Below are 55,683 nucleotides of genomic sequence, written 5' to 3'. Positions count from 1 at the left end.
TTGCCCAAGGCGTTGCGCAAAAACTTCGTGCCGGTGCCGGACTTCGTCAAGGCCGCGCTGCAACGCATCGAATTCGGCCAGGGCTCGCTGCCCCAGGCGCTGGGGCGTGAATTGCTGCGCATGACCGGTGCGCGGGTCAGCGATGAGGCGTGGGCCGAGGCGGCGCAACAGGTGGAGAATCACCTGAAGATGAACCTGGAAGTGGTCGACGGCCAGGGCAAGTTCCTCGGTGAAGGCCGTGACCTGGCCGAGCTCACCGCACGGTTCGCCGAAGCCAGCCAGGCGGCCTTGGCCTTGCCGCAAACCGCGAAAAGCCAGCAGCCGGTGGAGGCCAAGGTGTTTGCGGCGGTGGCGGAAAAAACTCAGCAGAACATCGCCGGCCTGTCGATGACGGTGTACCCGGCACTGGTGGAAGAGAACGGCACGGTCAAGGAGGGGCGCTTCTCGACTGCCGCCGAAGCCGAGTTCCAGCACCGTCGCGCCTTGCAGCGCCTGCTGATGCAGCAATTGGCGGAACCGGCGAAATTCCTGCGCGGTAAATTGCCGGGCTTGACCGAGTTGGGCTTGATGTACCGTGAACTGGGGCGTATCGACGCGCTGGTGGAAGACATCCTGCTGGCCAGCCTCGATACCTGCGTACTTGAAGGCGAAGATAGCCTGCCACGGGACGGCGCTGGCCTGGCAGCCTTGGCTGAACGCAAGCGCGGCAGTTGGACCGAGCACGCCGAACGCTTGGCGCGCCTGACCCTGGAAGTGCTGAAGCTCTGGCACGGCCTGCAAAAACGCTTCAAAGGCAAGATCGACCTGGCCCAGGCCGTGGCCTTGAACGATATCAAGCAGCAACTGAGCAACCTGGTGTATCCAGGTTTTGTGCGGGAAACCCCGGCCCAGTGGTTCAAGGAACTGCCGCGTTTCCTCAAGGCCATCGAACTGCGCCTGGAAAAACTGCCGAGCCAGGTGCAAAAGGACCGCGTGTGGAGCAGCGAATTGGGCGGCCTGTGGGCGCAGTACCAGAACCGCCTGAACAAACACACCCAGGAAGGCAAGCGCGACCCGCAGTTGGAGCTATACCGCTGGTGGCTGGAGGAATACCGGGTGTCGCTGTTTGCTCAGCAGTTGGGCACCAAAGTGCCGATTTCCGATAAGCGCTTGAGCAAGCAGTGGAGTCAGGTAGAGCCCTGAAATTACCCCGGTTTCAGAACCGGGCAGGGCCATTGAGGTGATTGTCTGGCGCTATAGCGCCAAACCCCCGGGGTTGTGGCAAACTTCGCGGTTACAAGATTGAATAAAAGCATTGCTAGTTTGATGCCCGCTGGATGACATCAAACGACTTTAATTTTGGTACGACGGTACCAATACCTTCTGCCTGACAGATTTAGAGGAACGACCGTGCATAACGTCGTCATCAGCGGCACCGGCCTGTACACCCCGGCCAACAGCATCTCCAACGAAGAGCTGGTGCAGTCTTTCAATGCCTACGTACAACAGTTCAACGCCGACAACGCCGCCGCTATCGAACGTGGCGAGGTGCAGGCGCTGACCGAGTCGAGCGCGGCATTCATCGAAAAGGCATCCGGCATCAAGAGCCGTTTTGTGATGGACAAAGACGGCATCCTCGATCCGCAGCGCATGGCGCCGCGCCTGCCCGAGCGCAGCAACGACGAATGGTCGGTGCTTTGCCAGATGGCCATCGGTGCCGCCGAACAAGCCCTGCAGCGCGCCGGCAAGACCGCCGCCGACATCGACGGCGTGATTGTCGCCTGCTCCAACCTGCAACGTGCCTACCCGGCGATCGCCATTGAAGTCCAGGAAGCCTTGGGTATCCAGGGTTTCGGCTTCGACATGAACGTGGCGTGTTCCTCGGCCACCTTCGGCATCCAGAACGCGGCCAATAGCATCCAGTTGGGCCAGGCCCGGGCGATCCTGATGGTCAACCCGGAAGTCTGCACCGGCCACCTGAACTTTCGTGACCGTGACAGCCATTTTATCTTCGGTGATGCCGCCACGGCGGTGATCCTGGAGCGTGCTGACCTGGCGACGTCCGAACATCAGTTCGATGTGGTGAGCACCAAGCTGCTGACCAAGTTTTCCAACAACATTCGCAACAACTTCGGGTTTCTAAACCGCACGGCGGAAGAGGGCATCGGCGCCCCCGACAAGCTATTCGTGCAGGAAGGCCGCAAGGTATTCCGTGATGTTTGCCCGATGGTGGCCGAATTGATTGGCGAGCACTTGGCAGAAAACCAGCTGAGTGTGACTGATGTGAAGCGTTTCTGGCTGCACCAGGCCAACCTGAGCATGAATCACCTGATCGTGAAAAAACTGCTGGGGCGCGACGCGTCGGTGGAAGAAGCGCCAGTGATCCTCGATACTTACGCCAATACCAGCTCGGCCGGCTCGGTGATTGCGTTTCACACTTATCAGGATGACCTGCCCAAGGGCGCGGTTGCCGTACTCAGCTCCTTTGGCGCCGGGTATTCGATTGGCAGTGTGATCCTGCGCAAGCGCTGAGTGTGTGGCCGGGCGCGGTCAACTGTGGGAGCTGGCTTGCCTGCGAAGGCATCGGCTCGGTGTGCCTGAATCACCGAGTTGTCTGGATCGCAGGCAAGCCAGCTCCCACATTGAGCGTATTTCCACGGCAATATTGAGGTAATCGATGGCAGCAGCGGACGATGCGCACCTGCTTGAACGCCTGCTCAAGGGTGAGCAGCGGGCTTATAAGGATTTGGTCAACACTTACCAGAGTGCAATGCGCGCAGTGGCGTATGCCATCGTCGGCCAGCGCCATGCCGATGAGGTGGTGCAAGATGCCTGGCTCTCGGTGGTACGCAACCTGGCCAAGTTCGAAGGGCGATCGAGCCTCAAGACATGGTTATTGACGATCACTGCCAACTCCGCAAAGAGCCGTTACAAACAAAATCGTCGGGAAGTCCTTCTCGACGATTTGCCCTCACCCCACGGCACCATTGGCGATGACCGCTTCAGCCCGGATGATGGCCATTGGGCTGTCGCCCCTTACGCTTGGCACCAGGACACCCCGGAAGCGCTGCTGACCGAAGATGAACTGCGCAGATGCCTGGAGCATACGATTCTGAGTTTGTCCGAATTGCAAAGCAGTGTGCTGGTCCTGCGTGAGCGCCAGGGCCTGGAACTGGAAGAAATCTGTAATCTTCTGACCCTTTCACTCTCCAACGTCCGTGTGCTGTTGCATCGAGCGCGGCTTAAAGTCTTCGCCACGGTGGAGCATTTTGAGGAAACGGGCGAATGTTGACCTGTAAAGAACAAGTAGCGCGTTCCAGTGACTATCTCGATGGGCAATTGACCTTTCGGGAGCGTCTGCTGGTGCGTCATCACTTGATGTTTTGTCCGAACTGCCGGCGCTTTATCCGTCAGATGCGCCTGATGCAGGCAACGCTCAAGCGTATGCCGCAGGAGCCGGTGGAGGGTGTTGATGCGCTGGCCGAACAACTGGCCGCCGAGCGGCGTAAAGACATCATGTAGGAGCGAGCTTGCTCGCTCCTACATGTTAAGCGTTAGAACTTGGCTTCAGCATCCAGCTGCAAGGTGTTGGTATCGGCATCCCGCTGGGTCCGGCTGGCGAAGTCAGCCTTGGTCAGGAAGTAGGTGGCGCCAATGGCGAAGTTCTTGTCGATGTCGTAGCTGACTTTCATCTTGTGACCGCGCGAGCCGGTGGTGCCGTTGGCGAAGTCCGAATCGGTGAAGGCGCCTACGACAGCATTACGTTGAACGTCGCGGTAGTTGTAGTCCAGGTTCAAACCGAACACCTTGGACTTGGCACCCAGCAACCAGGCGGTGTCCTGGTCGGTCACCGCATCGTTGTTTTTCACGTATTGGCCGTAGAACGACAGCGGCACGGCCAGGCCACCGATGTCTGCTTGCGCAAAGCCTTCGTACAGGCGGAATTCATTGTTGGCCGAGTTGCCGTTGACCGCCAGTGCGCAAGGCGTGGTGGTGGTTGTGCAGCGGCTGTCCTCGTCATTCTTGTAGGCGTAGATACTGCCGCCCAAGGTCATTTTCAGGTTGTCGGTGACCGAGAACCGCGTGCCCAACTGGCCGGACGTCAGGCGCAGGTCATGGCGAAATTGCACGCCGTCACCGTCCACGTTGTCCTTGAGGTTGTAGTTACCCAGGCTGCCGAACAGCTCAGCGCTGCTACCCAGTGGGTATTTGTAGGTGACGGCCAGGCCTTCAGGGTTGATGTCGCTATCCCAGATCACATCGCCCATGTTCACCCACGGCTGCAGCATCTTGCCGCCGATCACGTGCAGGTTCTTGATCTGGTCCGGGTGGTAGTCGATGTAGCCGAGGTCCAGCCAGATCGACTTCTTATCGAAGTAACCATCCTGGTCCTGGTTGGTGGAGCGTGCATCATCGCCGCCGCCGGTGGCGATACGGATACCAGTGTCCACTTGCGGGTTGATTTCGGTGTAGGCACCCAGGCGGGCACGGATACGTTGACGGTCCTTGTCACGCCCACCGTTGTTGGGCTCGCCGTCGATCTTGATGGTTTCCTGGCGGAAGCGCACGTCACCCTTGAACTGGGTCTTGGCTGCCCAAGCCAATTTCTGGTCGAAGCTGCTCAGCTCGTTGGTTTTTTTCGCAGTGGCCGCGATCTGCTCGTTGGTCTCTTGTTGAGCCTGGCGTGCGATCTGCTGCTCTTTCTGATCCCTGGCCAGTTCCATTTGCAGTTCGGTGTACTGCGCCGCGGTGATCTGGCCGTTGGCCTTGAGCATGTCGAGCAATTTAGCGTCGACTGCAGCGCTGGCCGGAACGCTCAGTGCCAGCAACAGGCCGCCACACAGGACCGCCGCAGTTTTAGTGGAAGCAAGACGCATATCAATCTCCGAAAGTGAGGAGGGAGGGCAACACCCTCCAGGACACAACCGACCCATGACGGACGGAAAAAATGTCGCCCGGTAGACCCGGACGCTCTAAAAACTGGCGTCAGTATCGCGACCGTTTATGACGGAGTAGTGGCTAAGTGATTTCATCTAGATGACAAATCGTTACGCTACGGAACTAAGGGTTTTGACGTCTGTCCGCGTGTTTTGAGGATGTGTGCGCGGCTGTGATCAGCGATACTCCCCAGGTTTTCATGCCAAGAAACGATGAGGATGCCGATGCCGCTGCAACGCCTGGACAGCCTGTCCGATATCGCTGCGCACACGTGGGATGCCCTGATGCCACAGGCCCAGCCGTTTATGCAGCATGGGTTTCTCAGTGCGCTGGAAGACAGCGCCAGCGTCGGCCCGCATTCGGGCTGGCAGACGGAGCACTTGCTGCACTGGGAAGGCGACCGGTTGATGGCGGCATTGCCGGGTTATCGCAAATGGCATTCTTATGGCGAGTACGTGTTCGATCACGGCTGGGCCGACGCCTGCGAGCGCGCCGGCATCGACTATTACCCCAAGTTGCTGACGGCCGTGCCCTTCAGCCCGGTCGGTGGGCCGCGTGTGTTGGCTGCCAGTGCCGCAGACGCTTTCGAATTGCTCAATAGCCTGCCGGGGTATCTGGAGATCGAAGGCCTGTCGAGTGCCCATATCAACTTTACCGATGCCCTCGCCGATGAAGCCATGGCCCAACACCCCGGCTGGTTGCAACGCCTGGGTTGTCAGTTTCATTGGCAGAACCGTGGTTACCGCGACTTCCAGGATTTCCTTGACGCCCTGAGTTCACGCAAGCGCAAACAGATGCGCAAAGAGCGCGAACAAGTGGCAGGGCAGGGTATCGAGTTCGAGTGGTTGCAAGGCCATGAGCTGAGCGAATCCCAGTGGGATTTTGTTTACGCCTGCTACGCCAACACCTACGCGGTGCGTCGGCAATCGCCCTACCTGACCCGCGCATTTTTCAGCCTGTTGGCTGAGCGCATGCCCGCAGCCATACGCGTAGTCTTGGCCAAACAAGGCACGCGCCCGGTGGCGATGGCCTTCAGCCTGATCGGTGGCGACAGCTTCTACGGCCGCTACTGGGGTTGCCTGGCGGAGTTCGACCGCCTGCATTTCGAGACCTGTTTCTACCAAGGCATGGACTACGCCATCGCTCACGGCCTGCAACGCTTCGATGCGGGTGCCCAGGGTGAGCACAAATTGATTCGCGGGTTTGAGCCGGTGATTACGCGGTCATGGCACTACCTGCGCCACCCTGGGTTGAAGAACGCTGTGGAAGATTTTCTTGAGCGTGAACGGGTCGGGATTCTGGCGTATGCCGAAGAGGCGAGGGCGGCCCTGCCTTATCGGCAGGTCTGAACCATCGGTCTGGCAACCCTGCTGACTAACAATAAAACCGCTAATCTGTATGTACAGACGTACATACAGGATGTGTCATGCATTTTGAGTGGGATGAATCTAAGAACAAAGCCAATATTTCTAAGCACGGCATCGACTTTAACGACGTCCCAGATATTTTTCGGCATCCAATGCTGGCCTTGCGCGATGATCGGGCAGATTATGGCGAAGAGCGTTGGATCAGTATTGGCTGGATCAAATTGTTAATGGGTGTGGTCGTATATACCGAGCGGTGTGGTGATGTGATCCGTATCATATCTGCGCGAAAAGCAACCAAGAAGGAGGCCAAATACTATGACGCAAACATCGAAAACTGATTGGGAGCGCCTGGCCAACATGAATGATAAAGAAATCGACACCAGCGATATTCCTGAGCTGGACGCCGAATTTTTTCGACGCGCCGAGTTACGTGTTCCGGTGAAGCAGGCCGTGACCATTCGACTGGATGCCGATGTTCTGGAGTGGTTCAAAGGCCAAGGCACCGGATATCAGACACGTATTAATCAATTGTTGCGTCAGTACATGCAAGCCCACCAAGGTTGAAGCGCATTCAATTGAAGTCAGCCAGTAAAACACCCTGTAGGAGCGAGCTTGCTCGCGAAGAACGTGCAGACGACGCGGGTTTACAGCTGTAAGCACTGCGTCACCGTTGGCGTTTTTCGCGAGCAAGCTCGCTCCTGCAGGGATTGGGTCAAGCGGTTTTTTCTGTACCCAACCATCGGTACGTAATGCCGCCGATCACCGCGCCGAGGATCGGCGCGAGCCAGAACAGCCACAATTGCTGCAGCGCCCACCCGCCGACAATCAACGCAGGCCCTGTGCTGCGGGCCGGGTTGACCGAGGTGTTGGTCACCGGGATGGAGATCAGGTGGATCAGCGTCAGCCCCAGGCCAATGGCGATGGGCGCGAAGCCTGCCGGGGCTCGACGGTCGGTGGCGCCAAGGATGATCAGCACGAACATCGCCGTCATCACCAGCTCACAGACAAAGCCTGCCGCCATTGAATAACCACCGGGTGAATGCTCGCCATAACCATTGCTTGCCAGCCCGGAGGCCAGTTCGAACCCGGGTTTGCCGCTGGCGATGAAGTACAGCAGTGCGGCGGCGATGGCGCCACCGATCACTTGCGACACGATGTAGGCCGGCAACTCCCTGGCCGGGAATCTGCCGCCGACCACCAACCCCACCGAGACGGCCGGGTTAAGGTGACAGCCGCTGATATGCCCGATGGCAAATGCCATGGTCAGCACCGTGAGCCCAAAAGCCAGGGACACGCCGAGCAGGCCGATGCCGACGTTGGGGAACGCTGCGGCCAACACCGCACTCCCGCAGCCACCCAACACCAGCCAAAACGTACCCAGTCCTTCCGTTACGGAACGTTTGAACAGTGACATGAACACTTCCTTAGATTGCTCTATCTGATTAACGGTCTGTGTGGCTTCCCTGCTGCCTTAAATCAGGGCCCTCCTGGGGCCTGATTGCAGTACAGCAGGATTGTGTCGCAAGACCAGCCAGATAGAGAAAGCTGTCAGAATTGTTCGGAATTGAGCGGGCCTTTACCCAGCAAAATCAGTCTATGCCGACAAAACCCTCGGTCTGATGCTGCCATAACCGCGAATAAAGCCCGCCGTATGCCAGCAACTCGGAATGGCTGCCGCTTTCGGCAATCTGGCCTTTTTCCAGCACCACCAGGCGGTCCATTCGTGCGATGGTCGACAACCGGTGTGCAATCGCGATCACCGTCTTGCCCTGCATCAGGGTTTCCAGGCTCTCCTGGATCGCCGCTTCCACTTCCGAGTCCAGCGCGGAGGTGGCTTCGTCCATGATCAGGATCGGTGCGTCCTTGAGCAGCACGCGGGCGATAGCGATACGTTGGCGTTGCCCGCCGGAGAGTTTCACCCCGCGTTCACCCACATGGGCATCCAGCCCGGTGCGGCCCTCGGAATCCGACAGCAGCGGGATGAATTCATCGGCGCGGGCCTTGTGCACCGCCGCCCACAGTTCTTCGTCTGTCGCGTCGGGCTTGCCATACAGCAGGTTGTCGCGGATCGAGCGGTGCAGCAACGAGGTGTCTTGGGTGATCATGCCGATTTGTGCGCGCAGGCTCTCCTGGGCGACCTCGGCGATGTCCTGGCCGTCGATGAGGATGCGCCCGCCCTGCAGGTCGTAAAGGCGCAGCAGCAGGTTGACCAGCGTCGACTTGCCCGCGCCGGATGGGCCGATCAAGCCGATCTTTTCCCCGGCCTTGATCTCGAGGTTGAGGCCGCCAATGATTCCGCTCTTCTTGCCGTAGTGGAAGTCCACTTGCTCAAAGCGTACCTGGCCGTGGGGTACCGTCAGGCGCGGAGCGTTTTCACGATCGATAACGGCCTGTGGCTGGGCGATGGTCTTCAGGCCGTCTTGCACAATGCCAATGTTTTCGAAGATGCCGTTGACCACCCACATGATCCAGCCGGACATGTTGACGATGCGGATCACCAGGCCGGTGGCCAGGGCAATCGCGCCCACGGAAATCAGCGACTGGGTCCACAGCCACAGGGCCAGGCCAGTAGTGGTGACGATCAGCAGGCCGTTCAGAATACAGATCACGGTGTCCATGCTGGTGAGCACGCGGGCGGCCAGTTGGGTTTTTTCGGTCTGCTCGATGATCGCTTGCTTGGCGTATTCCTGTTCGTTCTGCGTATGGGCGAACAGCTTCAAAGTGGTGATATTGGTGTAGCCGTCGACGATTCGGCCCATCAACTTGGAGCGCGCCTCCGAGGAGACCACCGAGCGTTCTTTCACCCGAGGTACGAAGTAACGCAGGGCCAGGCTGTAGCAAACGATCCAGGTGATCAGCGGAATCATCAGCCGCCAGTCGGCCTCGGCAAACAACACCAGGGCACTGATGGCGTAGATCGACACGTGCCAGATAGCCTCCGCGGTCGCCACCGCCGAGTCACGCAAGGAGTTGCCGGTTTGCATGATCCGCTGGGCGATGCGCCCGGCGAAATCGTTTTGAAAGAAATTCAGGCTCTGCTTGAGCACGTAGCTGTGGTTCTGCCAGCGAATCAGGCTGGTCATGCCAGGGTTGATGGTCTGGTGCACCAGCAAGTCATGCAGGCCGTTGAAGAGCGGGCGCAACAACAGAGCGACCACGGCCATCCAGATCAGCTCGGCGCTGTGGATCTGGAAAAAATTCGCTGGTGGCGTGCCCTGGGCCAGGTCGATGATGCGGCTCAGGTAGCTGAACAACGCAACTTCGATCAGGGCGCCGACCAGCCCCACCACCAGCAGTGCGGCGAAGCACGGCCACACCTGGCGCAGGTAATAAAGATAGAAGGGCAGGACTTTTTCGGGAGGGGCCGCGCTGGGGGCGTCGCGGAAAATATCGATCAGTTGTTCAAAACGACGATAGAGCATTGGGTTTGACGCCCGCCGGGCGGGCTCTCCTTTCAAAGGTGCACGGTGCCATGCGGGCACCGTGCAAAGCTGCCTGCAGACCTCAGTCGATGCGCTTGGCCGACTTGATGATCACAGGATCGATAGGCACGTTCTGCATGCCTTGCTTGGTGGTGGTCTGGGAGTTGACGATGATGTCGACCACGTCCATGCCCTTGACCACTTTGGCGAACACGGCATAACCGGCATCGCGGCCCGGGTCGAGGAAAGCATTGTCGGCCACGTTGATGAAGAATTGGCTGGTGGCCGAGTTCGGGTCATTGGTGCGAGCCATGGACAAGGTGCCACGCACGTTATGCAGGCCATTGCTGGCTTCGTTCTTGATCGGTGCTTCGGTCGGCTTTTGTGACATTTGCTGGGTGAACCCGCCGCCCTGGACCATGAAGCCGGGGATCACGCGGTGAAAGATCGTGTTGGTGTAGAAGCCCTTGTCGACATAGGCCAGGAAGTTCTTGGTGCTGATCGGCGCCTTGACCGGGTCCAGTTCGATTTCAATCTGGCCGTTGGTGGTGTCGAGCAACACGTGTGGCGCCTTGGCCGGCTCGGCCGCCATCAGGTTGGCAGCGAACAGGGCGGAACCGGCAAAGAAGGCGATTTTTTTCAGCATGGGTCAGTGATCCTGGGTAGTGGTTTCGACGGTCTTTAGAAACTCGAGCAAGGTCGCGTTAAAGACCTCGGGTTGATCCAAGGGCGTGGCATGGCGGGAATCTTCGATGACCACCAGCCGCGCATCGGGCAGCAGTTTTACATAGATTTCTTTCTGCGCCACGGGGGTGTAGTCATGGTCGGCGCTGATGACCAGGGTTGGACAGGCAATTCTCGACAGTTGTTCCTGCACGCCCCAGCCCACAATGGCGTCGAAGCTGGCGAGATAAGCACGTTTGTCGTTGCTTGCCCAGCGTTCGGCCATCTTGCGGCGCAGGTCGGCCTGCTCAGGTTTTGGGAACAGCCGATCGCCCAAGGCCTTGCCGATGGTGCCCAGGCTGAGCACGCGGGCCAGGGTCCAGCGTTTGGCCCACTGCCAATAGTCGTCGGCACTGCGCACCTTGACCTCAGGCGCGCTGTTGACGATGCACAGGCTCTTGACCCGCAGGGGTTCATCCACCGCCAGTTGGAAGGCGATCATGCCGCCCATGGATAAACCCACCACGTGGGCCGCTGGCAGGTCCAGGTGTTCGATCAGGGCGACCAGGTCGAAGGTAAACCCTTTGATGCTGTAGCGCTCCCGGGGTTTGTCCGAGCGACCATGGCCGCGCACGTCAACCACGATCAGGCGGTAGTGGCGGGCGAGTACCGGTATTTGCAGTTCCCAATCCTGGCTGCTGGAGCCCAGGCCGTGGATCAGGATCAGGGGGTTGCCATGGCCGTATTCCTCGTAATGCAGGCTGCAGCCTTCATGATCGAACCAGGCCATGGATGAACTCCGTTTCAGGCTTGTTGGGGAGCGGCGAAGGGCGCGTCCAGGGGAGCGGTGTCAAAGGTGCGCAGCAATTCCACGAGGATCTGCGTGGCGGGCCCCAAGGGTTTGTCTTTGTTGGAGTACAGGTAAAACGTCGGGTTGCGACTGCCACCTTTTTCCAGGGGAAGCTGCTTGAGCACGCCTTCCTTGAGTTCGCGCTCGATCATGTGCCGGGGCAGCCAGGCAAAGCCCAGGCCGCTGCCGACGAAGGTGGCGGCGGTAGCGAGGCTGCCGACAGTCCAGCGCTGTTCGGCGCCGAGCCAGCCGACGTCGCGCGGTTGTTGGCGGCCCGAGTCACGGATCACCACCTGCATCTGGCTCTCCAGGTCGTGGAAACTCAGCTCACGGTTGAGGCGATGCAGCGAGTGATCGGGGTGGGCCACGGCGACGAACTCCACATCGCTCATTTCCGTGCCCAGGTAGCCCGGGATGATAAACCCGCAAATGGCCAGGTCCGCCATGCCGTCGAGCAGCAACTCTTCGACGCCGGACAGCACTTCTTCGCGCAGGCGCACCCGGCAGCCACGGCTTTGGGGCATAAAGGCGGTCAGCGCGCGAACGAGGCGTGCGCTGGGGTAGGCGGCATCCACCACCAGGCGCACTTCGGCTTCCCAGCCCTGCTCCATGTGATGGGCGAGGTCTTCCAGTTGGCTGGCGTTTTTCACCAGTTGGCGGGATCGGCGCAGCAGCACTTCACCGGCCTCGGTCAGCACCGCCTTGCGCCCGTCGATACGCAGCAAGGGGACACCGAGTTGGTCCTGCATGCGCGCTACGGTGTAGCTCACTGAAGATTGCGAACGGTGCAGCGCTTCGGCGGCTTGGGCAAAGCCGCCATGATCGACCACGGCTTGCAAGGTGCGCCATTGATCGAGGGTAACGCGGGGCGCTTTCAAGATGAGCTCCTCTTGTCCTAAGCTGGCGGTCCTTATTGGAGACTGCCGAATGAGAAAATTGTGTTGTGTGTTGCTGGCGCTGCTGCCGATGAGCGCGTTTGCCTACCCTATCGACGTGACGAAAAAGATCGATGGCGTGAGCATTGATTACACCGCCTCCGATGTGGACGGCGACATCAGTTCGATCCAGCTGAACAACTACGGTACCCAGGACGCGGTGTGCAAGGTTACCTTCACCAACGGCCCGGAATCGCCACGCCGTCGCACCGTGACTGTGCCGGCAGGCAAAAGCACCAACACCACGGTCAAGTTCAACCGCGCCATCATCAAGATGCGCATTGCCTTGGACTGCGCGCCAAAATAAAGCAGTAGCGGAGTGCGCCCACAGGAATACTCCGCTTATAAACGAATTTATAGATGGGTTGTAGCAGTTTTTTGCGCTTTTTTATCGAATAGGCCCTGGTTAACCTTCTCTCCATCGACTTACAGCAATTACCGATGGAGCCTACGAAGCCATGTCCAATGTTCTGATCATCGAAAGCAGTGCGCGCCAGCAGGATTCCATTTCCCGCCAGCTCACCCAACAGTTCATCAGCCAATGGCAAGTCGCCCATCCGGCAGACCACATCACCGTGCGCGACGTCGCGCTCAATCCGGTACCCCACTTGGATGCCAACCTGCTGGGCGGTTGGATGAAACCGGCGGAGCAGCGTAACGACGACGAACAGGTGTCCCTGGACCGCTCCAACGAGTTGACTGACGAACTGCTGGCCGCCGACGTGTTGGTGATGGCCGCGCCGATGTACAACTTCGCTATCCCCAGCACCCTCAAAGCCTGGCTGGATCACGTGTTGCGGGCCGGTGTGACTTTCAAATACACCGCCACTGGGCCCCAGGGCCTGTTGACCGGCAAGCGCGCCATCGTGCTCACCGCACGCGGCGGTATTCACACGGGTGCCACCTCGGATCACCAGGAACCGTACCTGCGCCAGGTCATGGCATTTATCGGCATTCATGACGTTACCTTCATTCACGCCGAAGGCGTCAACCTGGGCGGCGACTTCCAGGAGAAGGGCGTCAATCACGCCAAGGCACTGCTGGCCCAGGTGGCCTGAGGCGTTAATCGTCAGATAATCCCGTGCTGCTTATATAGCCCCACGCAAACCCTTCAAGTACGCGTATCGAACCTCCCTTTGCACTTTTTGCTCCTGAGTGCTCCTGCCCGACTGCCGCTTTAGCGAGGTCGGGTTTTTTTTGCGCCGAGTTTCTTCAACCCCAAAAAAGCTTTAATGTCGCGCCCATTCGAAACGAGGCGCGCATGGGCTATCTACTGGTTGTCACCCTGATTCAGGCATTTTCCTTCAGCTTGATCGGCGAATACCTCGCCGGTCACGTCGACAGCTACTTTGCGGTGCTGGTGCGCGTGGTGCTGGCCGGGCTGATCTTTATCCCGCTGACGCGCTGGCGCTCGGTGGAGCCCGCGTTCATGCGCGGCATGTTGGTGATCGGTGCATTGCAGTTTGGCGTGACCTACGTCTGCCTGTACCTGAGCTTTCGCGTGCTGACGGTGCCGGAAGTGCTGCTGTTCACCATCCTCACGCCGCTGCATGTGACCCTGATCGAGGACGCGCTTAATCGCCGCTTCAATCCCTGGGCGCTGGTGGCGGCCCTGGTGGCGGTGGGCGGTGCGGCGGTGATTCGTTTCGATCAGATCACCCCGCACTTCCTGATGGGGTTCTTGCTGCTGCAATTGGCCAACTTCACCTACGCCGCCGGGCAAGTCATGTACAAACACCTGGTGGCGCGGTATCCCAGTGACCAGCCGCACTTCCGGCGTTTCGGTTATTTCTACCTGGGCGCCTTGTTGGTGGTGTTGCCGGCGTTCCTGCTGTTCGGCAAGGCTGACTTCCTGCCGCAAGCGCCGCTGCAATGGGGTGTGCTGGTGTTCCTCGGGTTGGTCAGCACCGCGCTGGGCATGTACTGGTGGAACAAGGGCGCCTGCCTGGTCAATGGCGGCACCCTGGCGGTGATGAACAACCTGCATGTGCCGGTGGGGTTGCTGCTGAACCTGCTGATCTGGAACCAGCACGAACCGCTGGGCCGTTTGGCCCTGGGCGGTCTGGTGATTCTGGGGGCGGTTTGGATCAGCCGGCTGGGTGTGCGTCGGGCGGTGCCGTCTCCATCGTGATCACCACCTTGCCCTTGGCGCGGCCTTGTTCGACATAGTCCAGGGCCGCCGCTGTGGATTCGAACGGAAAGGCACGGTCGATAACCGGCCGGAGACTGCCGGACTCGACCAGCGCGGTGATTTCATCCAGCTGTACGCCACTGGCATGCATGAAGACAAACTCATAGCTCACGCCTTGCTTGCGTGCTTTCCTGCGGATACCGCTGCTCAACAGGCCCATGACCAGGCCTAATAACCATGGCAGGTTCTGGGCGCGGGCGAAGGCGGGCGTCGGCGGCCCGGAGATGGAGATGAGCTGACCGCCGGGCTTGAGAATCTTCAGTGACTTGGCCAGCGCATCCGGGCCGAGGCTGTTCAGTACCACATCGTAATCCCGCAGCACGGCCTCGAAGGCTTGCTGTTTGTAGTCGATCACTACATCCGCGCCCAACGCCTTGACCCACTCCACATTGGCGGTGCTGGTGGTAGTGGCGACAAAAGCGCCCAAATGCTTGGCCAGCTGGATGGCGATACTGCCCACCCCGCCTGAGCCCGCATGAATGAACACCTTCTGGCCTTTCTTCAGCTTCGCGGTTTCCACCAGCACCTGCCACGCCGTGAGCGCGACCAGGGGCAGGGACGCGGCTTGCTCCATGCTGATGTTGGTGGGTTTGCGCGCCAGTGCGTCTTCGTGCACGGCAATCCGCTCGGCGAAGGTGCCAATACGTTGCTGGGGCGGGCGAGCGTAGACTTCGTCCCCCGGCTTGAAGCGTCGTACCGCAGCGCCGACGCTGAGCACCACGCCGGCCAGGTCGTTCCCCAGTGTCAACGGCAACGCATAGGGCAGGATCAGTTTGAATTCGCCCTTGGCGATCTTTGCATCCAGCACATTAACGCTGCTGGCCCGCACCTGAACCAGCACGTCATGTTCACCCACAACAGGCGCGGGGGCCTCGATGAGGCGGCCGGGCTGCTTGCCGTACCGTTCGATGGAAAATGCCTTCATGGTTCAACGCTCGTTGCTTCGGTGAGAAGGGCAGGCGCGGAGCACGCCTGCTACCGGTTGATCAGGCGTTGACCAGGTAACGCTCGGCAACCTGGGACTGCTTGATCTGCGCCAGCAAGCCTTGCCGCGCAGCCTGCAACGCGTCCCAACGGGCGCCATCCTGCAACGGTGGAATGGTTACCGGCTCGCGGCGGTCGAAACCGACCAGCGCCGCGTCCACCAGATCACCCACTTCCATCACGTCCGTGAGGGTGTTGATATCAATGCCCGCACGCTCCCAGATCTCGGTACGCGTGGCAGCGGGCAGCACGGCTTGCACGTACACGCCTTTGGGCGCCAGTTCCAGGCTCATGCCCTGGGACAGGAACAGTACGAACGCCTTGGTCGCGCCGTACACCGTCATGCCGAATTCGGGGGCCAGGCCTACTACCGAGCCAATGTTGATGATAGCGCCGTTGCCGACTGCCGCCAGGCGCGGAGAGATTGCACTGGCCAGGCGTACCAGCGCCGTGGTGTTGAGGGCGACCAACTGCGCGACGCTTTCGGTGGACTGTTCAATAAAACTGCCGGACTGCGCGGCGCCTGCATTATTGACTAGCGTGCCAATGCTGGCGTCATCGCGCAGGCGCGCTTCAACTGCGGCAAGGTCAGCGCTTTGGGTCAGGTCGGCCGGGAGGATATCAACGCTGACGGCGTGGTGCTCACGCAGCCTGGCGGCGAGCGCTTCCAGGCGCGCGATGTCACGGGCCACCAATACGAGGTCGTGGCCGCGTGCGGCAAAACGTTCGGCGTAGGCGGCGCCAATGCCGGTCGAAGCGCCAGTGATCAGAACGGTGTTGGAAGTGCTCATGGTGTGATGCTCTGTGAGTGCGAGGAGTTTTTATGATGTCGATCATAATCAAAGCTGTCAACGGTTTTGATTGTGATCGACATCATAGTAATATGCCTATCTCGCAAGCTGGCAGGACCACAGACATGAAGATCACCAAGGCGCAATCACAGAGCAATCGGGCCCATATCGTCGCGACAGCTTCCGAGCTGTTCCGCGAGCGGGGGTTCGATGGGGTGGGCGTGGCCGAGTTGATGGCTGCGGCCGGTTTTACCCAAGGCGGCTTTTACAAGCACTTCGGTTCCAAGGCGGACTTGATGGCGGAAGCAGCCGCCAACAGCCTGGCGCAGTCACTGGCCGACAGCGCGGAGATGGAGGTGGAGCAGTTTTTCGAGGTTTACCTGTCCAGGCAGCACCGCGACCATCGCGGCGGCGGATGCACATTGGCGGCGTTGTGTGCCGATGCCGCCCGTCAATCGGACACGCTGAAGGCGACCTTTGCCGACGGTTTGGAAAATACCCTGCAGGCCCTGGAAGCAAAGTACAACGCAGCTCATGAGACGCCACAAGAAGGCGTGCGCGCAAAAATGCTCGACAGCATGGCCCATGCCATCGGCGCAATCATGCTGTCGCGGGCGTGCCCGGATGATTCCGCACTGGCCGATGAAGTGCTTGAGGTTTGCCGCAAGGAGATTACGGCGTCACTGCCGTAATCCCGTTTGCATCACCTCATGCCGTTTCGGCGACGGACACCTGCGTGGCCCCGGCCAATGCCGGCAGCACGCCGGCGCGCAGGTCATTACCGCTCGGCTGCTGATACAGGCTTAGCCCGAACTCCGGCAACACCGCCAATAGATAATCGAAGATATCGCCCTGGATCCGCTCGTAATCGCCCCACGCGGTGGTGCGGGTAAAGCAGTAGATCTCCAGCGGCACGCCCTGGGCGGTGGTTTGCATCTGGCGCACCATGCAGGTCATATTCGGCTGGATGTCCGGGTGGCTTTGCAGGTATGCCAGTGCGTAGGCGCGGAAGGTGCCGAGGTTGGTCATGCGCCGACGGTTGGCCGACAGTTGCGCGCTGTGGCCCTGAGCCTCGTTCCAGGCCTTGAGTTCGGCCTGCTTGCGGCTGATATAGCCGCTGAGCAAGTGCACCTGGGTCATGCGCACTTCTTCCTCGTCGTTCAGGAAGCGTACGCCGCTGGCGTCGATGTACAGGCTGCGCTTGATACGGCGCCCACCGGAGGCCTGCATGCCACGCCAGTTCTTGAACGACTCGGACATCAGGCGCCAGGTGGGGATGGAAACGATGGTTTTGTCGAAGTTCTGCACCTTCACCGTGTGCAGGGTGATGTCCACCACATCGCCATCGGCACCCACCTGGGGCATTTCGATCCAGTCACCGACGCGCAGCATGTCGTTGCTGGTCAATTGCACACTGGCGACGAACGACAGCAGCGTGTCCTTGTACACCAACAGAATCACCGCCGACATCGCACCCAGGCCCGACAGCAGCAACAGGGGCGAGCGGTCGATCAGGGTGGCGACGATGATGATCGCGCCGAACACGAACAGCACCATTTTCGCCAGTTGCACATAGCCCTTGATCGAGCGGGTGCGTGCGTGTTCGGTGCGTGCGTAGATATCCAGCAGCGCGTTGAGCAGGGCACTCATGGCCAAAACCATGAACAGAATGGTGATCGCCAGGGCGACGTTGCCGATAAACAGAATGGCGGTCTTGCTCAGGTCCGGCACCAGGTACAGGCCGAACTGGACCACCAGCGATGGCGTCATCTGCGCCAGGCGATGGAAGACTTTGTTATGCCGCAGGTCGTTCAGCCAGTGCAGGGCCGGCTGCCGGCCGAGCAATTTGACCGCGTGCAGGATGAGGTAACGGGCGACCCGTCCCACCACCAGTGCCACCACCAGCAACACCAGCAAGCCTAGGCTGGAATGCAGGACCGGGTGTTCATCGAGGGCGCCCCAAACGTCTTGGACGTTGAGCCAGAGCTGTTTGATATCCATGAGTGAACCGATTCTTCTGTAAGACAACACGGGGCGATTAGAGCATTTAAGTGCAACAAAGTTGACGCTCTGGACAAAATCGCTGACAAAAAAGCAGCTGATTAGCCCCGTTCGCGTAAAGAAACTCGGTTTGGGCGCCCGAAACCGGTAACCTATGCAGCTGATATTTTGTATTTCTTCGAGGTAGCACCCGTGTTTTCCCAATTCGCCCTGCACGAACGCCTGCTTAAAGCCGTGGCCGAGCTTAAATTTGTCGAGCCTACGCCTGTGCAAGCAGCGGCCATCCCGCTCGCACTGCAAGGGCGTGACCTGCGGGTGACGGCGCAAACCGGCAGCGGCAAGACCGCCGCTTTCGTCCTTCCGGTACTTAACCGCCTGATCGGCCCGGCCAAAGTGCGCGTCAGTATCAAGACCCTGATCCTGCTGCCGACCCGCGAGCTGGCCCAGCAGACCCTGAAGGAAGTCGAGCGCTTCTCGCAGTTCACCTTCATCAAGTCCGGCATCATTACCGGTGGCGAAGACTTCAAGGTCCAGGCCGCGATGCTGCGCAAGGTACCGGACATCCTGATCGGTACCCCAGGGCGCATGATCGAGCAGCTCAACGCTGGCAACCTCGACCTCAAGGAAGTCGAAGTGCTGGTGCTCGACGAAGCCGACCGCATGCTCGACATGGGCTTTGCCGATGATGTGCAACGTTTGGTCGGTGAGTGCGTCAACCGCCAGCAGACCATGCTGTTCTCCGCCACCACCGGTGGTTCGACCCTGCGCGATATGGTCGCCAAGGTGCTGAACAACCCTGAGCACTTGCAGGTCAACAACGTCAGCGACCTGAACGCCACCACGCGCCAGCAGATCGTCACCGCTGACCATAACGTGCACAAAGAACAGATCCTGAACTGGTTGTTGGCCAACGAGACCTACCAGAAGGCCATCGTGTTCACCAACACCCGTGCCGCCGCCGACCGTATCTACGGGCGCCTGGTTGCGCAGGAATACAAGGCGTTCGTGCTGCACGGCGAGAAAGACCAGAAGGACCGCAAACTGGCCATCGACCGTCTCAAGGCGGGCGGCGTGAAGATCCTGGTGGCCACCGACGTGGCCGCACGCGGCCTCGACGTCGACGGCCTGGACCTGGTGATCAACTTCGATATGCCCCGCAGCGGCGACGAATACGTGCACCGTATCGGCCGTACCGGACGGGCCGGCAATGATGGCCTGGCTATCTCGCTGATCTGCCACGGCGACTGGAACCTGATGTCGAGCATCGAACGCTACCTGAAGCAGTCGTTCGAGCGCCGTACCATCAAGGAAGTCAAAGGCACGTACACCGGGCCGAAGAAGGTCAAGGCGTCGGGCAAGGCCGTTGGCGTGAAGAAGAAAAAGACCGACGCCAAGGGCGACAAGAAGAAAACCGGCGCCAAGTCGCCGACCAAGCGCAAGATCGCCAACCGGCCGAAGACCGACAACCTGTCGCTCGTCAGCAAGGACGGCATGGCGCCGCTCAAGCGCCGCAAGCCAGAAGCTCCGGCTGCCGAATAAGCAGGCGGGCATCAAAAAACCGGACGATGTCCGGTTTTTTTTCGCCATCAGTTTTTAGTCTTGGCGGCCGCTTCCTTGAGCTCCTTGAGCCGTGCATCGATAAACTGGCACTTGTCAGGAAACTCGGCGCTTTCGGTATCCAAGTCCATCTTCTGCAGCTGGTCATTCATCTCCTTGGCCTTGGTCGGGTCCTGCTCTGTGAGCTTGGTCACTTCCTTGGCCAGCTCCTCCCGCTTGGCCGTGGCCTCCTCAGGCGTGCAGGCCCAGGCGGGCAGGGCGCTCAGCAGCGTGGCGGCGAGGGTCAGCTTCATCAAGATTTTCATGGTCGGACTTCCTTGGCAGTGATGTGCAGTTGAGGCGGCGAACCTCTGGAAAGTTCAGAGAAATGACGCCCGTCCGTTCGGTTGAACGGCCAGTGCTGGAGCGTGTCACTCCCTTAGACGGGCTAACTCCATCGGCCTGCAGGAGGAATCAGGATGACGACTTACAATTGGGATCTGATCGAACGTCTGCTGCATGAAGTGCAGAACGGCGAGGGCAGCTTTGCCCCGCGCAAATACGCCGAACAGGAAGCCGCCGAGAAGGCGACGGCCGGCGAGGACACTGGCAACCTGGACGCATTGAAGAAGACCGCTGCCGATTACGAGGCGCTGCTGTTCAAGCGTGGCTTTATTGAGTCGCGGCCTGAAGAAGAGGGCGGCAATGGTGAGAATTTCATTCTGACGGCGCTGGGTGCGCAATTGCTGGCGCTGATCGACAGTTCGATTCCGGGCAATGATCATCCACGTCAGGTGTTGGATGAGCAGGAGGACGCGCTTGATCCGGCAACGTTCGCTGAAGTGGCCTCAAAAGCCCAGATCGCCTGATCTTCTTATGCCCCGGCGCCCCCGAGGGAGCCGGGTGAACCTGTCGAATCGGTAATCTGCCGCTAAGGTTGCTGACAGCCGGCGACTCCTAATCTGCAGCCATTCAACTCACGGACTTGAATCGGCATGCACTCCACAACCTCCAGACGCACATTCGTCAAAGGCCTGGCCGCAGGCGGCCTGCTGGGTTGGCTCGGGCTTTGGCGCCCCCCTGTGTGGGCACTGACCAGCCCCGGCCAGCCCACGGTGCTCGCCGGCAGCGAATTTGACCTGTTTATTGACCAGACTCCCGTCAACCTGACCGGCCGTGCGCGCACCGCGTTGACCGTCAACGGCAGCCTGCCCGGCCCGCTGTTACGCTGGCGCGAAGGCGACACCGTGACCCTGCGCGTGAAAAACCGCCTTGACGAGCCCACCTCGATCCACTGGCACGGCATCCTGCTGCCATCGACCATGGACGGCGTGCCCGGCCTGAGCTTCAAGGGCATCGAACCGGGTGGCCTTTACGTTTACCAGTTCAAGGTCAAGCAGCACGGCACCTACTGGTACCACAGCCATTCCGGACTTCAGGAACAGCAGGGCGTGTATGGCCCGCTGGTCATCGACCCCAAGGAACCCGAGCCGTATACCTACCAGCGCGATTACGTGGTGATGCTGTCGGACTGGACCGACGAAGACCCCGTCGCCCTGATGAAAACCCTCAAGAAGCAGTCCGATTACTACAACCTGCACAAACCCACCGTGGGCGATTTTATCCGGGATGTGGGCAAACAAGGCTGGTCGGCCACGGCTGTCGACCGGCTGATGTGGGCGCAAATGAAGATGAACCCCACCGACCTTGCGGACGTCAGCGGCGAGACCTACACCTACTTGCTCAACGGCCAGCCGCCGGGGCAGAACTGGACCGGAGTGTTCAAGGCGGGGGAAACGATTCGCCTGCGTTTTATCAATGGCTCGGCGATGACCTATTTTGATGTGCGCATTCCAGGGTTGAAGATGACCGTCATCGCCGCGGATGGCCAGCCGGTAAAGCCGGTAAGCGTCGACGAGTTCCGTATCGCCGTGGCGGAAACCTACGATGTGCTGGTCGAGCCTGTGGCAGAGGCCTATACCCTGTTTGCCCAGTCCATGGACCGCACAGGCTATGCCCGTGGCACCCTCGCCCGGCAGATGGGTGCGACCGCCTCAGTACCGCCGCTTGATCCGCGCCCGTGGCTGACCATGGAGGACATGGGTATGGGCGGCATGGACCACGGTGCCATGGCCGATATGCCGGGCATGGAAGGCATGGATCACAGCGCCATGGGCGCGATGGCGATGCAGAAACACCCCGCCAGCGAGCAGAACAGCCCGCTGGTAGACATGCAGGCGATGAGCCCGGTGCCCAAGCTGGACGACCCTGGAATCGGCCTGCGCAACAACGGCCGCCGCGTGCTCACCTATGCCGACCTGCGCAGTACCTTTGAAGACCCCGATGGCCGCGCCCCCTCGCGCACCGTCGAATTGCATCTCACCGGGCATATGGAAAAGTTCGCCTGGTCGTTCAATGGCGTGAAGTTTTCCGATGCCGAGCCCTTGCAACTGACTTATGGCGAGCGCGTGCGGGTGGTGCTGGTCAACGACACCATGATGGCCCATCCGATTCACCTGCATGGCTTATGGAGCGATCTGGAGGACGAAAACGGCCAGTTCCAGGTGCGCAAGCACACCATCGACATGCCACCGGGCTCCCGGCGCAGTTACCGTGTCACCGCTGATGCCTTGGGGCGCTGGGCCTATCACTGCCACCTGCTGTACCACATGGAAATGGGCATGTTCCGTGAGGTGCGCGTGCATGAATAAGGAAGCGAGCATGAACCGTTGCGTTCTACCCGTTTGCATCGCCTTCGCCGCGCTGGGGTTCGTCCCATGGGCGTTGGCGGCCGAGGATGAATTTCAGAACATGAGCCCGGCGACGTCCGTGCTGACGCAAAGCCGTACGCCGATTCCGGCGCTGACCGACGCAGACCGCGCAGCGGTGTACAACGCGCCGGGGGGGCATCAGGTGCACGACAGCGGCGTGAACTCGATGCTGCTGATCAACCAGTTGGAATGGCAGGGCGGCGACGGCAACGCGCAGAGTTGGGACATCAAGGGTTGGGTCGGCGGTGACATCGACCGGCTGTGGCTACGCAGTGAAGGCGAACGCAGCGCCGGCCGCACTGAAAGCGCCGAAGCCCAAGCGCTATGGGGGCACGCTTTCAGCCCGTGGTGGGATGTGGTCGGCGGCGTGCGCCAGGACTTCAAGCCCGGTGCCAGCCAGACCTGGGCGGCCTTTGGCCTACAAGGCATGGCGCTTTACAACTTCGAGGCCGAAGCCACGTTGTTTGTCGGCGAATCGGGGCATACCGCCGCACGCCTTGAGGGTGACTACGACATTCTGCTCACCAATCGCCTGATCCTGCAGCCCACCGCAGAACTCAATTTTTACGCGCAGAACGATCCGCAACGCGGCGTTGGTTCGGGCTTGGCGGAAAGTGAGCTGGGCTTGCGTCTGCGCTACGAAGTTCGCCGCGAGTTTGCGCCTTATGTCGGGCTCAGTTGGAACCGCACTTATGGCCAGACCGCGCAATACGCACGGGAAGACGACGAAGACGTTAACCAATTGCACTGGGTGGTTGGCGTGCGCCTATGGTTCTGACCGCAAACATGCATCAAGACTGTGCGCTTTTCAGGCATTTGAGCGCCTGGAAGTCGCTGCGGACCTTGTCGATTTTCTGGGTGAGTTTCAGGCGCTGCGCTGGTGAGCTTTGGGCCATCACATCGATGAGCAAGCTGCGCGCGGCGGCTTCGGTCTGTGCGTAGGCGGCGCGGTATTGTGGGGTCCACAGGCTTTCGCGATCGACCAGCAGTTGTTGGATTTTCTGTGGGAAATCGGCACTGTGGCGCTGTTGCAGCGCCTCGATAAATTGCGCCTGCCAATGGGCGCGGTTGCCGATCCACGCTTGGTTTTGCGCGCCCAACTCGGCCGACCAGGCCGTCACGCGGTTTTGCTGGCCAGGGCTCAACGGGCCAATCCAGGCGTCCAGGCGCTTGCTCATGCGCTGGGCGCGTTCCTTGATTTGCTGGGCCAGCGGCGGCTTGAGGTATTCGTCCTGGCGTTTGCGCAGGTCCTTGGCCAGGGCGTCGCTCATGTCCTTGACCTGCTGATCGTCCAGGCCTTGCAGCAATTGCACGGCTGAGGGCGTGATTTCCCGCGCAATCTCGGCAATTGCCTGTTTGGCTTCGACTGTACGGGTTTGCAACGCGGCGTCGGTAACTTGGTTGCTGTCGACCATCTGTTGCAGGCGGTCGAGCCAGTCCAGGTAGCCAGGCAATTGCGTGGTGCAGTGCCAGGCCAGGTGTTCCTTGAGGGTGTCGTTGAACCAGCTCTTTTGCCCGGCATTCATGTCCAGGTAGTCGTTGAGGGTCCAAGGGATGATCACGTCGAGGTTACGGTAGGCCAGGCCCACGCGATTGCAGCCGGCGAGCACCAGGCTCAGGGTCAGCAGTACCATCAGGAGTTTGAGCCGGCGCAACATGGGCAGGTCCTTGCATGGAGGGCGTTAATGCATGTGAACCTGCGCGGGGTGCGACAGTTCAGCCCATCAATAAAACGACCGCGCGGCCTTCAAGGTCAACAGCCCGTCACATTGCGAATTGTGTCCGGAGTAGGCCGAGCAGTCACTGCCGCTGAGGCTGGAGCCGCTGTAGATCAGGTCCAGGTCAATGCCTTTCCAGGCCCGGGAAAACTGTACCGACCAATCGCTGAAACTGCTGATGGCGCCGTTCTCTACCGAGACCGGTGTGCCCAGTTGATGGGTGGTGTACTTCATGCTGACGCCGATGCCGAAAGGCTGGGTGCCGCCCAGGTCTGCAAACAGGGTGCTGTCCTGGCGGTCGGGGTCGTTGCTGAAAGACACGCCAAAGCGATTGCCCAACAGGTTCAGCCCGCCGTAGAACTCTTGGCTGTCGAGGGGGCTGAGCTTGGGGTAGCTGTAGTGGATCAAGCCGACTTCATAGCCCAGGGTCTGGTCGAACGGACGCTTGAAGCCCATATAGGAGTCGACTTCAAGGTTATTGGCCGACGACAGGCCCATGTTCGGGGAAAACTGGCCGAAATACAGGCCGCTGTCGTGGGTAAGGTCCAGGCCTCCGTGGAACGAGTCGCTGCCAGGGGCGGTCGGCTTGACCAGGCCCTGGGCCATGGTGCGGCTGGGGGTTGTACCTAATTTCAGGTCGAAGTCACCCAATTCGCGCTGGAAGATATGCGCTTCGGCCAAAGGGCTGGCGACCAGGATGCTGACCACGAAAATACAGCGTTTAAGCATGCTTCACTCCATGAAAAGCGAGGAGCAGTAACGGAAAGATTCAGGCAGATGCCCGTGCTAGACGTGTGCAAGGATACCGGCGAATGCCAGGCATTGAGGCCCGTTCGTCGATTAGCTGCGTATTGAGGGTGTCGGGAGGGGGTGGCAACTCTAGTCCTAGCGCCTCGAAGGCAAGACGCTTAGGGACCAGATGCAGTGCGCGGGTATGACTATTACTTCTTGCCCAGGCTGATCTGCTTGGACGGGCCGAAAGTCTGGCCGCTCACGCCCTTGGCAATTTGCTGGATTTCGCCGCCGGACTTGAGGAACGCAGCAATCTGGCTGTTGATCGATTCGCTGGTTTCAACGGCGGGAGCTGGCTTTGCTTTGCTGTTGGATGCTTTTACACGCATGGCGGCCACTAACCTGTAGAAAATTAACTTGGCCAGCTATCGTACAGGAAATACTTGACAATTGCTTGGCAAATATCCCTCGAGAATAAATGCTCGCGGCTGGAAATAGCCGAAGTTCAGCGCTGAAATAAAGCGCTAACTTACTGTTTTAGCTGGAAACCCAAGGCGTGTGGACACGCTGATGGCCTGTTCAAAGTGAACCGAACGATCAGACGAGTGGGGCGATGCCACTGGAACGCCATGCCAGCCGCGATTTTTCAGGCGCGTGCGCGTGCAGGGCACAACTCGGGTAGAATGCCGCCCACGCAATGAGGGTATTGGAAATGGCTTTAGTCGGGCGCTACAACAGCTTGCAAGTGGTCAAGCACACTAACTTTGGTTTGTACCTCGATGGTGCGCAAGATGGGGAAATCCTCTTGCCTAATCGGTATATCCCTAAAGATATTCCCAGTGAAGATGAAGACTGGCTCAACGTTTTCATTTATCTGGACAGCGATGACAAACTTATCGCCACCACCGAAAAACCCAAAGTTCAAGTCGGTGAATTTGCCAGTTTGAAAGTTGTGGAAGTCAACAGCATTGGCGTGTTCCTTGATTGGGGTTTGCCCAAGGATCTGCTGCTGCCGTACTCGGAAGAAAAACGCCAGATGACCGCGGGTGAATATTGCGTGGTGCATGTCTACCTCGACAAGCACACCAAGCGCATCACCGCCACCGCTCGCCTTGACCGTTACCTGGACAAGACGCCGGCCAACTACCAGGTGGGCCAGGAAGTCGACCTGCTGGTGGCCGAAGCCACTGACATGGGCTTCAAGGCGATCATCAACAACAAGCACTGGGGCTTGATCCACAAGAACGAAGTGTTCAAGTTCCTGCGCCCGGGCAAGGAAGAGAAGGGCTTTATCAAAGAGGTCCGCGCCGATGGCAACATCAGCCTGAGCCTGCAGCCGGTGGGCCAGGAAGCGGCCTCCAGCCTGAACTCGAAGATCCTCGCCAAGTTGCGCGACAACAATGGCAGCCTGCCGGTCAGCGACAAAAGCGACCCGGCGGTGATCAGTAACTTGTTCGGCGTGAGCAAGGGCAACTTCAAGAAGGCCATTGGTGCGCTCTACAAGCAGGGCCAGATCGTGATTCATGCGGATCGCATTGAACTAAGCTGAGTACGCTTCGCTCTGCTGTAGGAGCGAGCTTGTTGTGGCGAGGGAGCTTGCTCCCGCTCGACTGCGTAGCAGTCGCAAGCTTTTTTTGGGGGCGCTTCGCACCCCAACGCAAGCAAGCTTGCTCGCCACAACAAGCTTGCTTTCACAGTAGGGCTTGCTCATGTCCAGAAAGTCTTTGTATGCCTACCTCGGTACCTTGCTCGCCTTCCTGGTCCTCGACGGCCTTTGGCTCGGCGTGCTCATGGGGCCCACCTACAAATCCCTGCTTGGCGCGCTGATGCTTGATCAGCCACGCCTGTTGCCTGCGGTATTGTTCTATCTCCTGTATGTCCTCGGTTGCGTGGTGCTGGTGATCGTGCCCAGCGCCAGTTGGCAGCGCGCTGCGCGTTTGGGCGCCTTGCTTGGCCTGGTGGCCTACGGCACCTATGACCTGAGCAACTGGGCCACGCTTCAAGGCTGGTCCGCTGGGTTGGCGCTGATGGACATGGCGTGGGGCACGTGCCTAACCGCCATTTGCTGCACTGTTGGCCACTTGTGTGCAAATCGGCTGCGGCGGTAGAGGGCGGTTGATCAGTACTGAACCTGCTAATAACAACCCGGTACCGGCAACGACCAACGCCGGTTGCAGGCCGCCACTGAGATGGCTGCTGACTGATGCCAACAGTGGGCCGCTCAATTGGCCGACGGCGAAGCTGGCGGTCAGCAACCCCGTGCTGCGTTGGTAGCCATGGGGCGCGACCTCCCTTAATCGCGCCATCACCAACTGCATGCAGGCCAGAAATGGCGCACCGCACAGCAAAACGCCCAGCGCCAAGCCCCAGCCATTGCCAAGCAGGCAGGCAAATACCCCGGCCGCTTGCAGCCATAAAGTCCCCATCAGCCAGCGACGGGTGGTGTTCGGGTGCTTGCGACGCAGGCTGGCCACCCCCACTCCCAGCGCGGCCGCCAGGCCAAAGCAGGGCCAGAACAAGTCGGCCTGCCAGGCCCCGTGGAATTGAGCGCTGGCCATTTGCGACAGAAAGGTCGCCGGGATGATGTAGCCCAGGCCGTACAAGAAATAGATACAGCACAAGTGCGCGATGCTGCCGTTGCTCCCCACGCTGGTGGGCTGTGTCACCGTGAGGGTCGGCTTGGGTAGAAACGGCAGGATCGCCAGCAACATCACCAGCGCCACCGTCCCGTAGATCAACCACAGCGCGGCAGAGCTTTGCCCCGATAGGTTCGACACCAGCGCCAGCAGCCCCGTCAGCACAATCCCCAACCCCGGCCCAGCAAACACCAGCGCACCCAGGCGCGGACGGCCGGCGGCAATCGCCAGTGGCTGGCTCAGGCTGGTAATCATCACCAGAGCCCACGCACTTGCGACCCCGGTGCCGAAACGCAGTAACAAATGCGGCCAGAACCCGTTAGCCCAGTAGGACGCCAGGGTCAGCAATACGCACAACCACAGCCCGCCGTAGAGGCGCCCGCGCACATGCTGATGGCTACGGGCAAAGATCGAGTCCACCGCGCCGACAAAATAGCCCAGGTAATTGGCGGCTGCGATCAGGCCGGCGCCGGTCAGGTCGATCTGACCTTCACTGAGCAAATGCGGCATTTGCGGAGTCAGGGCGAAGCGGCCAATGCCCATGGCCATCATCAGGGCGACGAAGCTGGCGAGTAAGCGAATCAGCGGGGACATGGTCAGGTTTCCTGCAAAGAAGCGAATGCCTTGCAAGTTAAGACGGATTGACTTTCTGTAAAATTGAATAATAGTGAGTAACTTGTTCAGTTTTGGAGAAAGTAATGGAGTTCAGTCAGTTGCGCATTTTCCAGGCCGTGGCGGAAGAGGGCTCCATCACCCGCGCCGCTGAGCGCCTGCACCGCGTTCCCTCGAATCTGTCGACCCGGCTTAAACAAATGGAAGAGCAACTGGGTGTCGATCTGTTCGTGCGCGAGCGCCAGCGTTTGCAGCTTTCTCCGGCAGGCAAGGTACTGCTGGACTACAGCACCCGCCTGCTGGCGCTGCACGATGAAGCCCACGGCGCCGTACAAGGCGGGCAACCGGCCGGTGATTTCGTATTGGGCAGCATGTACAGCACCGCCGCGGTTCATTTGCCCAAGCTGCTGGCGCGCTATCACAAGACTTACCCCATGGTGAATCTGCAGGTGCAGTCGGCGCCCAGCGGGGAGTTGCTGGAAGGGCTGATTACCGGGCGCCTGGACGCAGCCTTCGTCGACGGCCCGCTGACCATCGCCACCCTGGATGGTGTACCGCTGTGCGAAGAGCGCCTGGTGCTGATTTGCGAGGCCGATCATCCGCCGGTGCGTGGCCCCCAGGATGTGGCGGGCCGTGCGGTGTTCACGTTCCGGCGCAGTTGCGCCTACCGTACGCGCCTGGAAACCTGGTTTTCCCATGAGCGTGTGGCGATGGGGCGGGCGATCGAGATCGAGTCCTACCAAGGCATGCTCGCCTGCGTGATCGCGGGTTCCGGCGTGGCGTTGATGTCTGAGTCCATGCTCGACAGCCTGCCCGGCAAGGACAGCGTGTCCGTTCATCCGCTGACTGGGCCTTTTGCCACTGCGACCACCTGGCTGATGTGGCGAAAAGGCATGCTCGGCGCTAACCTCAATGCATGGATAGACCTGCAGCAAGACGGCAACCCGCGATGCGTGCAAGACACACGCGCCATTGCTTGAACGATCCGTCAGGATTCGGATCAATTCAGTAATAGTTCGTTGTGGTTTCCTTCAAGCATTACCTAGGACTTAGGGCTACTATCACTGTAGGAAACGGCGACAGAACTCACGCCGGCCAGCACTACCCTCAAAGGGGGCAATCATGAAAGAGAAAATCCAAAACTGGCTCCACGACCTCGGCGTTGCATTGGGCTTGATCGAGCCTCCGCTGCAACCGGTGCCGATTCGCACGGATGACGAGCAACGTCGGCCACGTCGCCGCTAATCACGCGGTCTAAAAAATGTGGGAGCGGGCTTGCTCGCGAATAGGGTGTATCAGCCAAAATAAGGTTGAATGACACACCGCTTTCGCGAGCAAGCCCGCTCCCACAGTTGTTTTGCACCAGGCGAAAAAAACGGGCGCAACCTCCGACGTCGCGCCCGCTGAAGAAAATATCCCCGCCCTTGTTATAGCTCAAACCACCGCAGCCGCCACCTTTGCCGGCCGACGCGACAGCAGGCTCACCAGCACAAAGCTCACCAGCGCCACCGCCAGGCTGTAGTAGATCGGCGTGTTTGCATCCAACCCATCCTTGAACATAAACACCAGCGCGGTCACAAAGCCCAGGCTCATGGACGTGATTGCGCCCGAGGTGGTCGCGCGCTTCCAGAAGATCGCGCCGATCAAGGGCACCAACATACCGCCCACCAACAGGTTATAGGCCAGGGTCAGGGCGCTGATCACATCGTTGACCACCAAGGCGATACCCAGCACGGCAACGCCGGTCAACAGGGTAAACAGGCGGTTGATACGCAGGCTCGATGCCTTGCCGCCGCGCAGGCGGGGCAGCAGGTCTTCGGTCAATACGGTGGAGGCGGCGAGCAGGCCGGCGCTGGCGGTGGACATCATGGCGGCCAGCGCGGCGGCGATGACCAGGCCGCGAATGCCGTCCGGCAGCGAAGCTTTGACGATCGCGGCGAAGGCATTGTTGACGTTGTCCAGATCCGGGATCAGCACATGGGCAGCCATGCCGATCAGCGCACAGGCCAGGCCGTACAGGATGCAATAGAAGCCGGCGAAAGTGCCTGCGTACTGGGCGACCTTTTCGTCACGGGCGGTGAAGACCCGTTGCCAGATATCCTGGCCGATCAGGATGCCGAAGAAGTAAATCATGAAGTAGGTGATGATCGTGTCCCAGCCGATCGCGATGAAGCTGAAGTTTGACGCTGGTAGCTTGGCCACCAGTTCATCCCAGCCACCGACGCGGTACAGGCAGATCGGCAACAGGATGAACATCAGGCCGACGGTCTTGATCACGAATTGCACAATATCGGTTAGGGTCAGCGACCACATGCCACCGATGGTCGAATACACCACCACCACGCCGCCGCCCACCAGTACCGACATCCAGAACGGCAGGTCGAACAGCACTTGCAGCACGGTGCCGATGGCCAGGATCGAGGTCACGCCGATCATCAGCGCATAGGCCAGCATGATCACCGCGCTGGCCTGGCGGGCCATCGGGTTGTAGCGTTTTTCCAGGACCTGGGTGACGGTGAAGATTTTCAGCTTCAACAGGGGCTTGGCCAGGAACAGGTTCAGGGCAATGATGCCCGCGCCGAGCGCGGCGCACAGCCAGAAACCCGAAATACCATGCACATACCCCAGGCGCACGGTGCCGACGGTGGACGCACCGCCCAGCACCGTGGCGGCCATGGTGCCCATGTACAGCGATGGGCCGAGGTTGCGGCCGGCGACCAGGTAGTCTTCGTGAGTCTTGGCACGACGCATGCCGTAGTAGCCGAGCACCAGCATGCCGGCGGCGTAGATGAGTACGACGAATAAATCCAAAGCCATGACGGCGGTTCTCCGATTATATTTTTTATGGGCGATCAGGCGGCAGCTGGCTCGGTAAACACGCGAGCGAAAGTCAGGTACATCGTTGTCGGGGATCTGTGCGACCCCCCTTGGTTATGAGTGTGAAGACGCGGTTTTTATTGTTCTCAGCGCGTTCGCCTTATCAGCGATGCGCGACGCCAGGCAATACGCAGAGCATTTCGTATAGCAAGTTGGCGCCCAGCAACGAGGTATTGCCGGTGGTGTCGTAAGGCGGCGAAACTTCTACCAGGTCGCAACCAATCAGATCGAGGCCCTGGCAGCCACGGATGATTTCGATGGCCTGGATGGTGGTCAGCCCGCCGATTTCCGGGGTGCCGGTGCCGGGCGCCCAGGCGGGGTCGATGCCGTCGATGTCGAAGCTCAGGTACACCGGGCCACCGCCGACTTTTTCCCGCACTTCGGCCATCAGCGGCGCCAGGGAGTGATGCCAGCATTCTTCGGCCTGGACCACACGGAAGCCTTGCTTGCGGCTCCAGTTGAAGTCTTCGGCGGTATACCCCTGGGCGCGCAGGCCGATCTGCACCACGCGGTCGCAATCAAGCAAGCCTTCTTCCACGGCGCGGCGGAAGGTGGTGCCGTGGGCAATTTTCTCGCCGAACATATGGTCGTTGACGTCGGCGTGGGCATCAATGTGTACCAGCCCGACCTTGCCGTGTTTTTTGTGGATAGCCCGCAGGATCGGCAGGGTGATGGTGTGGTCGCCACCCAGGGTCAGGGGGATGACGTCGTGCTCGAGGATCTCGTCGTAGGCCTCTTCGATGATGCGCACCGCGTCGAGCAGGTTAAAGGTATTGATCGCCACGTCGCCGATATCGGCCACCGACAGTGAGTCGAACGGTGCGGCGCCGGTGGCCATGTTGTAGGGACGGATCATCACCGACTCGGCGCGGATTTCCCGTGGGCCGAAGCGCGTACCGGCGCGCAGCGAGGTGCCGATATCCAGAGGCACGCCGACGAAGGCGGCGTTCAGGCCCTTGGCGGTTTGCAGGTGGGGAAGACGCATCATGGTGGCGATGCCGGCGAAGCGCGGCATTTCGTTGCCGCCCAGTGGTTGGTGGAAAATCTTGTCCACGGGATTGCCTCATCGTTGTTTTGTTTATTGATGGCCGATTCTGCGAAAAGCCTGGCTTAGGAAGAATCGGCAGAGGCAAATACTTAGTTCAGATTTTTCTAAACTAAAGCCTGGGGTAAACTCCATTCAAATGTGGGAGCAGGCAAGCCAGCTCCCACAAGTTTAGTGTGTCCCCTGGAGCCCCCATGGCCAACGCCTTGCCCGACCTGAAACTCCTGCGCATCTTCGTCAGCGTCGTGCGCCACCAAGGGTTTGCCAACGCCCAGCACGAGCTCAACCTGTCGACGTCGGCCATCAGCACCTACATGAGCCAACTCGAGTCAGCCTTGGGCCTGGTGCTGTGCCATCGTGGCCGTGGCGGCTTCAGCCTGACCAGCAAGGGCGAGCTGTTTCATCAGGAAACCCTGCGCCTGTTGGGCGAACTCGAAGGTTTCGAGCAGTACGCCGCCGCGTTGAAAGGCGAATTGCGCGGCACCCTCAAGCTCGGAGTTCTCGACTCCACCGTCAGCGACAAGGCCTTGCCGTTCGCCGAAGTGATTGGCGCCTACAGCCTGGAGCACCCGGCAGTGCATTTGCACCTGTCGGTGATGAGCCCCTACGAATTGCAACTGGGGGTGCAGGACAACCGCCTGGACCTGGCCATCGGTGCGTTCTCCAACCGCATGAGCGGGCTGGTCTACATGCCGCTGTACCGCGAACAGCACTGGTTGTATTGCAGCACCCGGCACCCATTGTTCAACGAGCGGCGCATCCCGGAACAAGTGATCACCCAGCAACGCATGGTCGGGCGGGGTTACTGGAGCCAGGCGGAGTTGGCGCGCCACGGCTTCAAGCACAGCGCTGCCACGGTGGAAAGTATGGAGGCGCAACTGATTCTGGTGCTGTCGGGCGCTTATATTGGCTACCTGCCCGAACACTACGCCCAGGCCTGGGCTGACAAGGGCGATCTGCGCGTTTTGCTGCCGGCCACCTTCGGCTACCAGGCGCCGTTTTCGATGATCATGCGCCGTGGTCGTAGCCGCGAGCCACTGATCCAGACCTTCCGCGATTTGCTCAAGACCCAGCTCAACCAGGCCTGAACACACCATGTCCCGACCCCATTGCCCGCGCTGCCTGCGCCCGACCACGCACTGCCTCTGTGCGCTGATCCCCCACCTCGACAGCCGCACCCGCGTGTTGCTGTTGCAGCACCCGAGCGAGGTCGGCCATGCACTCAATACTGCGCGGTTGGCGGCGCTGGGCCTGAACAACGCGCAGTTGGTGGTGGGGGAGGTGTTTGATGACCTGGCGACGCTATTGAACCCGCCTGGCTATCGGGCACGCCTGTTGTTTCCGGCGGATGACGCCGAGCCGCTGCACGCCTACGCACCTGACGATCAGCCAATGCTGTTGGTGGTTCCCGATGGCACCTGGCGCAAGGCGCGCAAACTGTTGCACCTCAACCCCTTGCTGGCGGCGTTGCCCCGGGTGACATTGGCCGAAGGTGGCGTTTCCCGCTATCGCTTGCGCAAGGCGCCGGGGCCTGGCGCCTTGTCGACGGTCGAAGCGATCACGCAAGCGTTGCAGGTATTGGAAGCGCCGACGTCGTTTGAGCCACTGCTCAAACCCTTTGAAGCGCTGATCGCAGGGCAGATTGCTGCGATGGGCGATGAAGTATTCCAGCGCAACCATGGCGACCCGACATAAACCCGGCTTATGCCTTTAAGCCATAAGCACCACACTTTGCGTGATATGGCCCGCCGGCCTTTCCCGGTATGATGTGCGCCCCGCAGTCTGGATTGCGAATACGCCATGACCTTGCAGTACCCAACAATCGCCGATTGTGTCGGCAACACGCCCCTGGTCCGCTTGCAACGCATGGCGGGTGAAACCAGCAATACCCTGTTGCTCAAACTCGAGGGCAACAACCCAGCCGGCTCCGTCAAAGACCGCCCGGCACTGTCGATGATCGCCCGCGCCGAGTTGCGTGGGCAGATCCAACCCGGCGACACCCTGATCGAAGCCACCTCGGGTAACACCGGGATCGCCTTGGCCATGGCCGCGGCGATCAAGGGTTACAAGATGGTGCTGATCATGCCCGACAACGGCAGTGCTGAGCGCAAGGCGGCGATGACCGCCTATGGCGCCCAGCTGATCCTGGTGACCCAGGAAGAAGGCATGGAAGGCGCCCGCGATCTTGCCGAGCGCATGGCCGCCGAAGGCCGTGGCGTGGTGCTCGATCAGTTCGCCAACGGCGACAACCCCGAGGCGCACTACACCAGCACCGGCCCGGAGATCTGGCGCCAGACCCAGGGCACCATCACTCACTTCGTCAGCTCCATGGGCACCACCGGTACCATCATGGGCAACTCGCGCTACCTCAAGGAGCAGAACCCGGCGATCCAGATCGTCGGCCTGCAACCGATGGAAGGCGCGGCCATCCCGGGTATTCGTCGTTGGCCCGAAGAGTATTTGCCGAAGATCTACAACGCGACGCGGGTAGACCGCATCATCGACATGGCCCAGCGCGAAGCCGAAGACACCACCCGCCGCCTGGCCCGTGAAGAGGGCATCTTTTGCGGCGTGTCCTCTGGTGGCGCCGTGGCCGGTATGTTGCGCTTGTCCAAAGAAGTGGAAAACGCGGTGATCGTCGCGATCATCTGTGACCGAGGCGACCGTTACCTGTCGACCGGCATTTTCGACGAACCCAACTGATGGCCAAGCACGAGAGAGGCCTGCGCTTCCAACCGACGGGCGGCAGCCGGGCCCCACAGATACCCGTGGGCAAGAAACAGCGCCTGACCATCGAGCGCCTTGCCAATGATGGCCGGGGCATCGTGTTCTTTGAAGGCCGCACCTGGTTTGTGAACGGTGCGTTGGCCGGCGAAGAGGTGGAGGCACGGGTGTTGGGCGCCCATGGCAAAGTGGTCGAGGCGCGCACCGAGCGGGTGTTCCAGGCCAGCGAGTTGCGTCGCCCGGCACCCTGCGCCCATGTTGGCCGCTGCGGCGGTTGCAGCGTGCAGCACCTGCCCCATGAAGAACAACTTGCCCTGAAACAGCGCATGCTTGCCGAGCAATTGTCCCGGGTGGCCGGTGTCGAGCCACAGGAGTGGGCAGCGCCGTTGAGCGGGCCGGAGTTCGGTTATCGGCGCCGCGCCCGTGTGGCCGTACGTTGGGACGCCAAGGCAAAGAAGCTCGAAGTGGGTTTTCGCGCCGTGGCCAGCCAGGACATCGTCGCTATCGATGATTGCCCGGTGCTGGTACAGGCCTTGCAACCGATCATGCAGCGTTTGCCAACGATGCTGCGTCGCTTGAGCAAACCGCAGGCGTTGGGACATGTCGAGTTGTTCAGCGGTTCGTCCATCGCCGTGTTGCTGCGGCATATGGCGCCGTTGTCCGAGGCTGACCTGCAGATCCTCAAGGAATTCTGCGCCTTCCATGACGCCCAATTGTGGCTGCACGGGGAAGGGCAGCCGGAGCCCGTCGAGCCGGGTCAGGCCCTGGGCTTCCGTTTGGAGGCGTGGGATCTGGAGCTGGCGTACCGGCCGGGCGACTTTGTGCAGGTCAACGCCGGGGTCAACCAGGCGATGGTCGCCCAAGCGTTGCAATGGCTGGCGCCACAAGCCGACGAACGGGTACTGGACCTGTTTTGCGGCCTGGGCAACTTTGCTCTGCCACTGGCTCGCCACGTACGCGAAGTGGTGGCGGTGGAGGGCGTACAGGCCATGGTGGACCGTGCGGCGCTCAATGCCGTCAGCAACCATTTGCATAACGCACAGTTTTTTCAGGCCGATTTGTCCCAGCCTTTGACCGACGCAGAATGGGCCAAACAGGGCTTTTCTGCGGTACTCTTGGACCCACCCCGCGATGGTGCCCTGGAGGTTGTGCGCAAACTTGCAGCCTTGGGGGCCAAGCGCCTGGTGTATGTGTCCTGCAACCCAGCCACGCTGGCGCGGGACACGGTTGAGTTGGTCAAGCAAGGCTACCGGCTAAAGCGTGCCGGGATCCTCGACATGTTTCCGCAGACCGCGCATGTCGAGGCCATGGCGTTATTTGAAGCGGGCTAGGATGCCCGTTTAATCCGACTGGCCTGCGTTCTCCAGGGCCTGAACACTGCCACGGAGCTCGCAGTAAAAGTCGGCGATGATTTTGGCGCATCGAAGGTGCGTCGTAGGGAAGGTAAGCAAGATGGTACAGGTGAGAGCACACCAGCCGATCAACACCGACGGCAGTATCAATCTCGAGGCATGGCTGGATCATGCCGTCAGTGTCGACCCGGCACTGGACCGTGAAGCCTTGAAAGCAGCCTGCGAGTTCGCTCGTGAGTCTGAACAGCAAGACAATGCGGCCAAGAACCTGTGGGCCGAAGGCACTTCAAGTTTTCGCACTGGCCTGGAAATCGCCGAGATCCTCGCCGATCTCAAGCTGGACCAGGATTCGCTGATTGCCGCCGTGCTCTATCGCGGCGTGCGCGAAGGGCATATTCCGTTGGCCACCGTTGGCCAGCGTTTCGGTTCGGTGGTGGCCAAGCTGATCGACGGCGTGCTGCGCATGGCCGCCATCAGTGCCAGCCTCAGCCCGCGTCAGTCCATGGTGCTGGGCACCCAGGGCCAGGTAGAAAACCTGCGCAAAATGCTGGTAGCGATGGTCGACGATGTTCGCGTCGCCCTGATCAAGCTGGCCGAGCGTACCTGCGCGATCCGTGCGGTGAAGACCGCCGATGACGAAAAGCGCAACCGTGTGGCCCGCGAAGTCTTCGACATCTACGCGCCACTGGCCCATCGCCTGGGCATCGGCCACATCAAGTGGGAGCTGGAGGATTTGTCCTTCCGCTACCTGGAACCCGACCAGTACAAACAGATCGCCACGTTGCTGCACGAGCGGCGTCTGGATCGCGAGCGCTTTATCAGCGACGTAATGGGCCAGTTGCGTTCCGAGCTGCAAGCAACCGGCGTGGACGCCGATATCAGCGGCCGCGCCAAGCACATCTATTCCATCTGGCGCAAAATGCAGCGCAAGGGCCTGGCCTTCAGCCAGATCTACGACGTGCGTGCGGTGCGCGTGCTGGTGCCGGAAATGCGCGACTGCTACACCGCGCTGGGTATCGTCCACACGCTGTGGCGGCACATTCCCAAGGAATTCGACGACTACATCGCCAACCCCAAGGAAAACGGCTATCGCTCGCTGCACACGGCGGTCATCGGCCCTGAAGGCAAGGTGCTGGAAGTGCAGATCCGCACCCACGCCATGCACGAAGAAGCCGAGCTGGGGGTGTGTGCGCACTGGCGCTACAAGGGCACCGACGTCAAGGCCGGGTCCAACCAGTACGAAGAGAAAATTTCCTGGCTGCGCCAAGTGCTGGAATGGCACGAGGAGCTCGGCGACATCGGCGGCCTGGCCGAACAACTGCGGGTGGATATCGAGCCGGACCGGGTCTATATCTTCACGCCTGACGGCCACGCCATCGACTTGCCCAAGGGCGCCACGCCGCTGGACTTCGCCTACCGCGTGCACACCGAAATCGGGCATAACTGCCGCGGCGCCAAGATCAACGGGCGCATCGTGCCGCTCAACTACAGCCTGCAAACCGGTGAACAGGTCGAGATCATCACCAGCAAGCACGGCACGCCGAGCCGCGACTGGCTGAACCCGAACCTGGGCTACATCACCACCTCGCGGGCGCGGGCGAAGATCGTCCACTGGTTCAAGCTACAGGCACGTGACCAGAACGTCGCCGCTGGCAAGACCTTGCTTGAACGCGAACTGGCGCGCCTGGGCCTGCCTCAGGTGGACTTCGACAAGCTGGCCGAAAAGGCCAACATGAAGATCGCCGAAGACATGTTCGCCGCCCTCGGCGCGGGCGACCTGCGCCTGGCGCAACTGGTCAACCTGGCCCAGCAACTGGTCGAGCCGGAGCGCGGCAACGAACAGCTGGAGCTGATCCCGCGCAAAGCCACTGGCTACAAGCCGGGCAAGCGTGGCGATATCCAGATCCAGGGCGTGGGCAACCTGATGACGCAAATGGCCGGCTGCTGCCAGCCGTTGCCGGGCGACGCCATTGTCGGCTACATCACCCAGGGCCGTGGCGTGAGCATTCACCGCCAGGATTGCGCCTCGGTGCTGCAACTGGGCGGGCGCGAACCGGAGCGGATCATCCAGGTCAGCTGGGGCCCGGTGCCGGTGCTCACTTACCCGGTGGACATCATCATCCGTGCCTACGACCGTTCCGGCTTGCTGCGTGACGTCTCGCAAGTGCTGCTCAACGAGCGGATCAACGTGCTGGCGGTCAATACCCGTTCAAACAAGGAAGACAACACTGCATTGATGTCCCTGACCATCGAGATTCCGGGGTTGGACGCACTGGGACGGTTGCTGGGGCGGATTTCCCAGTTGCCGAACATCATCGAAACCCGGCGTAACCGCACCCCATGATTAGCAGGATGACAGCCGACTGACATGTGGAGTTGTTTTCTGTGGGAGCTGGCTTGCCTGCGATAGCATCACCTCGGTTTAACTGAAGCACCGAGTCGCAAGCATCGCAGGCAAGCCAGCTCCCACATTGGATTTTCAGCGGAAAGAGATACGATGTATTCACTCGAAGACCTGCTGCACCTGATGAGCCGCCTGCGCGACCCGCAGTACGGCTGCCCGTGGGACATCAAGCAAACCTACGCGACCATCGTCCCGCACACGCTGGAGGAGGCCTATGAAGTGGCCGACGCCATCGAGCGCGGCGACTTTGACCATCTGCAAGGCGAGCTGGGCGACCTGCTGTTCCAGGTGGTGTATTACAGCCAACTGGCCCGGGAAGAAGGGCGCTTCGAATTTGCCGGCGTGATCGACAGCATCACCCGTAAGTTGATTCGCCGGCATCCTCACGTGTTCCCAACCGGCGACCTGTACGCACCGCTGGATATCCCGCAGTTGAGCGAAGAACAGGTCAAGGAACGCTGGGAGCAGATCAAAGCTGAGGAGCGCGCAGAAAAGTCCGACGCTCCCGAGCAACTCTCCCTACTCGATGATGTGCCCACCGCCTTGCCCTCGTTGTCCCGCGCGGCCAAATTGCAAAAGCGCGCCAGCCAGGTCGGTTTTGACTGGCCGTCCGCGTTGCCGGTGGTGGACAACGTTCGCGAAGAATTGGATGAAGTACTCGAAGCCATGGCCGAAAACGACGCGGTGGCCATCGCCGATGAAGTCGGTGACCTATTGTTTGCTGCGGTCAACCTGGCCCGTCACCTCAAGGTCGACCCGGAAACCGCCTTGCGCGGTGCCAATGCCAAGTTCGAACGACGTTTCCGATTTATCGAACAGGCATTGCGCGATACACACCAACCCATAGAAGATTGCACCCTCGAAGAGTTGGACGCCCTCTGGGGTGAAGCCAAACGTCAGGAAAAGAATGTGTCCAGCTGCGGTTGAGCAGTTGCCTAAGTGAGTAAGCACCATGAGCCTTTCCCTTCGCGACCAGTTGCTCAAAGCAGGTCTGGTCAACCAAAAGCAGGCCAAGCAGGTCGGCAAAGAGAAACAGAAACAGCAGCGCCTGGTCCACAAAGGCCAGGCCGAAGTCGATGACACCCAGGCGCGCCTGGCTGCCGAGGCCCACGCCGAGAAGGTCAAGCGTGACCAAGAGCTGAACCGTCAGCAGCAGGAAAAAGCCGAGGCCAAGGCGCGTACTGCCCAGGTCAAGCAACTGATCGAGACCTCGCGCCTGCCCAAGCTGACCACCGAGGACTACTACAACTTCGTCGATGACAAGAAGGTCAAGCGCCTGTCGGTCAACACCTTGATGCGCAACAAGCTGAGCAACGGCTCCCTGGCCATCGTGCACCACGGTGGCGGCTACGAGGTGATCCCGCGGGAAGCGGCGCTGAAGATCCAGGAGCGTGCTCCGGAGCGTATCGTGCAGCTCAACATCCTCACCGAAAGCCAGGTGCCGGATGAGGATGATCCGTACGCCGCTTACCAGATCCCTGATGATCTGATGTGGTAAGCCGCTGGAAATGACAAACCCCGCCAAAAGGCGGGGTTTGTGTTTTAAGCGTGCAGCACCAACCGGTTACCAATCCACTGCGTAACTCAGGCTGAAGGTACGACCCTCGGCATTCGGGTACGGTGCGCGGGCGTTGGCCTGGGCGAACATGTTCTGGTAGTTGCGGTTGGTGAGGTTGTACACCGCCCCTTCGAGGCGGCCTACCGGTAGCCTTACCGAGCCCAGCAGGTCGACCAGGGTGTAGCCCTGGATATCGCGACCGTTGTTGTCCTTGGCCGCAGCGTCATAATTGGCCAGGCGCATACCTTGCAAGCGCAGGCTGTAGTCGTCACGCTCATAGCCGACAAACGCTGTGGTCTTGGCGGGGGAGATGCGGGTGGCAGGCAGGTCGATCCACTTGCCGTTCTGCTGGGTCTCGCCTTTGGCGTAAGCGTAAGTACCACCGACGGACCATTGGTCGGTGATGTTATAGGTCAGGCCGGTTTCGACGCCACGCACGCGTTCTTTCTGATTGATCAGGCGCAGCACACGATCATTGGCGTCATAGAACTGCGTGACATCCGAGGTGTTTTCGTACGCGGTGACACTGGCCTGCCACTTGTCCCAGTCGCCGCGCCAGCCCAGCTCGTAACTGTCGACCTTCAAGGCCTGGGCATTGAGGTCCTGGATATCGTATTTGCTGTTCACGTCACGCAGGAAGCGCTGGATATCCGGCAGGGAAAAGCCCTGGCTGAAGTTGACGAACACGTCCTGGTTTTCGGTCAGGTGATACACCGCCCCGAGGTTATAGAGCGTGTCATCGTATTTGAGCGTGCCGCCGGGCAGTGTCGCGCGGTTGCCGGTCTGGACGATTTCGCCGTATGCGATGCTGTCGGAGACCTTGCTTTCAATCCATTCGCGACGTACGCCACCGCGCAAGGTCCAGTTGTCGATGTCGTAGGAGAGCTGGCCAAAGATGGCTTTGGTGGTGGTCTCGATATCCGGGCCCAGTTCGAATGTGGTCCCGGTTTTGCTGTAGCTCAGGCCATTGACCCGGTATTGGTCGCCACGCTGGCGTGAGGTTTCATGGTCGTAGTCCGCGCCCCATACCAGGTTGCCCGTTGCCGGGCCGATGTCCGGCATCTGGGTATCGATCGCCGCACGCAAACCGTAGACGTCCTGCACGCTGTTGTTGTCTGACACGCCTGCCCGGCCCCGGGACAGGTCGGGGAAGAACAGTGCGTCGGCCCGCCGCCAGTAGCTTTCGATCTGCAGGCCCTGGCCGTAGAAATCCTTGTCGGCGTAGTTGAGGTTGACCGCCTGGTTGTGGGTGTAGGGTTGGTCGCCCAGGTCCAGGCCTTTTACGGCGACTGCGTTGCTGGTGATGCGGGGGTTCTTGGTGTAGCGGGTATCTTGTTCGTCCTTGTAGTCTTGCAGCGACAGGCTGATCTTCTTGTCGTCATCAAGCTCATAGCCGAAGCGACCTTGCAGGTCGTAGGTATCGGTGTCCATGTTGCTGCCCTGGGACGTGTCCTGGGGAATGCGCTTGCCATTACCGTCGAACTGATCGTTGCGCTGCACGGTGTTGCCCGAGAGGTACCAGTCCACCGGGCCTTTGCGCCCGGTGGCGCTTTGGAACGCCTGGTAAGCGAACCCCTTGTGGCTGAGGTTGTTGCCGGCGGTCATGCCGATCTTGCTGCTGAACGCCAGGTCTTCACCTTGGTTGCGTTTGGTGATGATGTTGATGATGCCGCCCGATGCGCCTGCGCCGTAGACACTGCTGGCGCCAGAGATCACTTCGATACGCTCGATGCTTTCCGGTGCCACGCTGTTGAGCTGGCGGAAGTTATCGCGCGTGGCGTTTTGTGAAACCCCATCGATCAGGATCAGGGTATTACGCCCGCGAAGCGTCTGGCCGAAGTTGCTCATGCCGCCGCTGGAAGGGGCAATGCCAGGCACCAGTTGGCCGAGGATATCGGCGACCCGACGTCCTGCCCCGGTCTGCTGGCGGATTTGCGCTTCATTGATCACCTGCACTGAGCCTGGAATCTGCGCAATGCTGGTTTCGCTGCGCGTGGCCGATACCACTGTCGCCTGCAGTTGCAGACTGGTCGGGGCTGCCTGTGTCTGCTCTGTCTGATCGGCCCAGGCAGGGGCACTTATTACCCCGAGAAGTGGCAGCATTACTGCCCATTGCGATGTGTTCATGATCATGTCTCAGAGTTATTAGAAGTATTGACAGAAAAATCGGATGTCTCAGGCGCTCGCGCAAACGAACGGATGGCGCGGATACTCACGGCGGCCAAGGCGTAGGTCAGTGCGACCAGCCAGAAGCTGTGCGCCAGGCCCACCCATCCCATGCCGATACCACCCAACAGTGCGCCGCACAGTGCACCGGCTTTGGCGGCGCTGTTGCCCATGCCCAGGGCAAAACCCTGCTGGCTGTGCGCTACGGTAGTGGCGATCAGTGTGTAGGCCACGGGCAACAAAGCCCCCTGCCACACGCCCCACAGCAACCGGCTAACGATAAACCCCGACCATTCACTGGCCAGCGCCGTGCAGGCTAGCGTGAGCGCGCAGGCCCAGGTGACCCACTCGATGATGCGCAGCGTATGGGCTGGCTGATGTCGATCGAACAGGCGGCCCCACAACGGCGCGGACAGTGCCAGGGTCAAGGCACTTGCGCCATAGCTGGCGCCGATCAGCCACGCGGGCGCGTGCAAAACCTGGGCGACATATAAGGCGTAAAACGGTTGCGGCATCATCCTGGCTGCCTGAATCAATACGATGATCCCCAACATCGCGCCAATCCAGCCTTTGGGGAGTGCGGCAGGCTTGGACGTGCGGGCAGGTCTCGATCGTGGTGAGTCACTGGGTAAAAACGCGCTGATTATCGCGCACAGCAGACAGACGGCGGTGGCGCTGTAGCACAGCAATGCGAAACCGGATATGTCCATCAACCAGCCGCCCAATACCGGCCCGGCCAGGGAGCCTACAGCGGTGGCAGATTGCAGCCGCGCAAGAATGTGCCCCCGTCCGCCGTCGCCGCAGCAGGCCAGTGCGTAGGCTTGGGCTGCGGCGATGAAACCGGCCAATGCGCCCTGTACCACGCGGATGGCCACCAACCACCATGGGTCAGGCGTAATCGCAGCCAGCGCCTGGCATACCGCCAACGCCAGCAGCGCGCGGATAATCATCAGCTTATGGCCGGTACGGTCGCCGAGTCTTCCCCACAGGGGCGTGAGAATCATCGCTGCCATCATCGGCCCGGCATACACCAGCGACGACAGCAGGCCGGTGTACTGAGCATTTGCAGTGCCCAGCAACTTCTGGATTTGCAGCGGCCAGAACGGGCCGCTCATTTCCATCGCCCCCATCGACACCAACTGAATCACCACCAGCAGCCGCAGCGCTGTGTTGTTAGTCGGCATTGGCGGCCGCGCTCAACGGGTTAGGCAACCGCCCGACGATATCGGCATGACTCTCCAGCAGGCGCATGCGCATGAACGACTTGGCCGGCCATGCTTGCTCCAGCAGTGCTTCGCGCTCGGTGGCCCAGCGCTGCGGATCAACCTGCGAGCGCATGTCGTCAAAACACTGGCTGACCTGAGCCGACAGTTCATTCCAGAGCAGCGCCTGGGGGATGTCGAAGTGGCGCGCGGCAAGCAGGATGAGCTCGCCCAGATGGCACATGAAAACGGTGTGCAGCAGCTTGTCCCGTACGAAACCTGCGTCGTCGTACAGCGTCATCTTCGGGTCGTGCAGTTCAATGTCCAGGCCGTGGGCGTGCAAGGTTTTGCGGTCGATTCGGATATCGCCGAAGTCGCGCAACAGAAGACGGCTCAATTGTCCGTCTGCGGCCATCACCATGAAGGAGTTCTGTTGATGGGCCTCAAAAGCGATGCCGTAGCGCAAATACATGCCCAGCAGCGCCGGCACACTGATCGCCGCGTAATCATGGAAGAAGGCGAGCATGGCCGCCGCGTCATCCTTGCCTTGGCTCAGGCGCACCCATTGGCGCAGCAGCGGCTGGCCGTGGTGATCAATGGCAAACAGGCTGCCCACAGGCACGGCCATTTCGTCCGGCTGGAGCTGGCTCTGGGGATTGTCGCGATAGAGCACCGCCAAGTGGCGGGAGTGCTCGTCATTGGCCGGTTGTGGCTGGAAATGCACACCGATCCGCTCGGGAACGATGTTCAGGCATTTTTGAATCGCAGGCTCGCGTTCCAGGATGCTCAGCAGCAGATGGCTGATCCGTGGGCCCATGCGCGCTGAACGCGGCGATACGGTGCGCTGTACGCTGGTCAGGCGCAGTGACACGGGCAGTTTGACCATCGGTGCATCGCGACGGCCTTCAGGCAACACGGTTCTGAATGACATGGTGGGGTGGGCGGTAAACGCGACGATATCGGTCAGCACCAGCAGTTTGTCGCCGATTTCGTTGGCGAACAGTTGAGGCAACTCCTGGCGTGCCTGCCAAGGGTGGGCAGGCAACGGCAGATAATCGTCTGCCTGAAGGCCCTGCGCTTGCAGGGCTGCGGTCAATTGCTGTGCTGCCTGCGGGAAGTGCTCGCTCCACCACTGCCAGTAATCGGCGGTACCGGCCAACTTTTCGACATGGGCAAACTGGCGATGCAGCGCGCACAGTAGCACCGGGAAGCGTGCTTCGAACTCCGGCGAATAGTCGATGACTTGTGCGGTATTCAGGCCCAGCTTGGTCTTGTAGTTGGGGTGCCATGGGTGACCCAATGTTCCCCACTGTTCAAGCACGGAAGTCGGGTTGATAACGCTCGGGCTGTTCTTGAGATGACTCAGCAGGTTGTCTTGATGCACCGGGTCCATTGACGCATGCAGCTTGAGCGTCCATTGCTCATGGAAGGCGAGGCACAAGGTGTCGTTGATGAAGCTGTCATCGATCTCTACGTTGAGGCGGTTGAGCACTTCCCGGTCGGCAGGCGACTCAAGGCTGGCGTTAAGCAACGTCAACAACTGCGATGGGAACTGGATTTTCTGTTCGGGCTGGCCTTCGCGCAACAGGAGAACTTCGCCACGCAGGTCCCAGCTTGCCATGCGGCCAGGGTGCAAATGTTCGAAACGCAATCGGGCCTGGCAAGCCAGTGTCAGCGAGCAATGCCCATGTTCGTCATAGAGGAGAGTGCTGGGGTCCAGCAGGCTTTCACGAAACAATGCTTGGATCAGGCGTTGGAAGCTACGTTCGGCGGCGGGGGCCAGCGTATTGATCAAGGCGTCGAGGCCGATGTGGCTGGCCTGAAATTGCGCGGTGGCAAGCGCTTCGCTCCAGCGTTCCAGCAACGTGTTTTCCGGCTTCCTGCTATTTCCGTGCATCAAATTGATTCCCTAATCGTGAGCCTGAATGAAAGGCGCACGAATGATATCGAGAATCATTATTTGCGTGTGCTTTTGTTACATTAATTTATACCGAATCTTTGACAAAAAAACCGCGCTCGAATGGCGCGGTTTTTGATGTAGACGGCCCGGCTGCGTGGGCCGGGCGTCAACATGATTTCAGAGCTTCAGGAGCTTTTTGCCTGGCGTTGCAATTCGAGAGTTTCGAGCTCGTTTTTATAATTGTTGGCGTCGCTCTCGTTGTGAAACATCCCGACCAATACGTCTTGCTGATGGACATCCCAGATGTGAATCCCGTGGCCTACTGCTTCGTGGGACATATGTTCATCGTCGCGTTCAGTTACTTTTACAGTCATCTGCTTGCTCCAATCTCTGGTTGATCTGCGGCAAGGCGTCGCAGGCCTCTGTTATATGATTTGTTAGCTTGCTAAGTAAACTGATTTTGCGCGCAATAATTCATTGCGGGGAATGCAACAATGCTGCAGGCCTCGTAAACCGCGACATTGCGCCGCAGCTGCAGGGGATTTATGACAAAAGTTTCATGTTAGGGTTGGCCTGTTTATCGGGGTTGACCCTGCGATAGTGGTAGTGGCTCACCCTAAAATCCCAGGCAAAAAAAAGCCCCGCATTCAGCGAGGCTCTTTTCCAGCACGTCAGCGCAATCAGCTGCCTTTGACGGCCTTACCGTCAACGGTGCCATCCTGCAGCATGATGTTGTATTCCTTGCCGTCAGTCTCGACCTGACGCAGGGCAACCAGAATGCCGCCCTGGTCCTTGGCAAACCACATCTGTGTGATGCGCTTGCTCTGCGACGGGTCGCGCACGCGCTCGACCTTGATCGCGTCGATCGAACCGACCTTGGTCTGGACCTTTTCCGAGCCGATCACGCGGAAGTCGTAGGTATCGGTATCAGTACCCTCAACCACGCGGTAGCTCATGCTTTTCTTGCCCGCGGCAACATCGCGTTGCAGAGCAAGTTGGTAGGTGGACTTGTCGAGCATGCCACTTTCGAGCGTGACATTGACCGGGTCTTTGTTTTCAAAGCCGGTGACTTTCTTGGCGCTTTGGTCGAAGTCCAGATTGATCTTCTTCGCCTTGCCCAGGCCGCCGCGTTCGAAGCTGTAGCTCTTGGGTTGCAGGGTGTCCTTGTCGAACAGGATCACACTGGTTTCGGTCAGGCTGGCAATCATCATCGAGGCCTTGAAATTCAAGGTCCAGGTACCGTCGCCATTCTTGCTCAGGCTGCGTTCAGCCGAACCGCTCATGGGCAGTTGTTTCCAGTCGGCGGTGTAGCTGACGGAGAAGGGGTGAAGGTCTGCCGCTTGTACGGCAGGCAAAGCGAACAGCGCAAAAGCGAAAAGCAGGGCGCGACGCATAAAATCTCCTAGGTTCGAATCAAGTGGCCGCTGGCCGCGAGTAACTGGCCGTCCAATAATGCACCCTGGTCGCCAAGAATCAACCGTCCTTCGGCAAACCAGCGAACGGCCAGCGGGTAAATCCTGTGTTCCTGGGTATGAACCCGTTGCGCAAGCGTCTGCGCCGAGTCGCCTGACTCTACCGGAACCACTGCCTGTACGACCAGAGGCCCGCCATCGAGTTCCTCGGTCACAAAGTGCACGCTGCAGCCATGTTCACGGTCGCCGGCGTCGAGCGCGCGCTGGTGGGTGTGCATGCCTTTGTACTTGGGCAGCAGGGAGGGGTGGATATTGAGCAGGCGCCCTTCGTAGTGCCGGACGAAATCTGCGCTGAGGATGCGCATGAAACCGGCAAGGACAACAAGTTTTGGGTTGAAGGCGTCGATCAGTTCGATCAAGGCGCTGTCGAAGGCCTCGCGACCGTCGAACGCCTTGTGATCCAGGGCACGGGTGTCGATACCCGCGTCCCGGGCGCGTTGCAGGCCGTAGGCGTCGCTGCGGTTGGAAATCACCGCAGCGATGCGCACCGGGCTGTTGCCGGTGCGCGTGCTGTCGATCAGGGCCTGCAAGTTACTGCCGGTGCCGGAAAGCAGCACCACGACATCACAGGTCTGGGGCATCAGTGAGCCTTGAGGTTCTTCAGTTCAACCTGGGCTGCACCTTCGGCAGCAGTGGCGATCTGGCCAATGACCCAAGGTTGTTCGCCAGCTTCACGCAGCACGTTCAGCGCGGTTTCAACGTGTTCCTGCGCGACGCAGATCACCATGCCTACGCCGCAGTTCAGCACGCGGTGCATTTCGGTTTCGTTGACGTTGCCTTTTTCCTGCAGCCAATCGAAGACTGCCGGGCGCTGCCAGCTGGCCACGTCGACAATCGCCTGGGCACCTTTTGGCAGGACGCGCGGGATGTTGTCCAGCAGGCCGCCACCGGTGATGTGGGCCATGGCCTTGACGGCGCCGGTGTCCTTGATCAGCTTGAGCAGTGGCTTGACGTAGATGCGGGTCGGCGCCATCAGCAGGTCGGTGAGTGGCTTGCCGTCGAGCTGGATGTTCTCGATGTCGGCGCCGGACACTTCGATGATCTTGCGGATCAGCGAGTAGCCGTTGGAGTGCGGGCCGGACGATGGCAGGGCGAGCAGGGCGTCGCCAGCAGCTACTTTGGAGCCGTCGATGATCTCGGCTTTTTCCACCACACCCACGCAGAAGCCGGCCAGGTCGTAGTCTTCGCCTTCGTACATGCCTGGCATTTCAGCAGTTTCACCGCCGACCAGGGAGCAACCCGACAGTTCGCAGCCGGCGCCGATGCCGGTCACGACCTGGGTCGCGGTCTCGACATTGAGCTTGCCTGTGGCGTAGTAGTCGAGGAAGAACAGCGGCTCGGCGCCGCACACCACCAGGTCGTTGACGCACATGGCGACCAGGTCGATGCCGATGCTGTCGTGTTTGTTCAGGTTCAGGGCCAGGCGCAGCTTGGTGCCTACGCCGTCGGTGCCGGACACCAGTACAGGCTGCTTGTAGCCGGCCGGGATTTCGCAGAGGGCGCCAAAACCGCCCAGGCCACCCATGACTTCAGGGCGCGCAGTGCGCTTGGCGACGCTCTTGATGCGTTCGACCAATGCTTCACCGGCGTCGATGTCTACACCGGCGTCCTTGTAGCTCAGGGAGGGTTGCTTGCTCATGATCCAGGCCTTTAGGGGGGATTTCTGGGTAACGACCGGGCGGGCGGGGGCTTTTGGAAAGGGCCCTGCCGTTGACGGTCTGCGAAGGCGCGCGATTTTATCAGGCTTGAGGGGCAGCGGCCATCCTCGGGCCGACGGGCAGGGCATATGAGTTCAAAAAAATGCAAATCGGGCCGGTAATCGTGCGTATTAAGGTATAGCCTTGAACTCGCTAGCGTTATGACAGTATGAAAACTTACCGGGACCCTGTGAATGTTTTACCGGTCGCTGTGTCACAGCCTTGCCAAGCCGAGATCACGCGGTCTGTTCCAACCGCTAAATTTGTCGTTCGGGAATCTTCCATGCGTCTGTGTAAATTCTTCTTTGTAGGCTGCTTGTCGTTGGTCAGCCTGGCGAGTCATGCCGAAACCCTCAATGGCCTCTATCAAGTACTTGAACCGGTCAGCAGCCAGTCGCCCCAAGAGCGCGACCAGGCCACCCAGCGTGCCGTGCAGACCCTGGTGATCCGCCTGACCGGCGACGCCAAGGCCGCCGATGGCCCAGGCCTGGCGGCGATCCGCAAAGACCCGCAACAAATCATCAGCCAGTACGGCTACGACGCCGGCCCGCCCGAAAGCCTGCAAGTGGACTTCGACCCGGTCAGCACCGACCGCGCCTTGCGTGATGCCGGCCTGTCGATCTGGGGCAGCAACCGGCCGTCGATCCTGGGTTGGTGGCTGAACGATTCAACTGAAGGCAGCAGCCTGGTCGGCGATGGCCAGGCCGTTGCCCAGGCCCTGCGCCGGGCCGCGCAACACCGGGGTCTGCCGCTGCGCTTGCCGCTGGGAGACCTGGATGAACAGGTAGTCGCCACCGCGCCGAATCTTGAAAGCCCGGACGCTACGCCTTTGCGCGCAGCCTCCGAGCGTTACGGTGCCGATGCTTTGCTGGCGGTGCATGCGCGCCAGGAAGGCAGTCAATGGCAGGCCAAATGGCGCCTGTGGCTGGGCGACAAGGCTGAGGAGGGCACCGCCCAAGGCGCTGACACTGCCGCGCTCGCCGATGCGGTATTGCTGGCGGTCAGCCAAAAGCTGGCGCCACGCTTTGCGGTCAAGCCGGGCGTGAGCACTGAGCAACTGCTTGAAGTGCAAGGCATGAACCTGGAGCGCTACGCCGCCCTGGGTCGTTTGCTGGAGCCCTTTGGCGGCCAGCCGCAGTGGGTGGATGGCAACCGGATTGTGTATCGCGTCAATGGCAGCGCCGAACAATTGCGCACCCAATTGAGCCTGGCCAAGCTGCAGGAAATTCCTGCTGGCGAAGCCCCGGCCCAGCCAGCCGTGATCGATGGCACGCAACCGGCTGTTGCACCTGAGCCCCAGGCGCAACTGCGTTTTCGTTGGTAACTAGTGGTCCTCCTTCTATATAGAAGAAGGGCGTAAAAAACAGATGGAGTGGTTTATGGCGGATACGCGTCGTTGGGTGTGGCTTGGCGGGATTGTCCTGCTGTGCGTTTTTGTGTTCTTGCTGCATTCGATCCTGACGCCGTTCCTGGTGGCGCTACTGCTCGCCTATCTGTTCGATCCCGTGGTGGATCGCCTGGAAAAAGTCGGCATGTCGCGCACCTGGGGCGTGATCACGGTGTTTGCGCTGTTCACGTTGATCATCACGGCGCTGGTGTTGATATTGGTGCCGATGTTGGCCAAGCAACTGTTTCGCCTCTATGAGCTGGCGCCGCAGATGCTCGACTGGTTGCAGCACACGGCAATGCCGTGGGCCCAGTCCAAGTTCGGGCTGGCAGATGGCTTCTGGAAGTTCGACAAGGTCAAGGCAGCTATCAGCGAGCATATGGACAAGACCACCGATATCGTCACGGTGGTGCTCAGTCAGGCGACTGCGTCGAGCCTGGCGCTGATCGGCTGGTTGACCAACCTGGTGCTGATCCCGGTGGTGGCGTTCTACCTGCTGCGAGACTGGGACATCATGATGGCCAAGATCCGCAGCCTGCTGCCCCGCGACCGGGAAGAGCGCGTTGTTTCCCTGGCAGCGGAGTGTCATGAGGTACTGGGCGCGTTCGTGCGTGGCCAGTTGCTGGTGATGCTGGCCCTGGGGGTGATTTATGCTGCCGGCCTGATGGCGATCGGCCTGGAGCTGGGGCTGTTGATCGGCTTGATCGCGGGCCTGGCGGCCATCGTGCCCTACATGGGCTTTGTGATCGGCATCGGTGCGGCGCTGGTGGCCGGGCTGTTCCAGTTCGGCGGCGACCTGTACCCGATGCTGGGGATTGTCGCAGTGTTCATGGTGGGCCAGGCCTTGGAAGGCATGGTGCTGACGCCACTGCTGGTGGGCGATCGGATCGGCCTGCACCCTGTGGCAGTAATCTTTGCGATTTTGGCGGGTGGCGAGCTGTTCGGCTTTACCGGCATCCTGTTGGCGCTGCCGGTGGCGGCGGTGATCATGGTGCTGGTGCGCCATGTGCACGACCTGTACAAGGATTCGGACGTGTATACCGGGGTGGATGAGCCCGAGTTGTAATCGCGGTGTCACAAACCCGGCCCTGGTCGGGTTTGTTGTTTCTGGCGCCGGGTGCGTCAAACAATCTGCGTAAAACCGCCGGGTTAACGCAAACCTTTGATTTTGCTTGTGGTCTGCTGCATTGTGCGCCCGGCGTCACGGGTATAAACTTTGCAAACTTTACATAGAGGCCACTAACGGTTCGATGGGAGCCGTTCAGTCAGCATGAAACCGATTCAGCTGCCCCTAGGTGTGCGTCTGCGTGATGACGCTACCTTTATCAACTACTACCCAGGCGCCAATGCCGCTGCACTCGGCTATGTGGAGCGGCTTTGCGAAGCCGACGCCGGGTGGACTGAAAGCCTGATCTATCTGTGGGGCAAGCATGGCGTGGGGCGTACCCACCTGCTGCAGGCCGCATGCCTGCGTTTCGAGCAGACGGGCGAGCCGGCGGTCTACCTGCCCTTGGCCGAGTTGATGGACCGCGGGATCGGCATCTTCGATAACCTTGAGCAATATGAGCTGGTGTGTCTCGACGACCTGCAGGCAGTGGCCGGCAAGCCGGAGTGGGAAGAGGCGCTGTTTCATCTGTTCAACCGCCTGCGCGACAGCGGCCGGCGCTTGCTGATCGCCGCGTCCACCTCGCCGCGTGAACTGCCGGTGAAGCTGGCAGACCTCAAGTCGCGCCTGACCCTGGCGTTGATCTTCCAGATGCGTCCGTTATCCGATGAGGACAAGCTGCGTGCGCTGCAACTGCGCGCTTCCCGTCGTGGCCTGCACCTGACCGACGAAGTCGGGCACTTTATCCTCACCCGTGGCACCCGCAGCATGAGCGCGCTGTTCGATTTGCTTGAGCAACTCGACCAGGCTTCCCTGCAGGCACAAAGAAAATTGACGATCCCTTTCCTGAAAGAAACTTTGGGCTGGTAAGGTCTTGATTTTCCGTGTGTCGGCATTTTCAAGGCGTCAGAAAACCTGCGTTTGAGCCCGAAGGGCTACGCAACTGAAGCGATAAATGGAATCACGGCTTAGATGGCATAGTCGAAACGATAAGTCACATAGATCACGATTGAATTTGCAAATCGATGTGATAGAGGGCATAGTCTCGGCTTCTTTACACATCAGCCACGGTCGTGCCCATGCTAAATCGCTTCGCACCCCTCGTGCCTCTCGCACTCGTTACCCTGTTGTTTGGTTGCGCCTCCCACCCTCAGCAGGTGGCAGAACAGCAAAAACCACAGGTTCAAAATCAGGCAAAGTTCGTTGCTGCACAGTCTGCTTCTGTTTATGAAGAAGAGGTGGCAACCGAAAAAGAACTCGCCGAGTTCTCTGACAGCAAGCCTTACCAACTGCCTCTTCTGGCCGACAGCATCCTTGAGCGCGGCATGTCCTTGATCGGTACCCGTTACCGTTTCGGCGGCACCTCGGAAGCCGGTTTTGATTGCAGTGGTTTCATTGGTTACCTGTTTCGTGAAGAAGCCGGCATGAATCTGCCGCGCTCTACACGCGAGATGATCAACGTGAATGCACCGTTGGTCGCACGCAACAACCTCAAGCCCGGTGATCTGCTTTTCTTTAGTACCAGTGGCCGCGGTCGTGTCAGTCACGCCGGTATCTACCTGGGCGATAACCAATTTATCCATTCCAGCAGCCGCCGCAGTGGTGGTGTTCGGGTCGATAACCTGGGTGACAGCTACTGGAGCAAAACCTTCATCGAAGCCAAGCGTGCACTCGCCATGGCTCCGACTACGGTTACCGCTAGTAAGTAAAGTTAAAGTGATACTTGAAGTTTGACGTGTAAGCGCTAGAATCCCTGGACATTGTTGTCATCCGTTCGCGCGAGCTTTGCTTGCGCGTTCTGGTTTTCAACGTTCGGCAGCGAAAGCCGCATCCAGACCAGGATTGTTCTGCACATGTCGACCTCGGCCCGCCTGATGCTTATTGTTTGCGCCGCGCTGCTCAGCGCCTGCGCCAGTCGTACACCGCCGCCCGCGCCCGTCGCGGTCAAGCCTAAGCCGGTGTTCAACTATGCCACCCAGAATTTCTCGCCTGCTGCCGAAGACGTGCTCTTTCGTGCGCTGGGCCTGGTCGGCACACCTTACCGCTGGGGCGGCAACACACCGGACTCGGGATTTGATTGCAGTGGCCTGATCGGTTTTGTATTCCGCGACGCTGCCGGCATCTCATTGCCGCGCACCACCCGTGAATTGATCGTGATGCGTGCCCAGGACGTCAGCGAACAAAACCTGCAAACCGGCGACCTGCTGTTCTTCGCTACCGGTGGTGGTTCGCGGGTCAGCCATGCGGGCATCTATGTGGGGGAGGGCCGCTTCGTACACGCGCCTCAAACCGGCGGTACGGTGAAGCTGGATACGCTATCCAAAGCGTATTGGCAGAATGCCTACCTGAGTGCCAAGCGCGTGTTGCCAGGGAATCTGGCGCGTAATCCCTGAATCAATAAAACTCCAAAATGTGGGAGCGGGCTTGCCCGCGAATACAGTGTGTCAGTCAAAGGATTGGTTGGCTGGGGCACCGTAATCGCGGGCAAGCCCGCTCCCACATTGGTGTGTGGCGATTTACTTAGCAGCCGACACCCGCCAAACCTTATTGCCCACATCATCGGCCACCAGCAAATCCCCCTGCTGATCTATCACCACGCCGACCGGCCGGCCCATGGCTTTCTCATCGCTATCAAGAAACCCCGTCAGCACATCCACCGGTTGCCCTTTCGGCTGGCCCCCTTCGAAGGGAACGAAAATCACCTTGTAGCCACTGTGCGGCTTGCGGTTCCAGGAACCATGCTGGCCGATAAATGCGCCATTACTGAAGGGAGCGGGCAGTTTGCTGCCCTCGGCGAAGGTCAGCCCCAGCGACGCAGTATGAGGGCCTACCGCATAGTCGGGAGCGATGGCCTTGGCGACCATGTCCAGGTTCTGCGGGGTGACACGCACATCCACATGCTGGCCGTAATAACTGAAAGGCCAGCCGTAGAAGCCGCCATCCTTGACCGAGGTGATGTAATCCGGCACCAGGTCACTGCCGATCTCATCGCGTTCGTTGACCGCCGTCCACAGCTTGCCGCTCTGTGGCTCCCACGCCATGCCGTTGGGGTTGCGCAGGCCGGAGGCAAAAATGCGGTGTTGGCCGCTGGCGCGGTCGACTTCCCAAATGGCGGCGCGGCCCTGTTCGGCTTCCAGGCCGTTTTCGCCGACGTTGCTGTTGGAGCCGACGCTCACGTACAGCTTACTGCCGTCCTGGCTGGCCACTACATTTTTGGTCCAGTGGTGGTTCAGGGGGCCACCGGGTAAATCCACCACCTTGGTGCCCGGAGAGTTGATGGCTGTTTCACCTGGCTGATAGGGGAAGCGCAGCAATTTATCCGAATCGGCCACATACAGGTCGTTGCCTACCAAGGTCATGCCAAACGGCGAATTGAGGTTCTCCAGGAACACCGTGCGAGTTTCTGCTACACCGTCATGGTCGGCATCGCGCAGCAAGGTAATACGGTTCGGGCTCGGCACCCCGGCACCGGCACGGTCCATGACTTTTTCCATCACCCAGCCACGTACGCCTTTGGCATCGTCCGGCTTGGGCGGTGCATTGGTCTCGGCCACCAGCACGTCGCCGTTGGGCAGCACGTAGAGCCAGCGCGGATGATCCAGGCCTTCGGCGAACGCGGCCACTTGGGTACCGGCGGCGGCGATGGGCTTGGCGCCTTCGGGCCAGCCGATGGCCGGGGCGATATTGACGGTGGGGATCAGCGTCTTGTTCGGCTCCGGCAACTTGGGCGAGGGCCCGGTGCCATCGGCGACCTGCAGGGTCGAACTTTCGCCGCACGCCGCGAGGCTGCCTGCAAGCATGATCAGTAGGGCGAGTTGGGTTTTAGGCATGGTTTTCTCCTTGATACCTGTAGGGGTAGAGAAGCACGAACGGCAGATGGTTCAAGTACAAGGCCAGCTTTAATTGACGCTCCACCCCCAACCCACTAACCTTCGCGGCTTGTTCCAGGTGCTCTGTGGCGCGCGCGTCGACAGAGTGAAACAGGGAAGCCGGTGAGTGAGCGCACTTGTACACAGTGCCGCCGCGATTCCGGCGCTGCCCCCGCAACGGTAAATGAGTCAAGACGGTGCTGTTTGCCACTGTATCGCGTGCGATATGGGAAGGCGCCCCCTCGGCTGCTTGCTATCAAAAGCGCCACTCATGAGCCCGGAGACCGGCCTGGATCATCCAACAGCATCACGGTGGGCGATGCTTGGCTGTCTGTTTTTTCTTTTTCCTGCCCGCCGTTTTTGTCCAGCCCCAACGGAGCGCTGCCATGACTGATTCCCCCGACCGCGACGAACGCCACCTGGCGCGCATGCTGCGCAAAAAAGCCGTGATTGACGAGCGCATCGCCAATTCCCCCAACGAGTGCGGCCTGCTGCTGGTGCTGACCGGCAACGGCAAAGGCAAGAGCAGTTCGGCGTTCGGCATGTTGGCTCGGGCCATGGGGCATGGCATGCAATGCGGTGTGGTGCAGTTCATCAAGGGGCGTAACAGCACCGGCGAAGAATTGTTTTTCCGCCGCTTTCCCGAGCAGGTGCACTTTCATGTGATGGGCGAAGGCTTCACCTGGGAAACCCAGGATCGCCAGCGCGATATCGCCGCTGCCGAAGCGGCTTGGGCGGTGTCCCGGGCCATGTTGAATGACCCCTCTATCGGCTTGGTGGTGCTGGACGAACTGAACAT

56 protein-coding genes and 1 riboswitch (2 of these 57 cut by a window edge) are annotated in these 55,683 nt (G+C 60.1%); of the genes, 32 read left to right on the top strand and 24 right to left on the bottom strand.

Translation table 11 applies throughout. The features are described 5' to 3' along the window. The 4 genes from hrpA to JJD66_RS09430 all read left to right on the top strand — a co-directional run. Positions 1–1,182, top strand: the final stretch of a protein-coding gene (hrpA, locus tag JJD66_RS09445) for an ATP-dependent RNA helicase HrpA (RefSeq protein ID WP_200648014.1). 2,730 nt of this gene lie to the left of the window's left edge; 1,182 of the gene's 3,912 nt are visible here — the last part of the coding sequence; its start codon lies beyond the left edge, outside the window; the stop codon is at positions 1,180–1,182. Positions 1,183–1,389: 207 nt separating this feature from the next. Continuing rightward, positions 1,390–2,511 carry a beta-ketoacyl-ACP synthase III gene (locus tag JJD66_RS09440; RefSeq protein WP_105227714.1) on the top strand — a complete coding sequence of 374 codons (1,122 nt, stop codon included), beginning with the start codon at positions 1,390–1,392 and terminating at the stop codon, positions 2,509–2,511. Positions 2,512–2,656: 145 nt separating this feature from the next. Further along, positions 2,657–3,271 carry an RNA polymerase sigma factor gene (locus JJD66_RS09435; RefSeq protein WP_198714643.1) on the top strand — a complete coding sequence of 205 codons (615 nt, stop codon included), beginning with the start codon at positions 2,657–2,659 and terminating at the stop codon, positions 3,269–3,271. Continuing rightward, entirely contained in the window at positions 3,265–3,501 is a 237-nt protein-coding gene (locus JJD66_RS09430) for an anti-sigma factor family protein (RefSeq protein ID WP_014719432.1), read from the top strand. Before JJD66_RS09435 ends, JJD66_RS09430 begins: the two co-directional genes overlap by 7 nt. A gap of 32 nt (positions 3,502–3,533) precedes the next feature. On the opposite strand, the gene JJD66_RS09425 is transcribed toward JJD66_RS09430, so the two are convergent. After that, entirely contained in the window at positions 3,534–4,856 is a 1,323-nt protein-coding gene (locus tag JJD66_RS09425; protein ID WP_003193136.1) for a putative porin, read from the bottom strand. 285 nt (positions 4,857–5,141) lie between these two features. Here JJD66_RS09425 and JJD66_RS09420 point away from each other — a divergent pair, with 285 nt between their 5' ends. The 3 genes from JJD66_RS09420 (at position 5,142) to JJD66_RS09410 (ending at position 6,848) form a co-directional block, all read left to right on the top strand. After that, positions 5,142–6,266 (top strand): GNAT family N-acetyltransferase, encoded by a 1,125-nt coding sequence (locus JJD66_RS09420; protein WP_200648013.1) that lies wholly within the window; start codon positions 5,142–5,144, stop codon positions 6,264–6,266. A gap of 77 nt (positions 6,267–6,343) precedes the next feature. Further along, positions 6,344–6,622 (top strand): BrnT family toxin, encoded by a 279-nt coding sequence (locus JJD66_RS09415; RefSeq protein ID WP_003193132.1) that lies wholly within the window; start codon positions 6,344–6,346, stop codon positions 6,620–6,622. Continuing rightward, positions 6,600–6,848, top strand: coding sequence for a BrnA antitoxin family protein (locus JJD66_RS09410; protein ID WP_032895852.1), 249 nt, complete (start codon positions 6,600–6,602; stop codon positions 6,846–6,848). The genes JJD66_RS09415 and JJD66_RS09410 overlap by 23 nt, the downstream gene beginning before the upstream one ends. Before the next feature lie 148 nt (positions 6,849–6,996). Here JJD66_RS09410 and aqpZ read toward each other — a convergent pair whose 3' ends face one another. From aqpZ to JJD66_RS09385, 5 genes are all read right to left on the bottom strand, one after another. Continuing rightward, positions 6,997–7,698: an aquaporin Z gene (aqpZ, locus tag JJD66_RS09405; protein WP_054920241.1), complete on the bottom strand. Its 702-nt coding sequence runs from the start codon at positions 7,696–7,698 to the stop codon at positions 6,997–6,999. Positions 7,699–7,873: 175 nt separating this feature from the next. Beyond that, entirely contained in the window at positions 7,874–9,706 is a 1,833-nt protein-coding gene (locus JJD66_RS09400) for an ABC transporter ATP-binding protein (protein WP_200648012.1), read from the bottom strand. Between the two features lie 82 nt (positions 9,707–9,788). Next, on the bottom strand, positions 9,789–10,352 hold the full coding sequence (locus JJD66_RS09395) for a peptidylprolyl isomerase A (RefSeq protein ID WP_014719428.1): 564 nt from the start codon (positions 10,350–10,352) through the stop codon (positions 9,789–9,791). A gap of 3 nt (positions 10,353–10,355) precedes the next feature. Further along, positions 10,356–11,159, bottom strand: a complete 804-nt coding sequence (locus tag JJD66_RS09390; protein WP_054920239.1) for an alpha/beta fold hydrolase — start codon at positions 11,157–11,159, stop codon at positions 10,356–10,358. Between the two features lie 14 nt (positions 11,160–11,173). Continuing rightward, entirely contained in the window at positions 11,174–12,097 is a 924-nt protein-coding gene (locus tag JJD66_RS09385) for a LysR family transcriptional regulator (RefSeq protein WP_003193120.1), read from the bottom strand. 49 nt (positions 12,098–12,146) lie between these two features. Here JJD66_RS09385 and JJD66_RS09380 point away from each other — a divergent pair, with 49 nt between their 5' ends. The 3 genes from JJD66_RS09380 to JJD66_RS09370 all read left to right on the top strand — a co-directional run bounded on the left by JJD66_RS09380 (position 12,147) and on the right by JJD66_RS09370 (position 14,285). Further along, positions 12,147–12,461 (top strand): 3-phosphoglycerate kinase, encoded by a 315-nt coding sequence (locus tag JJD66_RS09380; protein ID WP_034128295.1) that lies wholly within the window; start codon positions 12,147–12,149, stop codon positions 12,459–12,461. Positions 12,462–12,612: 151 nt separating this feature from the next. Further along, entirely contained in the window at positions 12,613–13,212 is a 600-nt protein-coding gene (locus JJD66_RS09375; protein WP_044275035.1) for an FMN-dependent NADH-azoreductase, read from the top strand. A 203-nt stretch (positions 13,213–13,415) separates the two neighbouring features. Beyond that, positions 13,416–14,285, top strand: coding sequence for a carboxylate/amino acid/amine transporter (locus JJD66_RS09370; RefSeq protein ID WP_034136149.1), 870 nt, complete (start codon positions 13,416–13,418; stop codon positions 14,283–14,285). On the opposite strand, the gene JJD66_RS09365 is transcribed toward JJD66_RS09370, so the two are convergent. Both JJD66_RS09365 and JJD66_RS09360 read right to left on the bottom strand, forming a co-directional pair. Then, entirely contained in the window at positions 14,242–15,270 is a 1,029-nt protein-coding gene (locus JJD66_RS09365) for an NADP-dependent oxidoreductase (protein WP_200648011.1), read from the bottom strand. The two genes, JJD66_RS09370 and JJD66_RS09365, sit on opposite strands and share 44 nt — an antisense overlap. A gap of 61 nt (positions 15,271–15,331) precedes the next feature. Further along, a complete protein-coding gene (locus JJD66_RS09360) occupies positions 15,332–16,120 on the bottom strand; it encodes an SDR family NAD(P)-dependent oxidoreductase (protein WP_200648010.1) in 789 nt (262 codons plus the stop codon). 125 nt (positions 16,121–16,245) lie between these two features. Between JJD66_RS09360 and JJD66_RS09355 the strand changes: the two genes are divergently transcribed. After that, positions 16,246–16,812 (top strand): TetR/AcrR family transcriptional regulator, encoded by a 567-nt coding sequence (locus JJD66_RS09355; protein WP_034128300.1) that lies wholly within the window; start codon positions 16,246–16,248, stop codon positions 16,810–16,812. Positions 16,813–16,828: 16 nt separating this feature from the next. On the opposite strand, the gene JJD66_RS09350 is transcribed toward JJD66_RS09355, so the two are convergent. After that, entirely contained in the window at positions 16,829–18,121 is a 1,293-nt protein-coding gene (locus tag JJD66_RS09350; RefSeq protein WP_200648009.1) for a mechanosensitive ion channel family protein, read from the bottom strand. Positions 18,122–18,313: 192 nt separating this feature from the next. Here JJD66_RS09350 and JJD66_RS09345 point away from each other — a divergent pair, with 192 nt between their 5' ends. Further along, positions 18,314–19,660: a DEAD/DEAH box helicase gene (locus tag JJD66_RS09345; protein ID WP_003193110.1), complete on the top strand. Its 1,347-nt coding sequence runs from the start codon at positions 18,314–18,316 to the stop codon at positions 19,658–19,660. Between the two features lie 47 nt (positions 19,661–19,707). Here JJD66_RS09345 and JJD66_RS09340 read toward each other — a convergent pair whose 3' ends face one another. Further along, positions 19,708–19,983 (bottom strand): hypothetical protein, encoded by a 276-nt coding sequence (locus JJD66_RS09340; protein ID WP_200648008.1) that lies wholly within the window; start codon positions 19,981–19,983, stop codon positions 19,708–19,710. Positions 19,984–20,136: 153 nt separating this feature from the next. On the opposite strand from JJD66_RS09340, the gene JJD66_RS09335 reads away from it, so the two are divergent. The 3 genes from JJD66_RS09335 (at position 20,137) to JJD66_RS09325 (ending at position 23,206) form a co-directional block, all read left to right on the top strand. After that, positions 20,137–20,526, top strand: coding sequence for a hypothetical protein (locus JJD66_RS09335; RefSeq protein ID WP_034128303.1), 390 nt, complete (start codon positions 20,137–20,139; stop codon positions 20,524–20,526). A gap of 126 nt (positions 20,527–20,652) precedes the next feature. Beyond that, positions 20,653–22,368 carry a copper resistance system multicopper oxidase gene (locus tag JJD66_RS09330; RefSeq protein WP_200648007.1) on the top strand — a complete coding sequence of 572 codons (1,716 nt, stop codon included), beginning with the start codon at positions 20,653–20,655 and terminating at the stop codon, positions 22,366–22,368. Positions 22,369–22,378: 10 nt separating this feature from the next. Further along, positions 22,379–23,206, top strand: a complete 828-nt coding sequence (locus JJD66_RS09325) for a copper resistance protein B (protein WP_200648006.1) — start codon at positions 22,379–22,381, stop codon at positions 23,204–23,206. A gap of 13 nt (positions 23,207–23,219) precedes the next feature. Here the strand turns inward: JJD66_RS09325 and JJD66_RS09320 are convergent, their stop codons facing one another. The 3 genes from JJD66_RS09320 to JJD66_RS09310 all read right to left on the bottom strand — a co-directional run bounded on the left by JJD66_RS09320 (position 23,220) and on the right by JJD66_RS09310 (position 25,267). After that, entirely contained in the window at positions 23,220–24,086 is an 867-nt protein-coding gene (locus tag JJD66_RS09320) for a DUF6279 family lipoprotein (RefSeq protein ID WP_200648005.1), read from the bottom strand. 66 nt (positions 24,087–24,152) lie between these two features. Next, entirely contained in the window at positions 24,153–24,875 is a 723-nt protein-coding gene (locus tag JJD66_RS09315) for a TorF family putative porin (RefSeq protein WP_057976196.1), read from the bottom strand. 212 nt (positions 24,876–25,087) lie between these two features. Continuing rightward, on the bottom strand, positions 25,088–25,267 hold the full coding sequence (locus JJD66_RS09310) for a hypothetical protein (protein WP_003193095.1): 180 nt from the start codon (positions 25,265–25,267) through the stop codon (positions 25,088–25,090). A gap of 323 nt (positions 25,268–25,590) precedes the next feature. On the opposite strand from JJD66_RS09310, the gene JJD66_RS09305 reads away from it, so the two are divergent. Next, positions 25,591–26,427: a CvfB family protein gene (locus JJD66_RS09305; protein WP_200648004.1), complete on the top strand. Its 837-nt coding sequence runs from the start codon at positions 25,591–25,593 to the stop codon at positions 26,425–26,427. 160 nt (positions 26,428–26,587) lie between these two features. Beyond that, the gene (locus JJD66_RS09300) at positions 26,588–26,986 is read left to right on the top strand and encodes a DUF2177 family protein (protein ID WP_198714628.1); all 399 of its coding nucleotides are present in this window, start codon (positions 26,588–26,590) and stop codon (positions 26,984–26,986) included. On the opposite strand, the gene JJD66_RS09295 is transcribed toward JJD66_RS09300, so the two are convergent. Next, entirely contained in the window at positions 26,930–28,108 is a 1,179-nt protein-coding gene (locus JJD66_RS09295; RefSeq protein WP_200648003.1) for an MFS transporter, read from the bottom strand. The two genes, JJD66_RS09300 and JJD66_RS09295, sit on opposite strands and share 57 nt — an antisense overlap. Positions 28,109–28,212: 104 nt before the next feature. Here JJD66_RS09295 and ptrR point away from each other — a divergent pair, with 104 nt between their 5' ends. Further along, positions 28,213–29,106 (top strand): putrescine utilization regulator PtrR, encoded by an 894-nt coding sequence (gene ptrR / locus JJD66_RS09290; RefSeq protein WP_034136141.1) that lies wholly within the window; start codon positions 28,213–28,215, stop codon positions 29,104–29,106. Positions 29,107–29,248: 142 nt separating this feature from the next. Next, positions 29,249–29,371 (top strand): PA1414 family protein, encoded by a 123-nt coding sequence (locus tag JJD66_RS28270; RefSeq protein WP_003193089.1) that lies wholly within the window; start codon positions 29,249–29,251, stop codon positions 29,369–29,371. A 189-nt stretch (positions 29,372–29,560) separates the two neighbouring features. Here JJD66_RS28270 and JJD66_RS09285 read toward each other — a convergent pair whose 3' ends face one another. Continuing rightward, positions 29,561–30,943, bottom strand: coding sequence for a sodium:solute symporter (locus tag JJD66_RS09285; protein WP_198714626.1), 1,383 nt, complete (start codon positions 30,941–30,943; stop codon positions 29,561–29,563). 163 nt (positions 30,944–31,106) lie between these two features. After that, a complete protein-coding gene (gene speB / locus JJD66_RS09280) occupies positions 31,107–32,057 on the bottom strand; it encodes an agmatinase (protein WP_200648002.1) in 951 nt (316 codons plus the stop codon). A gap of 185 nt (positions 32,058–32,242) precedes the next feature. Between speB and JJD66_RS09275 the strand changes: the two genes are divergently transcribed. The 7 genes from JJD66_RS09275 to JJD66_RS09245 all read left to right on the top strand — a co-directional run bounded on the left by JJD66_RS09275 (position 32,243) and on the right by JJD66_RS09245 (position 40,026). Then, complete coding sequence (locus tag JJD66_RS09275) at positions 32,243–33,136, top strand: LysR family transcriptional regulator (protein WP_032895879.1); 894 nt, start codon at positions 32,243–32,245, stop codon at positions 33,134–33,136. A gap of 7 nt (positions 33,137–33,143) precedes the next feature. Further along, the gene (locus JJD66_RS09270) at positions 33,144–33,743 is read left to right on the top strand and encodes a tRNA-uridine aminocarboxypropyltransferase (protein WP_200648001.1); all 600 of its coding nucleotides are present in this window, start codon (positions 33,144–33,146) and stop codon (positions 33,741–33,743) included. Between the two features lie 105 nt (positions 33,744–33,848). After that, positions 33,849–34,751 (top strand): cysteine synthase CysM, encoded by a 903-nt coding sequence (cysM, locus tag JJD66_RS09265; RefSeq protein ID WP_034128318.1) that lies wholly within the window; start codon positions 33,849–33,851, stop codon positions 34,749–34,751. After that, complete coding sequence (gene rlmD / locus JJD66_RS09260) at positions 34,751–36,103, top strand: 23S rRNA (uracil(1939)-C(5))-methyltransferase RlmD (RefSeq protein WP_200648000.1); 1,353 nt, start codon at positions 34,751–34,753, stop codon at positions 36,101–36,103. Before cysM ends, rlmD begins: the two co-directional genes overlap by 1 nt. Positions 36,104–36,224: 121 nt before the next feature. Continuing rightward, the gene (relA, locus tag JJD66_RS09255; protein ID WP_005790193.1) at positions 36,225–38,468 is read left to right on the top strand and encodes a GTP diphosphokinase; all 2,244 of its coding nucleotides are present in this window, start codon (positions 36,225–36,227) and stop codon (positions 38,466–38,468) included. Positions 38,469–38,621: 153 nt separating this feature from the next. Next, complete coding sequence (gene mazG / locus JJD66_RS09250; RefSeq protein ID WP_105227666.1) at positions 38,622–39,455, top strand: nucleoside triphosphate pyrophosphohydrolase; 834 nt, start codon at positions 38,622–38,624, stop codon at positions 39,453–39,455. A 25-nt stretch (positions 39,456–39,480) separates the two neighbouring features. Beyond that, positions 39,481–40,026 (top strand): DUF2058 domain-containing protein, encoded by a 546-nt coding sequence (locus JJD66_RS09245; protein ID WP_014719402.1) that lies wholly within the window; start codon positions 39,481–39,483, stop codon positions 40,024–40,026. Between the two features lie 66 nt (positions 40,027–40,092). On the opposite strand, the gene JJD66_RS09240 is transcribed toward JJD66_RS09245, so the two are convergent. The 7 genes from JJD66_RS09240 to purM all read right to left on the bottom strand — a co-directional run bounded on the left by JJD66_RS09240 (position 40,093) and on the right by purM (position 48,465). Beyond that, positions 40,093–42,213, bottom strand: a complete 2,121-nt coding sequence (locus JJD66_RS09240; protein WP_200647999.1) for a TonB-dependent receptor — start codon at positions 42,211–42,213, stop codon at positions 40,093–40,095. A gap of 2 nt (positions 42,214–42,215) precedes the next feature. Then, positions 42,216–43,436 carry an MFS transporter gene (locus JJD66_RS09235; protein ID WP_200647998.1) on the bottom strand — a complete coding sequence of 407 codons (1,221 nt, stop codon included), beginning with the start codon at positions 43,434–43,436 and terminating at the stop codon, positions 42,216–42,218. Further along, positions 43,426–45,351, bottom strand: a complete 1,926-nt coding sequence (locus JJD66_RS09230; protein ID WP_200647997.1) for an IucA/IucC family protein — start codon at positions 45,349–45,351, stop codon at positions 43,426–43,428. Before JJD66_RS09230 ends, JJD66_RS09235 begins: the two co-directional genes overlap by 11 nt. A gap of 188 nt (positions 45,352–45,539) precedes the next feature. Continuing rightward, a complete protein-coding gene (locus tag JJD66_RS09225; protein ID WP_034128323.1) occupies positions 45,540–45,728 on the bottom strand; it encodes a hypothetical protein in 189 nt (62 codons plus the stop codon). Positions 45,729–46,034: 306 nt separating this feature from the next. After that, entirely contained in the window at positions 46,035–46,748 is a 714-nt protein-coding gene (locus tag JJD66_RS09220) for a DUF3108 domain-containing protein (RefSeq protein ID WP_014719399.1), read from the bottom strand. Between the two features lie 8 nt (positions 46,749–46,756). Beyond that, on the bottom strand, positions 46,757–47,407 hold the full coding sequence (gene purN, locus JJD66_RS09215; RefSeq protein ID WP_105227660.1) for a phosphoribosylglycinamide formyltransferase: 651 nt from the start codon (positions 47,405–47,407) through the stop codon (positions 46,757–46,759). Then, a complete protein-coding gene (gene purM / locus JJD66_RS09210) occupies positions 47,407–48,465 on the bottom strand; it encodes a phosphoribosylformylglycinamidine cyclo-ligase (RefSeq protein WP_014719398.1) in 1,059 nt (352 codons plus the stop codon). Before purM ends, purN begins: the two co-directional genes overlap by 1 nt. A gap of 341 nt (positions 48,466–48,806) precedes the next feature. On the opposite strand from purM, the gene JJD66_RS09205 reads away from it, so the two are divergent. From JJD66_RS09205 to JJD66_RS09185, 5 genes are all read left to right on the top strand, one after another. Then, entirely contained in the window at positions 48,807–49,847 is a 1,041-nt protein-coding gene (locus tag JJD66_RS09205) for a DUF2066 domain-containing protein (RefSeq protein WP_070415432.1), read from the top strand. 55 nt (positions 49,848–49,902) lie between these two features. After that, positions 49,903–50,976, top strand: coding sequence for an AI-2E family transporter (locus tag JJD66_RS09200; RefSeq protein ID WP_003193054.1), 1,074 nt, complete (start codon positions 49,903–49,905; stop codon positions 50,974–50,976). A 204-nt stretch (positions 50,977–51,180) separates the two neighbouring features. Further along, on the top strand, positions 51,181–51,885 hold the full coding sequence (gene hda, locus JJD66_RS09195) for a DnaA regulatory inactivator Hda (protein ID WP_014719395.1): 705 nt from the start codon (positions 51,181–51,183) through the stop codon (positions 51,883–51,885). A 209-nt stretch (positions 51,886–52,094) separates the two neighbouring features. Next, a complete protein-coding gene (locus JJD66_RS09190; RefSeq protein WP_003193051.1) occupies positions 52,095–52,724 on the top strand; it encodes a C40 family peptidase in 630 nt (209 codons plus the stop codon). Positions 52,725–52,868: 144 nt separating this feature from the next. Continuing rightward, on the top strand, positions 52,869–53,408 hold the full coding sequence (locus JJD66_RS09185) for a C40 family peptidase (RefSeq protein ID WP_003193049.1): 540 nt from the start codon (positions 52,869–52,871) through the stop codon (positions 53,406–53,408). A 123-nt stretch (positions 53,409–53,531) separates the two neighbouring features. Here the strand turns inward: JJD66_RS09185 and JJD66_RS09180 are convergent, their stop codons facing one another. Beyond that, entirely contained in the window at positions 53,532–54,845 is a 1,314-nt protein-coding gene (locus JJD66_RS09180) for a PQQ-dependent sugar dehydrogenase (RefSeq protein WP_200647996.1), read from the bottom strand. A gap of 99 nt (positions 54,846–54,944) precedes the next feature. Next, positions 54,945–55,191, top strand: a riboswitch (cobalamin riboswitch). A 79-nt stretch (positions 55,192–55,270) separates the two neighbouring features. Here JJD66_RS09180 and cobO point away from each other — a divergent pair. Next, positions 55,271–55,683, top strand: partial view of a cob(I)yrinic acid a,c-diamide adenosyltransferase gene (gene cobO / locus JJD66_RS09175; RefSeq protein ID WP_034128326.1) — the 5' portion only. 199 nt of this gene lie beyond the right edge of the window; 413 of the gene's 612 nt are visible here — the first part of the coding sequence; its start codon is at positions 55,271–55,273; the stop codon falls past the right edge of the window.

Source organism: Pseudomonas sp. MF6751, assembly GCF_016613265.1.
Lineage (GTDB): Bacteria > Pseudomonadota > Gammaproteobacteria > Pseudomonadales > Pseudomonadaceae > Aquipseudomonas > Aquipseudomonas fluorescens_BV.
The sequence above is the reverse complement of the archived record's forward strand: the minus strand, read 5'-3'. Positions and strand labels throughout refer to the sequence as shown.

What these genes read in the sequence shown, in the direction of transcription:
- JJD66_RS09360 (WP_200648010.1), bottom strand. Translation starts at nt 16,120, where the DNA reads ATGAGCACTTCCAACACCGTTCTGATCACTGGCGCTTCGACCGGCATT.
- JJD66_RS09430 (WP_014719432.1), top strand. Translation starts at nt 3,265, where the DNA reads ATGTTGACCTGTAAAGAACAAGTAGCGCGTTCCAGTGACTATCTCGAT.
- JJD66_RS09435 (WP_198714643.1), top strand. Translation starts at nt 2,657, where the DNA reads ATGGCAGCAGCGGACGATGCGCACCTGCTTGAACGCCTGCTCAAGGGT.
- JJD66_RS09240 (WP_200647999.1), bottom strand. Translation starts at nt 42,213, where the DNA reads ATGAACACATCGCAATGGGCAGTAATGCTGCCACTTCTCGGGGTAATA.
- JJD66_RS09310 (WP_003193095.1), bottom strand. Translation starts at nt 25,267, where the DNA reads ATGCGTGTAAAAGCATCCAACAGCAAAGCAAAGCCAGCTCCCGCCGTT.
- JJD66_RS09380 (WP_034128295.1), top strand. Translation starts at nt 12,147, where the DNA reads ATGAGAAAATTGTGTTGTGTGTTGCTGGCGCTGCTGCCGATGAGCGCG.
- JJD66_RS09285 (WP_198714626.1), bottom strand. Translation starts at nt 30,943, where the DNA reads ATGGCTTTGGATTTATTCGTCGTACTCATCTACGCCGCCGGCATGCTG.
- JJD66_RS09400 (WP_200648012.1), bottom strand. Translation starts at nt 9,706, where the DNA reads ATGCTCTATCGTCGTTTTGAACAACTGATCGATATTTTCCGCGACGCC.
- JJD66_RS09335 (WP_034128303.1), top strand. Translation starts at nt 20,137, where the DNA reads ATGACGACTTACAATTGGGATCTGATCGAACGTCTGCTGCATGAAGTG.
- JJD66_RS09330 (WP_200648007.1), top strand. Translation starts at nt 20,653, where the DNA reads ATGCACTCCACAACCTCCAGACGCACATTCGTCAAAGGCCTGGCCGCA.
- JJD66_RS09350 (WP_200648009.1), bottom strand. Translation starts at nt 18,121, where the DNA reads ATGGATATCAAACAGCTCTGGCTCAACGTCCAAGACGTTTGGGGCGCC.
- JJD66_RS09415 (WP_003193132.1), top strand. Translation starts at nt 6,344, where the DNA reads ATGCATTTTGAGTGGGATGAATCTAAGAACAAAGCCAATATTTCTAAG.
- JJD66_RS09275 (WP_032895879.1), top strand. Translation starts at nt 32,243, where the DNA reads ATGGCCAACGCCTTGCCCGACCTGAAACTCCTGCGCATCTTCGTCAGC.
- JJD66_RS09200 (WP_003193054.1), top strand. Translation starts at nt 49,903, where the DNA reads ATGGCGGATACGCGTCGTTGGGTGTGGCTTGGCGGGATTGTCCTGCTG.
- JJD66_RS09420 (WP_200648013.1), top strand. Translation starts at nt 5,142, where the DNA reads ATGCCGCTGCAACGCCTGGACAGCCTGTCCGATATCGCTGCGCACACG.
- relA (WP_005790193.1), top strand. Translation starts at nt 36,225, where the DNA reads ATGGTACAGGTGAGAGCACACCAGCCGATCAACACCGACGGCAGTATC.
- mazG (WP_105227666.1), top strand. Translation starts at nt 38,622, where the DNA reads ATGTATTCACTCGAAGACCTGCTGCACCTGATGAGCCGCCTGCGCGAC.
- JJD66_RS09305 (WP_200648004.1), top strand. Translation starts at nt 25,591, where the DNA reads ATGGCTTTAGTCGGGCGCTACAACAGCTTGCAAGTGGTCAAGCACACT.
- JJD66_RS28270 (WP_003193089.1), top strand. Translation starts at nt 29,249, where the DNA reads ATGAAAGAGAAAATCCAAAACTGGCTCCACGACCTCGGCGTTGCATTG.
- JJD66_RS09320 (WP_200648005.1), bottom strand. Translation starts at nt 24,086, where the DNA reads ATGTTGCGCCGGCTCAAACTCCTGATGGTACTGCTGACCCTGAGCCTG.
- JJD66_RS09230 (WP_200647997.1), bottom strand. Translation starts at nt 45,351, where the DNA reads ATGCACGGAAATAGCAGGAAGCCGGAAAACACGTTGCTGGAACGCTGG.
- JJD66_RS09375 (WP_044275035.1), top strand. Translation starts at nt 12,613, where the DNA reads ATGTCCAATGTTCTGATCATCGAAAGCAGTGCGCGCCAGCAGGATTCC.
- rlmD (WP_200648000.1), top strand. Translation starts at nt 34,751, where the DNA reads ATGGCCAAGCACGAGAGAGGCCTGCGCTTCCAACCGACGGGCGGCAGC.
- ptrR (WP_034136141.1), top strand. Translation starts at nt 28,213, where the DNA reads ATGGAGTTCAGTCAGTTGCGCATTTTCCAGGCCGTGGCGGAAGAGGGC.
- JJD66_RS09205 (WP_070415432.1), top strand. Translation starts at nt 48,807, where the DNA reads ATGCGTCTGTGTAAATTCTTCTTTGTAGGCTGCTTGTCGTTGGTCAGC.
- JJD66_RS09245 (WP_014719402.1), top strand. Translation starts at nt 39,481, where the DNA reads ATGAGCCTTTCCCTTCGCGACCAGTTGCTCAAAGCAGGTCTGGTCAAC.
- JJD66_RS09185 (WP_003193049.1), top strand. Translation starts at nt 52,869, where the DNA reads ATGTCGACCTCGGCCCGCCTGATGCTTATTGTTTGCGCCGCGCTGCTC.
- JJD66_RS09225 (WP_034128323.1), bottom strand. Translation starts at nt 45,728, where the DNA reads ATGACTGTAAAAGTAACTGAACGCGACGATGAACATATGTCCCACGAA.
- JJD66_RS09370 (WP_034136149.1), top strand. Translation starts at nt 13,416, where the DNA reads ATGGGCTATCTACTGGTTGTCACCCTGATTCAGGCATTTTCCTTCAGC.
- JJD66_RS09295 (WP_200648003.1), bottom strand. Translation starts at nt 28,108, where the DNA reads ATGTCCCCGCTGATTCGCTTACTCGCCAGCTTCGTCGCCCTGATGATG.
- JJD66_RS09300 (WP_198714628.1), top strand. Translation starts at nt 26,588, where the DNA reads ATGTCCAGAAAGTCTTTGTATGCCTACCTCGGTACCTTGCTCGCCTTC.
- JJD66_RS09355 (WP_034128300.1), top strand. Translation starts at nt 16,246, where the DNA reads ATGAAGATCACCAAGGCGCAATCACAGAGCAATCGGGCCCATATCGTC.
- purM (WP_014719398.1), bottom strand. Translation starts at nt 48,465, where the DNA reads ATGAGCAAGCAACCCTCCCTGAGCTACAAGGACGCCGGTGTAGACATC.
- JJD66_RS09325 (WP_200648006.1), top strand. Translation starts at nt 22,379, where the DNA reads ATGAACCGTTGCGTTCTACCCGTTTGCATCGCCTTCGCCGCGCTGGGG.
- JJD66_RS09410 (WP_032895852.1), top strand. Translation starts at nt 6,600, where the DNA reads ATGACGCAAACATCGAAAACTGATTGGGAGCGCCTGGCCAACATGAAT.
- JJD66_RS09190 (WP_003193051.1), top strand. Translation starts at nt 52,095, where the DNA reads ATGCTAAATCGCTTCGCACCCCTCGTGCCTCTCGCACTCGTTACCCTG.
- JJD66_RS09425 (WP_003193136.1), bottom strand. Translation starts at nt 4,856, where the DNA reads ATGCGTCTTGCTTCCACTAAAACTGCGGCGGTCCTGTGTGGCGGCCTG.
- cysM (WP_034128318.1), top strand. Translation starts at nt 33,849, where the DNA reads ATGACCTTGCAGTACCCAACAATCGCCGATTGTGTCGGCAACACGCCC.
- JJD66_RS09315 (WP_057976196.1), bottom strand. Translation starts at nt 24,875, where the DNA reads ATGCTTAAACGCTGTATTTTCGTGGTCAGCATCCTGGTCGCCAGCCCT.
- JJD66_RS09180 (WP_200647996.1), bottom strand. Translation starts at nt 54,845, where the DNA reads ATGCCTAAAACCCAACTCGCCCTACTGATCATGCTTGCAGGCAGCCTC.
- JJD66_RS09340 (WP_200648008.1), bottom strand. Translation starts at nt 19,983, where the DNA reads ATGAAAATCTTGATGAAGCTGACCCTCGCCGCCACGCTGCTGAGCGCC.
- JJD66_RS09395 (WP_014719428.1), bottom strand. Translation starts at nt 10,352, where the DNA reads ATGCTGAAAAAAATCGCCTTCTTTGCCGGTTCCGCCCTGTTCGCTGCC.
- aqpZ (WP_054920241.1), bottom strand. Translation starts at nt 7,698, where the DNA reads ATGTCACTGTTCAAACGTTCCGTAACGGAAGGACTGGGTACGTTTTGG.
- JJD66_RS09270 (WP_200648001.1), top strand. Translation starts at nt 33,144, where the DNA reads ATGTCCCGACCCCATTGCCCGCGCTGCCTGCGCCCGACCACGCACTGC.
- JJD66_RS09235 (WP_200647998.1), bottom strand. Translation starts at nt 43,436, where the DNA reads ATGCCGACTAACAACACAGCGCTGCGGCTGCTGGTGGTGATTCAGTTG.
- JJD66_RS09220 (WP_014719399.1), bottom strand. Translation starts at nt 46,748, where the DNA reads ATGCGTCGCGCCCTGCTTTTCGCTTTTGCGCTGTTCGCTTTGCCTGCC.
- purN (WP_105227660.1), bottom strand. Translation starts at nt 47,407, where the DNA reads ATGCCCCAGACCTGTGATGTCGTGGTGCTGCTTTCCGGCACCGGCAGT.
- hda (WP_014719395.1), top strand. Translation starts at nt 51,181, where the DNA reads ATGAAACCGATTCAGCTGCCCCTAGGTGTGCGTCTGCGTGATGACGCT.
- JJD66_RS09390 (WP_054920239.1), bottom strand. Translation starts at nt 11,159, where the DNA reads ATGGCCTGGTTCGATCATGAAGGCTGCAGCCTGCATTACGAGGAATAC.
- JJD66_RS09365 (WP_200648011.1), bottom strand. Translation starts at nt 15,270, where the DNA reads ATGAAGGCATTTTCCATCGAACGGTACGGCAAGCAGCCCGGCCGCCTC.